Source organism: Amycolatopsis sp. NPDC005232 (genome assembly GCF_040607795.1).
In the GTDB taxonomy this organism is placed as follows: Bacteria; Actinomycetota; Actinomycetes; order Mycobacteriales; family Pseudonocardiaceae; genus Amycolatopsis.
The window spans coordinates 56366-110607 of sequence record NZ_JBEXHL010000015.1 but is presented as its reverse complement, the minus strand read 5'-3'; the positions used below and the strand labels follow the sequence as shown (position 1 = coordinate 110607).

The window sequence follows — 54242 nt, the reverse complement described above, 5'->3', positions numbered from 1 at the left end:
AGCAAAGAGGCCGTGCTCTACTCGATCAGCAAAGAGCAGGTCGACTCCATGAACGCCTACGCCGAGCAGCTGCTCGACGAGGACCTCGCCGCCGAGGAGCTGCTGCGCCGCATGGCCCGCGGGCTGCTGCGCAACATCGCCGAGCACCGCTCGGAGTGGGCGGTGTTCTTCCGCGAGTACACGGCGCTGACCGGCGAGTGGCGCGACCACGTGATCACCGCGCGCGAGCGCTATGAGGGCTACTGGCGCCAGGCGCTGGACAACGGCGTCCGCGCCAAGGTGCTGCGCCAGACCCCGCGCCTGCTCGTGAAGGGCATCCTCGGCATGCTCAACTACACCTACCTCTGGTACGAGCCCGACGGTGAGCTGACGCCGGACGAGGTCGCCGACATGTTCCTCGACGCGTTGATCGAGGGCATCCGCGCCTGACCCGGGCGCGCTCCGCTCAAGTTCGGCTCGCGTTTTCCTGATCGAATTTCCGTCGCGGTCAGTCTTGTGCTTCAATTTCTTGTACCGACCGGTCCATACAGGTATTGTCCTCGGTGATTCCAGCGCCGGACACCGGGAGGACCCATGACTTCACCACGCGACGCGGTGGTCGTCGATGTGCTGCGCACCCCTGTCGGCAAGGGGAAGCAGGGCGGCGCGCTCTCGCACGTCCACCCCGTGCACCTGCTGGCCGACGTTCTCGCCGGCCTCGTCGCGCGCAACGACCTGGACCCCGCGCTCGTCGACGACGTGATCGCCGGCTGCGTGACCAAAGCGGGGGAGCAGGCCGTGAACCCGGCCCGCAGTGCCGTGCTCGCGGCCGGGTTGCCGCTGTCGGTGCCCGCGACCACGGTCGACCGGCAGTGTGGCTCGAGCCAGCAGGCCGTGCACTTCGCCGCGCACGCGATCCAGGCCGGCGCGGCCGACGTCGTGATCGCGTGCGGCGTGGAGTCGATGTCGCGCGTGCCGATGCACTCCGACACCCAGGACGCCGACCACCTCGGCTCGCGGGTGGCCGAGCGGTTTCCCGGCGGGCTCGTCGGGCAGGGAATCTCCGCCGAGCTGATCTGCGCGCGGTGGGGGCTCGGTCGCGACGAATTGGACGCGTTTTCCGCGCAATCCCACCGTCGCGCTGCCGAATCGCAGGCCTTGTTCGCGCCGGACCTGGTCACGGTCGCCGAGGCGCCGGAGCTCGCGGCCGACGAGACCGTCCGCCCGTCGACCACGGTGGACGGCCTTGCCGGCCTGCGACCGTCCTTCGTGGACGAAGCCGCCGCGAGCCGTTTTCCCGAGATCGACTGGAAGATCACGCCGGGCAACTCGTCTCCGCTCTCCGACGGCGCGGCCGGCGTGCTGTTGATGAGCGCCGCCAAGGCGGACGCTTGGGGGCTCACCCCGCGTGCCCGGATCCACGCGACGGCCGTGGTCGGCGACGACCCGATCCTCATGCTCATGGGCGTGGTGCCCGCCACCCGCGCGGTGCTCGCGCGGGCCGGGCTGACCATCGACGACATCGACCTGTTCGAGGTCAACGAGGCGTTCGCGTCGGTGCCGCTGGCCTGGCAGCGCGAGACCGAAGTGGAGCCCGAGCGCCTCAACGTCCACGGGGGAGCGATCGCGCTCGGTCACCCGCTGGGCGCGAGCGGTGCCCGGATCCTGACCACGCTCGTCGGCGCGCTCGAACACCGCGGCGCCCGGTTCGGGCTGCAGACGATGTGCGAGTGGGGCGGCATGGCCAATGCCACGATCGTCGAGCGGCTCTGATTTTTGTCACAATTATCCGTACGGACCGATCGGTACAATCATTCCATGAATGCAGAAGACACCAGGGTCGCACTGGTCACCGGTGCTTCGCGGGGGATCGGCGAGGGCATCGCGCGGCAGCTGCTCGACCGGGGGCTCCGGGTCGCCGGCACGTATCGCTCCGGCGGGGACCGCGTCGGGAAGCTGGCCGCGGACGCGCCCGGCCGGGTGCTGCCCGTGGCTTTCGACCTCGCGGTGCCCGACACGGCCGAAGCGCTCGTCGAGCAGGTCGCCCGGCACTGGGGCCGGCTCGACTTGCTCGTGCTCAACGCCGCGGTGTGGCAGGGCGGCAAGCTCGCCCGCGTCGACCTCGGCGACTGGTGGCGCGTGATCGAGGAGAACTTGCGCAGCACGGCCGCGCTGGTGCGCGCCGCGATCCCGTGGCTGGCCGAGGGCGCGAACCCCAGCGTCGTGCTCGTCGGGTCCGCCGTCGGAACGGTCGGCTTCCCCGGTGACACCGCGTACGCGAGTGTGAAGGCCGCGGCGGTGGGCTTCGCCCGTTCGCTCGCGAAAGAGCTCGCGCCCCAAGGGGTGCGCGTGAACGTGCTGGCGCCCGGGTTCGTCGAGACCGACCTGACCGCCGCGATCCCCGACGGCGCGCGGCGGAAGATCGCCGACGCCACCGTGCTCGGCCGCTTCGGCACCGTCGAGGAGATCGCCCGCGCCGCGGTGTTCCTCGCCGAAGACGCCACGTTCTGCACGGGCGCGGTACTCGCCGCCGACGGCGGCTGGACGTTGTGAGATCCAGGACTGCGAAATCCAGGACCGTGAAACCGAGGAGGAACCGATGAGCACTGGCCTGCCCGCCGACGACTACCGCAAGCTGCGCGACGCCGTCTTCGCCACGATCTGGGACGAGCTCGACCCGCTGGAGCACCAGATCGAGGACACCGAGAAGATTCCCTACGACGTGGTGCTGCCGGCGCTGCGCGCGTGCGGCGCGTTCGGCCTGATCGTCCCGCGCGAGTACGGCGGCTCCGGCCTGTCGATCGCGCAGTACCTGCCGATCCTTGCCGAGTTCGCCAAGATCCAGGGCGGGATCCGGGCGATCGTGCACGTCCACAACTCGTTCGCCCACGCGCTGTCCGAGATCGGGAGCACCGCGCAGAAGAACGAGATCCTGCCGGGCGCGGCGACGGGGGAGAAGTCCCTGGCGTTCGCGCTCACCGAACCCGGCAACGGGACCGGCGCCGATCTGTCCACTGTGGCGCGGCGCGAAGGCGACGAGTACGTGCTGAACGGGCGCAAGTGGCTCATCACCAACTCCGACATCGCCTCGCACTTCCTGGTGTTCGCGAAGACGTCCGATGTGGACGTTTCCGCGCTCATCGTGCCGCGGGACGCGCCCGGGTTCACCATCGAGCCGCTGCCGGAGACCATGGGTTGCAAGGGCGCCGAGCACGGCGAGCTGACGTTCACCGACGTGCGGGTGCCCGCGTCTTCGCTGGTCGGCGCCGAAGGTGAGGGCGGTGCGCACCTGGAGCGGGCGCTGGAGGTCAGCCGGGTGTTCATCGCGGCGTCTTCGCTCGGCACGGCGACTCGGGCGCTCGAGCTTTCGGTGAAGTACGCGCAGGAACGGGTGACGTTCGGCAAGCCGATCGCGTCGCGGCAGGCGATCCAGCGCTACCTCGCGGAGATGGCGGCCGACGTGTACGCGCTGCGCGGCATGCTGGCCGACGCCGCGGCCAAGTGGGACGCCGGCAAGCGGATCCCGGCCGAGTCGTCGCTGCTGAAGCAGTTCGGGCTGGAGGCCGTCGGGCGCGTCACCGACCGGGCGCTGCTGGTGCACGGCGGCATCGGCTACACGCGCAAGTACCCGATCGAGCGGTTGTACCGCGACGCGCGCCTCAACTGGCTGGAGGAGGGCACTCCCACGATCCAGTACCTGGTGGCCGCGCGGGAGCTGCTGGACGGCTATCGGTTCGACGACGCCTTCGCCGGCTAGTCATGTCGGTGTGGTGCTGCTCGCAAACCGGCCCGGTGCGGCCGCCAGGGAGCTATCTTTGACATCAATGTCAAACATGACTCTGGAGGTCACCGTGCCGAACTCGGCGAAGCTGGTCGAATCGTTCTGGAACGAGGTCTGGAACGCGCACAACCCGGATGCGGCCGACGATTTCGTGGCCGAGGATTTCGTGATCACCAACGCGGGCGTGCGCATCGAGGGCCGCGAGAACTTCAAGGCCTGGATCGGCGCGTTCCTCGAGCAGGTGCACGACCTGGAGCTGGAGATCGTCGAAACGTTCGAGAACCACGACGGCAGCCGCGTCGCCTCGCGGTGGCACGTGCACGGGCGCAACAACGGTGTGCTCGGTTCCGAACCGGACGGTCGGCCCATCTCCTTCAGCGGCACCGCCGTGTGGGAGATCGAGGACGGCAAGCTCGTGCACAACCACGTCGAGCGGGCTTCGTACGAGCTGCACCAGCGGCTGAACGCGGCCTGACGGGTGCGCTCGGGCCCGCTGCTCCTCGCGGCCGCCCTGGCCGGCGCGGTCGCCGGGGTCGCGGCTGTCGCGTTCGGACAGGCGGTGGGCGCGCTCCGGTCGCTGGTGGCCGGTGCGCCGCCCGCCGTCGTCGTGCTCGCGCCGGTCGCCGGGGCGCTGCTGTGCGTGGCGGTGGTGCGCTTCGTACCGGACGCCGGTGGCGGCGGGATTCCCCAGGTGCGCCAGGCGTTCGCGGGCTCGCCCCTGCGCGGACGGGTCGCGGGCGCCAAGGCGCTGGCGTCCGGCGCGATGCTCGGCTCCGGCGGTTCGGGTGGCGCGGAAGGCCCGGTCGTCCACATCTCGGCGGCGCTGGGGTCGGCTCTGGCCCGCGCGGCGCGGCTGCCGTCTGCTTCGGTGCGTCCCGTCGCGGCTGCCGCCGTGGCGGGCGGGGTGGCGGCTTCGTTCGGCGCCCCGCTGGCGGGCGTGGTGCTCGTGGCGGAGGTGCTCGTCGAGGGCCTCGGCGGGGCGGAGCTCGTCGCGGTGGCGATCGGCTCGGCCGCGGGTGCGCTGACCGGCTGGGCGCTGCCGGGCGAACCGCTGCGGCTGCCGGATGTCGCGGTGGGCGGGTCTCCGTTCGGTGGTGTGGTGGCTGGGTTGTTCGGTGTGGTGCTGGCGTGGTCGTTGTACGTCGGTGGGGCTTGGTCCGGGTGGGTTCGCGGGGTGGCCGGCTCGCGGCGTTTCGTTGCCGACGAGGACTGGATGGGCGAGGCTGATGGCTCGGGCCGGCCTGGGGTTGTCGCCGGTGGCTCTTGTTCTGGCGATGCTCGTGCCGCGGTGGGTGCTGCTCGGCCGGACCGGCTCGGGACTCTCGTTCGCTGGGCCTGCTCCGGCTGGGTCCGCGCTGGTGTCGGCGGGGTGGCCGTCGGGCTGCTCGTGTTCGCGGTGCCCGGTGTCGCCGGCGTCGGGCAGCCGGGGGCCGCGGCGGGCGGCCTGAGTGTGTTGCTGGTGCTGGCGGTGGTGAAGGTCGTCGCGACGGGGGTGACCGTCGGGGCGGGCGGGGTGGTCGGGACGATCGGGCCGGCGTTGTTCGTCGGGGCGACGGTGGGCTCGGCACTGCCCATCGCGGGCGGCGCCGCGGCGGGGATGGCCGCGTGCCTGGCCGCGGCGTCGAGGGCACCGGCGACGGCCGTCGTGCTGGCGGTCGAGCTCAGCGGGCTCGACCTGCTGCCGCCGATCCTGCTGGCGGCGGCGCTGGGCTGGCTGGCGGGGCTGCTCACGCGGCACGGCGTCTTCGACGTTCCGGAGCCGACTAGGCTGGCCGGCGGGTAGGGAAAGGGGTTCCATGGCGGGCGTACGCCAGTTCGACGAGCGCGAGGCTCTCTCACGCGCCCTCGATGTCTTCACCGACCGCGGCTTCCGCGCCACGTCGATGCTCGACCTGGCCACCGGCACCGGCGTCCAGCGCGGCTCCCTGTACAACGCCTACGGCGGCAAGGAAGAAATCTTCCTGCGCGCCTTCGGCGAATACACGGCCGACTTCCTCACCGGCGCCTCCGCGGCCCTCGACCGGCCGACGAAACGCGCGGCCCTCCTGTCGTTCTTCGACTACTGCATCGAGACTTTCACCGCCGGCACCCCGGCCCACGGCTGCCTCTCCACCCGCACCGCCATCGAAGCGGCCACGGAGTCGCCCCGCGCGGAGTCCGCCGTGCGGGCCCTGCTGGACGAGCTGGAAACCCTCGTGTACGCCAAACTGTCCACTCTGGACGACGGCGTCGAGTCCCCCGTGGACCTCCACGGCGCCGCCCGGCTCGTCGTGAGCACCACGCGCGGTCTCGCGGTGATGGAACGGGTGCGCTACGAGCCGGGCGAGCTGCGCGAAATCGCGGAAACCCTGGTGACGTCACTGTTCGGTCGTTGAGCCTGAGTTGACGCGTTGACCGTCACGGCGGAGCAGGGGGCCGAGAATCCCGCGGTTCAGCTCGGTGGCCGCCCGCACGGCGGTCTCACCGAAGAAACACAGGCTCGCCTCATGGTGGTTGCCGACGATGCCGAACGACAGGTCTTTCGACGCGAAGATCAGGTAGTCCCCGTTGGGGTAGTGGGTGTACTCCCAGCCGTCGAGGTCCGTGATGTCCGTGACGCGGTGCGGCCGGTACTGGGCCGACGGGTGCACGGAGTCGTGTGAGAACACCGAGTCCCAGTACTCGGTGCAGGCGCGTAGGACGTCGCACACTAGCTGCGCGACCGGCTGCATCGGCGCCGGACCAAGCGCCCAGCACACCGACGGCGCCGGCTCCCTGATCGCCGGCCAGGAGGCCGGATCGGAGCCGCGCCGGAAGCCGAATTCGGTCGCGAACTCGGCCCACAGTTCGCGCTGGAACTCCCGGTCGAGTTCGACCCAAGCGAATTCCGGCACGGTCGGGAGCCTACCGGGCATCGCGAGGGGTATTGCCGTTTCGGCAACAAAGCTAACTGGGAAAGCCACCCACGCGGCAGATTGGTGCCCGTCGGACAGACGAAGGCGAGGCATATGAACACGCAGTCCTGGGACGAGATGTACCGCGGTCGCCCGCAGGTGTTCAGTGGGGAGCCCAACGGGGTGCTCGTGGCGGAGGCCGCGGGGCTGGAGCCGGGGGAGGCGTTGGAGGTCGGGTGCGGGGAGGGGGCCGACGCGGTGTGGCTGGCGCGCCGGGGGTGGCGGGTGACGGCCGTGGACGTGGCGGAGACGGCGTTGCGCCGGGGTGCGGCGGTGGGGGCCGACGTGGCCGGGCGGGTGGCCTGGACGCGGGCCGATCTGAGCACCGCCGGGTTGCCGGCCGGGGTGTTCGATCTCGTGTCGGTGCAGTACTTCCCGCTGCCGCGCCGGCCGGAGCACGAGGCGCTGCACCGGTTGCTCGCCTCGGTCGCGCCCGGGGGCACGCTGCTCGTCGCCGGGCACGATCCCGGCGACGAGGGCGTGGACTACGCCGGCTACTACCGGCCCGACGAGATCGCGCGGCTTCTTGGCGACGAGTGGACGGTCCTGGTCCACGAGTCCCGGCCCCGGACCAGGCCGGGGCCGGAGGGCACTCACCACACCCGCGATGTCGTCCTGCGCGCGGTCAATTCCGGCGGGGAGCCAGCAGCAGAGCGGTGAACGTGATCGCGCACGCCACCACGATGTACAGCGCGATCACCCACGACCCGCCGAACCCCGCGAACAACGCGGCCGCGATGAACGGCGCCGGGCCGCTCGTGATCAAGCCGCCGACCTGGTACGCGACCGAAACGCCCGTGTAGCGGTGTTCCGCGCCGAACAGCTCGGCGAGGAACCCCGCCATGGCGCTGTAGGTGGTGGCGTGGCCCAGGGTTGCGAGCAGGAACATCGCGAGCAGCACCGCGGCCGGCGCGCCTGTGTCGAGGAGCCAGAAGAAGGGGAACGCGACGGCGGCCGAGTACATCGCGCCGCCGAGCAGGACCTTCCGGCGGCCGATGCGGTCGGCGAGAATGGCGACCAAGGGCACGGCCGCGATGTCGACCAGTGAAGCCACGATGAGGCAGGTCAGCACCGTGCCCCGGGACACCCCCGCGGAGTTCGGCCCGTACGACAGCACGAAAACGCTCGCGATGTAGAACGGGACGTTCGTGCCCGCCTGCGCGAAAATCCCGACGAGCACCGCGCGCAGTGACCGTCGCAGGGTGTCCCGCAAAGGAAACGTGGGCACGTCGGAGCGCTTGAACTCCGGGGACTCCTCGAGCCGCGACCGCACGTACAGCCCGACGAGGATGAGCACCGCGCTCGCCAGGAACGGCAGGCGCCAGCCCCAGCTCAGCAGCTGGTCCTTCGGCAGCTGCTGCACCGCGAGGAACGCCGACGCCGACAGCACGAGACCCGCGGGCACCCCGGCCTGCGGCCAGCTGCCGTAGAACGCGCGCCGGTGCGGCGGGGCGTGCTCGACGGCCATCAGCACCGCGCCGCCCCACTCGCCGCCGACGGCGAAGCCCTGCAGCAGCCGCACGAGCACCAGCAGGATCGGTGCGGAGACGCCGATCTGGCCGTACGTCGGCAACAGGCCGATGGCGACCGTGCCGCCGCCCATCAGCAGCAGCGAAAGGAAGAGCATCCGCTTGCGGCCGATCCGGTCGCCGAAGTGGCCGAACACGATGCCGCCGAGCGGGCGCGCCACGAAGGCGACCCCGAACGTCGCGAAGGCCGCCAGGGTGCCGGCCAGCGGGTTGAGCGTGGGGAAGAACTGGGCGTTGAAAACGAGTGTGGCCGCCGAGCCGAAGAGGAAGAAGTCGTACCACTCGACGGCGGTGCCGACGAAACTCGCGAACGCCACGCGCGCGGGTCTGACCCGCGTCGCCTGCTGCTGCTCGACAACCACAATTACCTCCGACGTCATGGGGGAGACGGCACGCGAACGGCGTGCCGGTGGTGGCCGCCACGGGTCCCGGACCAGCGGCGGACGGACCAGGGCGGCGATCTTCAAGCCTGTGACCTGGGATGTTGCGCGGAACTATAGCCGTACCGACCGATCGGTACAAGACCCTGCGAGCTGTGAGGCAACGCTCCTGCCCCGCCCGGCGCGGCCTGCTGCCCGCGCCGCCGCGCAACGAGTAGAACAACTGCGGTGAGCGACGAAGTGTCCTTTCGCGACTTCGAGGTTTTCCTCGCGTTCGCCCGGAACGAGCACTTCGTCCGCGCGGCGGAGGAGCTCGGCATCAACGCGACGACGGTGCAGTGCAGCGTCCGCGCGCTGGAGCGCAAGCTGGGGGTCGACCTCGTCGAGCAGCACGGGCGCCGCGTCCGGCTGCGCGACGCCGGCCGGGTGCTCGCGCGCGAGGCGAGCTCGGTGCTGCGCACGCGCGCCGACGCGATCGTCACCACGCGCGCCGCTTCAGGGGATCTGCGGCAGGTGCTGCGGATCGCGCACACGTTCTCCCTCGGGCTCGGCTTCGTGCCGGAGGTGCTGGCGGGCCTCCTCGAACGCCACCCCGACCTGAGGTTCCGCTGCCACCAGAGCTCCGCGACGGACGCGGTCACCCACCTGCTGCGCGGCGACGCCGACGTGGTGCTCGGCTCAGCCGCCCCGGCCGACCCCGACGTGGTGGTGCTGCCGCTGTTCACCGAACCCCTGCTGCTCGCCGTGCCGATCGGGGATCCGCTGGCCAGGCACGAAGTGGTGCACCTGCGCGAAGCGAAGGACCGGTCGTTCGTCGCCATGGCGCCCGGCGCGAGCAGCCGCGCGCACCTGACCGGTGCGTGCGCCCGTGCCGGGTTCGTGCCGCGCGTGACAGTGGAGGGCAGCGACCCGTTCGTCGTCGAGTCGATGGTCGGCGCGGGGCTCGGAGTTTCCGTGGTGCCGGGCCGGATGGCCGATCACCACCATCCGCGCGTCGTGCGGATCCCGATCGCCGACGAGGGCTGTCACCGTACGATTTTCCTGGCACACCACAAGAAATCCACTGCCACGCCGATGGTGCGGGCGCTCACGAGCGTCGCGGTGGCGCGGGGCAGCGGCTGACCGTTGCGATTTTCGCAACGGACCGGCGCGGGGTTGTCGTTGTTCGCGCCGGGCGACGTTGCCGGCTACGCGGTGGCCGACGGCCTCGGCCCGGACCACGCCGCCGCGGGCTGGTGCCTCGAAACCACGGCGGGCACGGTCGCCGCGGCCGCGGCGGCGGCCCGCGTCCTGGACCTGCACGGCCCGGCCCTGCGCCACGCCATCGGAATCGCGGCGACACAGGCCTGCGGGCTGGCCGCGGTGAAGGGCACACCACTCGGCGCGGCGCAGCTCGGGCATGCCGCCGCGACGGGGGTGGAGGCGACTTTGCTGGCGCGCAACGGGGTCACGACGGCGGAGGATCCGTTGTCCGGCCGCCGGGGTTTGTTCGCGTTGATGCGGTCGGCGGATGAGCCGTGACCTGCGCGGCGCGAATCGGTGCCGGGTAGTGCGGGTCCGCTGCGGCTACGAGCGTGAGACCCGCTTTGCTGGGCACGACGGCTTGGTTGCGGCGGAGGATCCGTTGTCCGGCCGCCGGGGGTGTTCGCGTTGATGCGGCCGACGGGTGAGCCGTGACCAGCGCGGCGCGATTCGGTGCGGTGTGTCGGGCTTGCTGCGGATACGAGCGTGGAAGTGGCTCTGCTGTGAACAAAACGGCTTCACCGCCGGTGAAAACCGGTTGTCGGGATCGCGGCGCGCCTGCCGCGCAACAGTGTCACAGCCGCCGAACACTCGCCCGTGCTGTCGGCGCACTGAGGCAGCCGGCAGATGAGTACTGAGTGGACAGTGCGCGACCGGCGGGTGTACCCCTGACTTGCTGTGACCCCAGGGCGGCATCAGGGGTATTGCGGAACCCCGCCACCCACGCCTAGCGTGGCCGCAACCGTAGCTTCGAGTCCTGGGGGGTCTCATGTCGGTGCGTCGTCGTGTTTTGATTGCTTCGCGGGCGGTGGTCGCCGCCGCGGTGCTCGTCGGGGGAGCGGTGGTGGCGTCGCCGCCGGCGTTCGCGGCGACGGCGCCCACGAATCTGCCCACGAGCCAGTACACCTTGAGTGCGGATTACCACCAGTTCGACGCGGTGAACACCGCGCTGGTCTCGACCTTGGGCACCGCCGCCGTGCACACGGTGATGGACAACGCGAACCACGACCGCACGGCGCTGCCGTCGTCGGTGTCGGTCGCCGGGCTGTCCGACGGGTTCCGCTTCGACAGCGCGGACAACTCCGACTGCGCCAACTACCCGCAGGGCATCACCACCAGCCGCGATGCCGTCGGCACCGCGAACAGCGGCAACTACGACGGCCACCAGCTCGTGCTCGTGAGCTGGTACACCAAGGACGGCTGCGACGGCGACCAGGCGCGCAGCCGCATCACGCTCGTCGACTGGGACGCGACGTACCCGAACAAGTACCGCAAGATCCTCCTCGTCGAGCCGACCGGCACCGCGGCCGCGCCGGACTTCAAGGACATCCCGATCCACGCCGGCGGCGTGTCCTGGTACGGCGACTACCTCTACGTCGCCGACACCGGCCACGGCATGCGCGTGTTCGACCTGCGCAAGATCCTCAAGACCAACACCGGCGGCACGGCCGGGCAGATCGGGCACCAGACCGGCAGCGTGTACTACGCCCACAACTACGCCTACGTGCTGCCGCAGGTCGGCACGATCACCTCGAAGACCACGTCGGGCACCAACCTCTCGTGGTCGTCGATCTCGCTCGACCGAGTGAGCAAGTCGATCGTGATGGCGGAGTACACCTGCCAGTCCGGTTGCACCGCGTACCCGAACCGCGCCCCGCGCGCGATCCGGTTCCCGTTCGCCGCGGGCGCGACGACGTTCGCCGCCACGACCACGGCGAGCGAGGCCCTGCAGCTGCCCTGGTACAACCTCAACGGCGTCGCCTCCCACAACAGCCGCTGGTGGTTCAACTCCTCGGGCCAGAAGAAGCTCTACTACTGGACCCCGGCGACCGGCCCGGCGACGCACACGTGGATCTCCAGCGGCGAAAGCCTGTCGTACTGGGAAGACACGACGAACGCGGATCTACTGTGGACGTTGCAGGAAGGCGCGGGCAACCGCAACGTGTTCGCGGTGACCCAGGCGACGTACGGCGCCTGACCCGTCAGTCGCGGGCGGCTTCCTCGATCGCGGTGGCGAGCCGGTCCGGTGCGGTGAACATGACCTCGTGGCTGCCGCGCAGCTGCACGAGGCGGTACAGCCCGAGCCGGCTCGACATCCGCGGGTGCCAGCCCCATTCGCCCGGCGGCAGGGCGGTGTCCTCGGTGGCGTTGATGTAGCTCTTGGGGATGTCGCTCGCGTAGAAGCGCGTGAGGTCGAGCTTGTCCAGGAACGGCTGGTACGGCTCGGTGGACAGCTCCTTGTGCGTCGACGCGGCCAGCTCGGCGTCGGCGTCCTGGATGAACGCCTCGCGCCACAGGGGGAACGGCATGGCGACCGAGTTGTCGTCGCTCGCGGCGGCGGTCTGCGCGAACATCTCGCGGTAGTGGGGCGGGAGCTCGTCGTTGAGACTGTTGCCCGGCGCCGGGACGAAGGCGTTCCAGAAGATCAGCCGCTTGAGCCGCTCGGGGATTTCCTCGGCGACGCGGGCGATCACGGTGCCGCCGAAGCTGTGGCCGAGCAGGACCACGTCGTGCAGGTCGGCGGCGGTGATGGCGTCGACGATCGACTCCGTGCAATCGTTGTGGTCGACGTTCTTGGGTACGCCGTTGCCGTGGCCCGCGACGGTCGGGGTGTGCACTTCGTGGCCGCGGTCGCGCAGGTGCTTCGCGACGGGTTCCCAGAGCGGACCGTCGTGCCAGGATCCGTGGACGAGGACGAGAGTGGCCATGGCGTCTTCCCTTCACCGGCGGTGGTGCGCTGGCGGGGAAGGTAATCCGGGCGCCTGGCCGCGGCTGTCCGGAATCCGCGGCCTGGCCGGAACGCGCGGAGCTCAGGCGCGGCGCAGGTCGTCGGACGGGGTGGTGCCGAACGTCCGGCGGTAGTCGGCGGCGAAGCGCCCGAGGTTGCCGAAGCCCCAGCGCGTCGCGACTTCGGTCACGGACTTTCCGGTGCCGGCCAGGAGTTCCGCGTGCACGCGTTCGAGGCGGACCTGCCGCAGCCGGGCCGTCGGGGACGTGCCGAGCTGTTCGCGGAAGTGGTCCTGCAGGGTGCGTGGGGCGACGTCGGCCGCGGCAGCGATGTCGAGCAGGCCGACGGCGGCGCCCGCGTGGGCTTCGATGTACTCGCAGGCCCGGCGGACGACGTCGGCTGCGCTGCTCTGCCGGCGGGTGGGGGCGGAGCCGCCGAACGAGTCGAGCGCCGCGACGGCGACGAGCTGCGCCACCGACGTGCCGAACGGTGCTTTCAGCAGACCGTGGGGGAGCACCTCGCGGACGACGAACCGGGTGACCGCGTCCCACGGCGCGGGGTCGAGCGTCGGGCCGGTGCGGATGTCGGCGGCCCGGCCGGACGCGGCCGCCGCGCGGGCGAGCAGCTTGCCGGGGAGCTTCACGGTGAGTAGCCGGCAGCCGGGGCCGAACGTGAGGGCGTGCGCGGACCGCGCGTCGAGGGCGACGGTCTGTCCGGTGGCGACCCGGGTGTCCTTGCCGACGGTGAGCTCGCCGGCGAGCGGACGGGAGAAGAGCACGAAGTCACCGAACGGCACGGGATCGACGTGCACGGGATCGCCGCCGTAGGAGAGGGAGAAGACGCCGAGCTCGTCGCCGGACGCTTCGGCGTGGCGGGCGTGGAACGCCGGGCCGCGCGGGGTGAGGTCGTGGGGGCAGTAGGAGCCGGCCACCTGGGTGCGGGCCAGGTCGACGTCGCGGGTGTCCAGCCGGACGGTCATGCCCTCCATCGCGCCTCCTCCACCCGGCCGCCGCGTCGGTGGGGCCGGTCGGGTGGTGGCACAGGCTACCTCGCCGGCGGGCTCGTTCGCAGCCCGCCGGCGAGGCGGTGGTCAGCCGAGGTGGGAGCTGATGACCTGGTAGTCGTTGCCCACGTTGGTGTAGACGCCGGGGAACCCTTCGCGCGCGCAGCCCTGGCCCCAGGACACGATGCCGGCCAGTTTGCCGTCGACGTAGGCCGGGCCGCCCGAGTCGCCCTGGCACGAGTCCTTGCCGCCTTCCGGCACACCCGCGCAGAACATCGACGCCTTGTCGAAGTTGTCCCCGATCTTCTCGTACGCCTCGGCGCACGTGGCGTTGTCGGCCACCGGCACGGTGACCTTCAGCAGCCCGTCCGAGACGTCGCCGTTCTCCGACGTGGTGCCCCAGCCGACCACGGTGACGTCGGCGCCGGTCTGGTAGGCCGGGTCGTCGGCCGACTGCACCAGCGTGGCGGGCTTGAAGGAGAGGTCCTTGTCCAGCGTCAGCACGGAGTTGTCGTGCTGCATCCCCTGCATGGTGAAGTCGGGGTTCTGCCAGACGTCCGTGACGCCCGCCTTCTCGCCCGTGGTGTCGGAGAAGTTGGTCTGCCCGCCGATGATCTCCATCTGCGAGGGTTTCACGCCGTCGGTGCAGTGCGCGGCCGTCAGCACCTTGTTCGGTGCCACCAGGCTGCCCGCGCAGTGCTGCGCGCCGTCCACGTTGAAGATCACCGTGGCGGGGAACTCGTCGATCGTGGTGGGCGTCCCGCCCACGATCAGCGGCTCCTGCCCGGCGGACGCCGCGGGCGCCCCCGCCGCGGCCACCACGCCCGCCGCCACCACCCCGGCCAGCGCGGCCACCACGCGCCTCACGTCTGCCCTCATTCGCCTTCTCCCTTCGGGGACCTGCAAGATCTTGTCCCTGAGCAGACCAGACGGCGCCGGGCGCGGGTTACCTACGAAAGTCGTGACCTGAAAATTGGCGAAGATGGTTGGTTTTTGTCTGACTTGCGAGCGGCCCCGACAAGACACGAATCACGCCGGGTGCCGCGGAAGTCCACTCAGGACGGTGTCCGCACGGCGCGTGCGAGGGCGGCTTCCGAGTTCTTTCGGATCATCCGGCCCGGGTGCACGGGTTTCCGTCCTCAAGATCAGTTCGCGAGCTGAGCCGCGCCCGGAACCGGCTTGTCCTGCGCGGCGCGTGGGCCGTAATTTGGGAAAATGGGGCGGATTCCGGCAGTGGCACAGGCAGGGGCCGTCGGAAGCCTTCCTTGGTGGCTGCTGGTGGTGGGCAGCGCCGCCATCGTGCTCGGGTTCGTGGTGAGCACGGTGTCCTACCGGGCGGCCTGCCGGTGGGGATCTCGTGGCTTCGAAACGAGCAGCCTGTTCGTGGGCTTCGCTGGGGTGGCGGGCATGGTCGCGGCCCTGTGGGGCGCGCTCGAGATCGTCTCCGAGGCGCCGGACGGGCCGCCCGCCGCGACAGGGACGTTCCTCCTGCTGCTCGCCGCGGCGCTGGTGGCCGGCGCGGTACTGGCGGGGATGATCGCGCTGGAGCGCACCGCGCGGGTTCCGGCGGAGCTGCTCTCGATCGTGCCGCTGAACCCGGTGCCGGTGGTGCCCATCGCCCTCACCGTCGTCGCGGCGGCGGGGCTGGCCGTGGTCGCGGCGCTGGGCGCGTTCGGCGTCCTGCACCTGAGCATCGTCATGGCCGTGGCGTGGGTGTACGTCGGCGTCGGGCTCTTGGTGGTCGCAGGACTCGTTGTCTTCGTTCTGGTGTGGATCGTGGCCCTGATCTTCGGCGTGTGAGCACCCGGCTCGCAGCCGTCCGCGGGAAACGCGCCGGTCACTCCGATTCCGCGGTGAAGAGGTACCGGTTGAGGCAGTAGAAGTACTCGCCTCGATCGGCGCGCTCTCGAAGGTCGGCGAGCCACGCCTCGGCGTCGGCTTCGGTGACGCCGCGGTGGCCGGGCACGAAGTCGGCGATGATGTGCATCTGCGTGGCGCTGAACGAATCGGGCGTCAGCTCCGGGTTCAGGATCGGGTGCACGTGGTGCCCGGTCACGCGGAAGCCCGCGCGCCGCAGCAGCGCCGGCAGGATGCGTGGCAGCCGGGGGTGCGCGAGGTGCTTGTCCCAGGCCTCGAGAATCCGGCGGTGCCGGGCGCGGTCGGCGGTGTGCCAGACGAGCGAGTCGGCGTCGGTGTCGAGGATCAGCACGCGCCCACCGGGGCGAAGCACTCGGCGCAGCTCCGCCAACGCGGCGGGCACATCGGGCACGTACTCGTAGACCTGGGTGGACACAGCCGCGTCGAACGCATCGTTCGGGTAGGGCAGCGCGGTCGCTTCGCCCTCGTCGAGCCGCACCCACGGCAGCTCGCGTGTGCGCGCGGTGGCGAGCTCGTTCATCGCGCCACTCGGGTCCAGCCCGTGTGCGGCGCCTGACGCGCCCACGGCCCGTGCGATGGACTCCAGCAGGTACCCCGGCCCCGACCCGACGTCCAGCACCCGCTCGCCCGGCCGCGGCGCCAGCCGCGCCAGCACCGTGTCCCGCTGCGCCACGACGTCGGGGCTGGCGTACAGCCGCTCGGTGAGCTTCGCGCCTTCGTCGTCGAACCGCAGCATCGCCATGTCCCGACCCTACGACGAGAGCAGGTCCAGCGAGAACCCGAAGACGAAGATGATCAGGCCGATCCATTTCAGCCGCGATTCGAGACCTTCGCTGGTCTTGAGCTGGCCCAGCGTCGTCACCACGAAGGCCTCGACCAGCAGCAGGCCCAGCACGTACCCGCCGCCACCCAGCACGAAGCCGCCGATCGTGGGGGCGATGAGCGCGACGAACAGCACCAGGATGGGCAACGGCATCAGGTCGTCGGTGGGCGCCTGCCCGAAGCGTTCGACCGTGAAGAGCAGCAAGGCAAGCACCGCCGTGCCGAGGAACCAGGCGACGCGCAGCCCCTTTTCGTGGGCGTCGGGGCGGGGCTGCTCCACCGGCGGCGGCTCGGGCGCCGGCCGGCGCAGCACGGTCCGCACCCACCGCGGTATCCAGCGGCCGAGCCGTCGGCGTCGGCGGCGCAAGGAAGCGTGGAAGGCCTCCATCCGCTGCCGTCCCAGCAGGTCGATGACCACCGTCAGCCCGCCGACGAACTCCAGCGTCTTCCCGAACCGCCCCCACCACAGCACGGCGATGCCGAACACGTGCAGCTGCGCCGTCTCGTGGCCGGCGAACCATTCGCGCCACGCGTGCAGCAGATCCCACATCCCGGCCCCCAGCGGTCGCTGCGATCTTCGCAGCCGAGTCAACCCCCGCGGCGCCGCACATCGGTCGAACGACCGATGCCGAGCCGAGCCCGCCCGCCTACCTTCCCCGGCACCGTCGTCGATCGGGAGGAGAGGCAGTGGACACGCTGGCGGTGGTGACCGGTGCGGCCGGAGGGCTCGGGGCCGGCTTCGCGGACCGCTTGGCCCGCATGGGGGCAACGGTCGTCCGCGCTGACCTGCGGTTCGACGGCGCCGACAAGGACCGGGTGCACCTCGACGTGACCGACCCGGTGTCGTGGGAGCGGCTGCGCGACCACGTACACGAGCACTTCGGGACGGTCGGGCTGCTGGTGAACAACGCGGGCGTCAGCGCGCGCGACGACCTGCTCACCACCTCCGACGACGACTTCGCCCGCGTGCTGGCCGTGAACGCGTTCGGCCCGTGGCGCGGCATCAAGACCTTCGCCGACGACCTCGCCGCCACCCGGGGCGCGGTCGTGAACGTGGGCTCCATCTACGGCGTCACCACGCCGCCCGGGGGCGAGGGGACCGTGCCGTCGTCCGTGGCCTACCAGATGAGCAAGGCGGCGGTGCACCAGCTGACCAAGGTCGCCGCCGTGGAGCTCGCGCCGCGGGGGATCCGCGTGAACGCGGTGCTGCCCGGGGTGTTCCGCACGGCGCTGCTCGAACACCTGCCGCCCGACGCGCTGCGCGCCCGCGTCGACGGTGCCCCGATGGCGCGTGCGGGTGAGATCGGCGAGCTCGCCGACGTGCTCGCCTTCCTCGCCGGCCCGGAGTCCTCGTTCGTCACGGGCGCGCTGGTGCCCGTCGACGGCGGGTACCTGGCGGCGTCCTGACCCTTCCCGAGGAGGAACCATGACCGTGCACCCCGCGCACGCCGCCACCGAGGCGGACGCCCCGAGACTCCAGCTCAGAGCCGTTGTCTCGAGCAGCATCGGCAATCTCCTGGAGCAGTACGACAACCTCGTCTACGCGTACTCGGCCGTCTACCTGTCCGCGCAGTTCTTCGCCGGCGACTCGTTCTCGTCGCTGCTCTCGACGTTCGCCGTGTTCGCGGTCGGCTTCCTGGCCCGCCCGGTGGGCACGGTGGTGTTCGGCCACATCGGCGACAAGGTCGGCCGCCGGCCCGCGCTGATCCTGAGCGTGATCCTCATGGGCGCCGCGACCGTGCTGGTCGGCTTGCTGCCCGGGTACGCGACGATCGGCCTCGCCGCCCCGATCCTGCTCGTGGTCCTGCGGCTGTTCCAGGGCTTCGCGGTGGCGGGCGAATGGGCGGGGTCGGCGACGATGCTCGTCGAGTACGCCCCGCCGAAGGCCCGCGGCCGCTACGGCAGCCTCAACCAGGTCAGCACCGCCGCCGGCTTCCTCGTGGCCGCCGGGGTCGTCGCGCTCAACTCGCTGTTCTGGACCGAGCAGAGCATGAAGGACTTCGGCTGGCGCATCCCGTTCCTGGTCGGCGCGCTGACCGCCGTCGTGGCGCTCGTGCTGCGCTTCGGCCTCGAAGACACGCCGCTCTACCGCGCGGAGAAGGCCGCGGGCGAGGTGAGCGCGAGCCCGCTGCGGCTGGCCTTGCGCACGCAGAAGTCCGCCATGGCGCTGGGGTTCTTCTTCACCGTGAGCTGGACCGTCGCGTACTTCTTCTTCCTCACCTACCTGCCGACGTACCTGAAAACGCAGGCGAAGCTCGACTCCGGCACCGTCGAGGCGTCGAACCTCGTCGCGCTCGTGGTGCTGACGGTCGCCATCTGGTTCTTCGGTGTGCTGTCCGACCGGATCGGGCGCAAACCGTTGCTGCTCATCGGGTCCGGCGGCTTCATCGTGCTGACGTTCCCGGTGATGGTGCTGTTCCAGACCGGCAGCACGGCCGGCGCCTACCTCGGCCAGATCCTCATCGCGCTCGTCCTCGCCGCGTTCTCCGGGCCCGGGCCCGCGGCGCTGGCCGAGCTGTTCCCCACCAACGTCCGCTACTCGGCGCTGGGCATCGGCTACAACTTCTCCGTGATGGCCTTCGGCGGCACCGCCGGCTTCATCGCCACCGCGCTGATCGACGCCACCGGCAACTCCCTCGTGGTGGCCGCGCTGCCCACCGCCGCGGCGATCATCACCTTCGTGGCCGTCTGCCGGATGCCCGAGACCTACCGGACCGAGCTGAAATGAGCACCCCCATGACCACCCCGCGCCTGATCGTCGTGCAGGGCAGCTACCGCCAGATGGGCGAGCAGCTCGGCGCGCAGACCGCCGAGCTGATCGAACGCAGCCTCGCCACCTACGTCGGCCGCTTCCACGACGACGCCGGCCTGTCGGACGCAGACATCGACCGCTGGGGCCGGATCTACCTCGACGTCGCCGAGTCCTACGTCCCCGAGATCGCCGCGATGCTCCACGGTATGGCCGAGGGTTCCGGCCACCCGGCGCACCGCCTCGCCGCCCTCAACGCGCGCACCGAAATGCTCTACGGCACCGGCTACCGCGACGAAGGCTGCACGTCGGTGTCCGTACTCGGGCGCTACACCGCCGACGGCCACACGCTGCTCGCGCAGAACTGGGACTGGCACCCGGAGCAGGCCGAGGTCACGTTCCTGCTGGCCACGCGCGACGAGTCCGGGTTCTCCGTGCTGTCGCTGACCGAGGCGGGCATGTTCGCCAAGAGCGGCCTCAACTCGGCGGGCCTGGGCGTGTGCGCGAACCTGCTGATCTCCGACCTCGACCGCGGCGGGCGTGGCGTGCCGTACCACTACCTGCTGCGCGGGGTGCTGCAGTCGCCGACGATGTCCGTGGCGCACAAGCGGTTGCTGCCCGTCGAGCGCATTTCCTCGGGCAACGTGCTGCTCGCCGACGCGGGCGGCGAGTCCATCGACTTCGAGCTCGCACCCGGCGTCTTCGGCACACTCCTGCCTGAGCAAGGGTTGATCACGCACTCCAACCACTTCCAGGCGAACCTTCCGTTGCAGGACAAGAAAGCCGCCACGAGCGCGTTGACCCAGCTGCGGCCGGCCCGGGCCCGCCACCTGCTGGAGCCCGCGCTGGACGAGCGGCGCGTCCGGGTGGCCGACGTCGTCGCGACGCTGCGCGACGAGTGGTCGTTCCCGGACGGCATCTGCCGCCACCCCGACCCGGACGTGCCCGCGTCCGAGAAGTTCTGCACGGTGTACTCGCTGGTCATGGACCTGACCGAGCGGGTGCTGTGGATCGCGCCCGGTCCGCCGAGCCGCCACGCCTACACCCGCTGGGACCTCGACCGGCTCTTCGACGGGAACCCCGCCGACGTCGGTGTCCGCACCGAGTTCGAGCCCGAGGAGGCCGCCGTCGCATGAGCCCGACTGTCTGCTTGACGTTCGACTTCGATGCCATCTCCCTGTGGATCGCGCGCGCTCAGGTGACGCCCGGGCCGGTGTCGCGAGGGGAGTTCGGCGCGTACGCGATCGGCCGTATCCTGGACCTGCTGGACCGCCACTCGGTGCCGTCGACGTTCTTCATTCCCGGGCATACTCTGGAGACGTATCCGGCGCAGTGCTCGGCGATCGCCGCGGCGGGGCACGAGATCGCGTTGCACGGCTACGCGCACGAGCCGGTGTCCACTTTGGATCGGGCGGCCGAGCTGGCCGTGAACCGGCGCTCGGCGGCGTTGATCGAGAAGCTCACGGGCGCGCCGCCCGCCGGGCACCGGACACCGAGCTGGGACTTCACCGACAACACGATCGAGATCCTCGGTGAGCTCGGCGTGGAGTACGACTCTTCCTTGATGGGCACGGACTTCGAACCGTACTTCGCGCGCTCGGGGGACGTCTGCGACCCCGGCGGTCCCTATCGGTTCGGGGCCGCTTCTTCCATCGTCGAGCTGCCCGTGTCGTGGACACTGGACGACTACCCGCACCTGGAGTACCTGCGCCTGCCGTACGGCGTGATGCCGGGGCTGCAGGACGCCGACGCGATGTTCGAGCGGTTCCTGCGCGACGTGCGCTACATGACGGAGACCGTGCCCGGTGGCGTGACCACGGTGACGCTGCACCCGCAGGTCGTCGGGCGCGGGGCGCGGATGGCGGCACTGGAGCGGTTCGTCGTCGGCTGCCGGGAGCTCGGCGTGGGGTTCGAGCGCTGTGTGGACGTCGCCCGGCGGTTCCGGCCGGTCCTCGAAGGACGGTGACGCGTGCCGAAATCGGTGCTGCTGCTGGGTTCCCGCGGCGGGCTCGGCCGGGCCATCGGCTCGCGGCTGACCGCGGACGGGTGGACGGTCGTCGGGGCGGACCTGCCTGAGCTGGATCTCGCGCGGCCGGGTGTCGCTTCGGAGGTGGCGCGGCTGCAGGAGTCGCACGGCGGGTTCGACGCGCTCGTGCACGCGGCGGGGCTGTATCCGGCCGCGCCCGTGTCGAACGGCGACGAGGAGCTGTTCGACCGGGTCCTGACGGTGAACGCGCGCTCGGCGTTCGCGGCGGGTGCGCAGTTCGTGCGGGGCTGCGTGGCCGCGGGCCGGCCCGGGGCGATGGTGTTCGTCAGCAGTGGCGCGGCGACGCGGGCGCGGCCGGGCACCGCCGTGTACGCCGCGTCGAAGGCCGCGTTGGACGCGCTGGTGCGGGCTTTCGCGCTGGAACACGGGCGCGACGGCGTCCGCTGCAACGCCGTCGCACCCGGGTTCATCGACGTCGGCTCGCGAGTGAATCCCGTGCCGCGCTCGTACGTCGAGGGTGTCGAGGCGGCCAGTGTCAGCGGGCGGCTGGGTCGTCCCGACGAGATCGCGGCGGCCGTCGCGTGGCTGCTGAGCGAGGACGCGTCGTGGGTCAACGGGCGTTCGGTGCCCGTGGACGGCGGGGACGGCATCGGGTCGGTGACCGCGCCGTCGTGGCTCAGCTGAGCGGCGCCGGGGCCAGGCGGCGGTGGGTGCCGCCTTCGATGCGGTAGACGAGGTGGGGGTGGCCGCGGGTCGGGTCGCCGGTGTCGTCGGGGTAGCTGAGGCCGCGCTGGCCGCGGCCGAGGAACTGGTGTGCGCCGGTGACGCCGAACGACGCCACCGACCGCAGCTGCCGCCGCACCGCGGCGAAGTCCCACGGCCGGCTGACCTGGCTCCACACCTGGGCCAGCACGTTGACCATGTCGAAGTGCACCGCCGCGGCGCCCAGGCCGGGTTCGCCGCCGTAAGCCGTGCGGTAGCGCTGTTCGAAGGCATGGCAGGCGGGGCTGTCGACGTGGCCGATGACCGTCGACCACAGCAGCCCGTCGGACAGCGAGCGGAACCGGTCCGTGAAGCCGGGGGAGGCGGGCGACCAGGCGACGTGCACGAGCGTGCGGTCCCGCAGGGGTTCGGCGGCGGTGAGGAACGCGTGCAGCGTCGGCTCCGGGAAGCTCGACAACGAGACGGCGTCGGCTTTCGCGTGCGCCAGCTGCCGCACGACTGCGCTGAAATCGCGGGTGTGGTCGGGCACCGGCTCGGCGAACACCAGCTCCCAGCCCGCCGCCGCGGCGTGGCGCTCGACCTGCTCCGGGATCGACGCGTCGAACGTGCTCTCGCGCGGCAGCACGGCCAGCCGACGGCGCCGTTCGTGGCCGAGGTGGGGGAGCGTGCGCAGAAGCCCTGGCACGTAAGCGGATTCGGTGGAACAGACCTGGAACACGGCGCCGAGGCCGCGCGGATCGGCGTGCACGTCGTCGGACAACGCGGGCCCGGTCATGCTGTGCAACACGGGCGCCCCGGCCGCGGCGGCCGTCGCGATGGCTTTGCGCGCGTAACTCAGCGGGAAGTTGCCGAACACGACGGCGTCCACACCGCGCGCCGTCAGCTCCTCGACGGCGTCCAGCAGGCCTTCCGGCGTCGCCCCGAGCGCGACGTGCTCCACCTGCCGCCCCGCGACACCGCCCCGCGCGTTCAGCTCGGTGACGGCCAGCTTGTCACCGCGGCGCATCGCCACGACCTCGGGTCCGGCGGCCGCCGCGTAGACCGCGCCGATGAGCGCGGGGCGGGGTCTGGTGGTGCGTGGTCTTGCCGGGGGGCTTGTTCGCAGGAGGGACAGCAGCGTCGCCGGCAGCACCAGCTCCACGGCGGGCAACGGTGCCGCGTACGCGTCGTGCTCGGCCAGCAGTGTCGCCACGGTGACGCGGGAGTTCGTGCCGGTCTTGGTGAAGATGTGCTCGAGGTGGGTCGCCACGGTCCGCCGTGAGCACTGGAGCGCCTCGGCGATCTCCTGGTTCCCCAGCCCACCGGCGACGCCCGTGGCCACCTGCAGTTCGCGCACGGTCAGCCCGAACGGGGCAGTGGTATCGACCACGTCCAGCCGCGCCAGCCGCTCGTCGCCGTCGGTGACGTCCACGGTCACCCGGCGCACCACGCTGTCCGCCACGTCGAGGTACTGGACCACCTGCCCCCGCAACGAGCGCACGGCCCGCCCGGCCACGGTGACCAGATCGAGCCGCCTCCGGAAGAACGCCTGGTCACTGCCCGTTCCGGCCCCGGCTTCCGGCTGCAGCCACCGCCGCGCCGTGACGTCGTGCTCCCGAGTCACCACCAGCCGTCTCCCTTCACCGGGCAGAGCAGGAGTATCCCAAACGCGGGACACTTCGGCGCAGCCGTTCGCGGCGGCTGGGTCGGATGCTTCCGGACGAATCGGACGTTGTGGTGGTGGACCGCCGTCAACGCCGGGACTTCGGCGCCGAGCCGTTCGCGTCGCCGCTGGTGCGGACTGCCCGAATCGGGCAGAGTCGGCGGTATGCGCAGATTCCTGACCGCCGGCTTGCTCGTCGGCTCGTTCGCCCTGGTGGCCCTCGCAGTGCCCGCCACCGCCTCCGCGGCTGTCCCGCCTGGCTGGTGCCTCGGCCCGGGCCCGTGCACCCAGACCACCGACGGCTGGTGCCTCGGCGACACCCCCTGCAACCGCGCCACCCCCGACGGCTGGTGCCTCACCCCGTCCGACGACATCTGCCGGCGCTATTGACCCGGACCGTGCGACCTCCGTGGCCACCCCGCTCAGTGCCGCCTGTCGATGGTCGACATCGTGCGGGTCACGCCGCACTGAGCCAATCCGCAGCGGCCATGGGCCTGCCCGTCGCGGACCTGAGCCGATGACCGACCCCGTCTGGCTCCGGGCTCAATGGGACAAGTACGCACCGCGGTACGACCGCAGCATCGGCTTCCTCGAACGCGTCCAGTTCGCCGGCGGACGTGAATGGGTGTGCGAGCAGGCACGCGGCGAGGTACTGGAGGTGGCCGTCGGCACCGGACTGAACCTGGGGCTCTACCCGCCCGACGCCCGCGTGACCGGTCTCGACCTCAGCCCCGCCATGCTGGAGCGGGCGAAGAGGCGCGCCGACGGCCTCGGCCGGCCCGTCACGCTGCGGCAGGGGAACGCCGAAGCACTCCCGTTCCCCGACGCGAACTTCGACACCGTCGTCTGCACCCTCGGCCTGTGCGGCTTCCCCGACGACCGCGCCGCCATCGCCGAGATGCACCGCGTCCTGCGCCCCGGCGGCGCGCTGCTGCTGCTCGACCACATCGGCAGTGACCACCGCCCGCTGCGCTGGGCCCAGCGCCTCCTGGAACGCTTCACCCTCCGCCAGATCGGCGACCACCAGACCCGCCGTCCCCTGCCGCTCGTCACCGAGGCCGGCTTCGAGATCACGCGCGCGGAACGGCTCAAATTCGGGACGGTGGAACGCCTCGCGGCCCGGAAGCCGGCCTGAACACGACGATGGTCCCGGCCAAGCCACGGCCGGGACCACCATCACCACGAGCTCAGCAGCTGATGCTGCCCTTCCTCAACGCGTGCCCGCCGTCGTTGCTGTCGTCGGACCAGTAGACCGGCTTCGAGCCGCCCGAGCACTCGGCCGCGGAGGCGACGGAGAAGCCCTCGTTGTTGTAGTTCGACATCCCGCTCGGGCGCTGGTACACCGCCGCCGTCGTGAAGGAGCCCGACGACACCTGGAACGTGCGGTGCTGCCCGTCGCACGTGTCGTCGCAGACGGCCCACAGGCGGGAGGCCTGCGGTTCCCACTGGAGCTCCATCACGCCGTCCATGCCACTGCTGAAGGACGCCACGCGGGTGAACGCGCCGGAGTCCTGGAGGACGTAGCCGTAGATCATGCCCGTGCCCTCGACACCGACGAAGAACACGCCGCCGGTGTGCGAGCCGTAGTGGCTGGGGGAGTAGGCCGCGCCGGTGGACGAGTCCTTGAAGGCCGCCGCGGTCAGCGACGCATCAGGCACCCAGGTGACGCCTTCGAAGCCCGAGTTGGAGTCGACGGACGGCAGGTCCGACGTCAGGTTCCACTCCTTCGCCGCGTTCAGCGTGGTCGCCGAGCCGCTGACGTCGTAGCGCAGCACCGAAAGGCGGCTGGTGCCGGACTTGTCGTCGTCGCGCTCGGTGGCCACGAACACACCGGCCGAGGAGCCCGACCCGGTGACCGTGACGCCCTCGTCGTCGGGCGTGCCGGAGCCGTTCGGGAAGTGCAGCTTCTTGCCCGAGGACCAGCCGGACCCGGTGTCCGGCTTCCACCCGCCCGAGCCGTTGGACACCAGGCGCCACAGCTTTCCGGAGTTCTGGGCGGCCCACAGCACGCTGCCCTCTTGGTACAGACCGGAAAGGTCTTCGCCGAAGACGTTGGACGCGTCGGCCGTGGACACAGAACCGCTGCCCGGCCACGCGACCGGCGACGTGCCCTGGCCCGAGCCGCCGCAGGCGTTCGGCCCGCCCAGCGTCAGCGCGGACGCCTGGCGGAACGAGCCCGTGCCGTCGGGGCAGCGCGACCACGAGGGGTCGGAGTGGTCGTCCCAGCTGAAGCTGTCGACGAGCGTGCTGCCGTCGGCGAGGTACAGGCGGGCCTCGTCCTCGGAGCCCAGGCCGAACTCGTCGTGCACGTCGAACGCGCGGAACGCGCCCGGCGCCAGCGTCGTGCCCGAGGCGATCTTGTACTTCGAGCCGTTGTCGTCGTCCTTGAGGATCCACCCCGAGACGTCGACGGCCGCGGTGCCCTTGTTGTAGAGCTCGATCGAGTCGTTGACGTCGCCGGTCGTCACCACCTCGTTGATCCGGACATCGTCGGCGGGCGCCGCACTGGCCGCGGGCGCGGTGAGCGCACCGAGGACCAGCACGGGGCCGGCGACGGCGAGGAGGGGACGACGGAGGCTGCGGTGCCACCGGCGAACGCGTGAATCGGTCACGGAATCCGTCCTGAGGTCGGGGAACAGGGCCACCCGACAGTTCCGACTCGGGCCGAACAGGCGCCCTCCCACGGATGATCACGGTGTGAACGCTGGACGAACGGCGAACTCGGTGGCTCGTCGTTCCACTGTGTGGTTACCTCGGCGCGTGAACGTGCTCCGTCTGGTCCCCTCGGTACGCCCGGGTGAGGTATTCCCCACCGGCGGCATTCGGACGCACCGTGAGTACCTCGACTTCGAGATCGACGGCGCCCGGCTCGGTGAGTCGCTGCGTTCTCTCGGCGACGACGTCATCGCGGTCGCGCCCGCCGATCTCGGCGCCGACGCGCTGCCCGACGGCCGGGTGCCGCTGTTCGTCTGCCCGGAATGCGGTGATCTCGGCTGCGGCGGCGTGACGGTGGTCCTCGAACGGACCGCCGACGAGGTGGTGTGGCGCGACTTCGGCTGGCAGACCGACTACGACCCCGAGGTGTTCCGCGAGCGCTACGCCGGGCTGGGGCCGTTCCGCTTCTCGCGTGCGCAGTACGACGCGATGCTTTCCTGACGTTTCGGGGAAACGCCGAAGGGACCCCGGGTTTCCGGGATCCCTTGGGTGGCGCTGTTGTCTGTGGCTGTCTGTGCTTGGGGCGGTGTGCTCGCCGCGTCAGCCGGCGAGGCGGATCGAGGCGACCTGGCGGTCGAAGCCGATCTTCTCGAGGTCGGGCGCGTCGCCCGTGATCAGCATCGACTTGCCGGTGCAGCCGGCGCCGGTCCAGATCTTGTACGTGCCGTCGGCGTCGATGGAGCGGACGAGGTCGGGGTTGCGGACTTCGTTGCAGCCCTTGTCGCTGGCGACCTGGGAGCCGTCGGGCTCGGAGAAGTTCTTGCCGCTGTCGAGGAGGGCGAAGGTGGAGGTGAGGTTGGCGTTGTTGTCGCCGCCGGCGTTCCCGCCGTTGTCGCCCCCGTTGTTGCCCCCGTTGTTGTTGCCGCCGTTGTCGTCGCCGGCCAGCTTCACCGACACGGTTTTGTTGTCGAAGCCGAGCTTCGCGAGGTTGCTCACGTTGCCGGTGACCGCGATCGACTTGCCGGTGCAGTTCGCGCCGCTCCACAGCTTCAGCGTGCCGGTCGTGGTCAGCGACGAGGTGACCTTCGGGCGGGCCAGCGTCTGGCAGCCCTTGCCGGAGATGCCCTGGGAGGCGCCGTTGTCGGAGAACGCGGCGTCGTCGAAGAGGATCGCGCTGGTCGCGGTCAGCGTGGCAGCCGGCGCTGCCGCGGCGGCGCGCAGGTTGTCGGCCCCCGCCGGTGCGGTCGTCGCGCTGTCGCTGCCCGCGCCACACGCGGACAGCACCGCGGCACCCGCCGCGACGAAAGCGGCCAGGAACATCGCCTGCTTGCGGAACATGAGAACACTCCCCGTTGTCCTTGTCACCCGGTTCGTCCGGGCGACTCGACGAGGACACGGCTGCCGGATCCCGTGCGGTTCACCGGTTCCGGAAGTTTTTTCAGACCGAAGTGGACGGCCCCGTGCTCAGCGCGGCGGCCGGTCCGCGTGCTCGGGCTCGTGGTACTCGTGCCCGAAGTCCGCCGGGCGGATGGAATGGTCCCGCCGGTTGTGCGGCTGGAACAGGTACTCGCCTTCGATGCGCACCCCGTCGCGAGCCACCATGCCCGCTTGCGCCGCGTGGTCCGGACGTCCAGCACCCTCATCGGCACGCCGACCCCGCAGAACGCGCACGCGATCGGCACCGCCACGATCCGCTCCCGCGCCGCACGGGAATCGGAAACAGCCGGTAGCCGTTCCCTTGGCCCACGTAAAGCGCCAAGCGCGCGGACGGTACTTCGCCGACTTTGGCCACGGCCCGATCTTGCTACGCCTCGGCCCGCTGCCGAGCCGTAAGGTGCGGGGCGTGACGATGGAAGCGGCCGACGCCGGTTACCTGGGTGACCGGCGTCGAGGACTGGCTGGCGTTGGTTCTCGAGAGTTCGCCGCCGGCGGTTCAGCGCGCGGTCGCGTCCTTCTCGCGCTGGGTCGTGCTGCAGCCGCCGGGTGTGCTGGTGACCGACCTCGGCGCGGGACACGGGCGTACCGCGGACTTTCGCGCGGCCGCTGACTTCTTGCGGGGTACGGGGGATTTCGCCGCGGTGATGGTGGAAGACCGGCTGAGCCGTGGCGGGGATCCGTACGTGTACTCGGTGGAGGCGGTTCCGGACGTGCCCGAGGAGCCGGTGAGCGTCGATCTGGAGCGCGCTGTGTTCACCGTGGAGTCCGCGGGCCCCGCGCTGGCCAAGATCGTGCAGGGTATGAGTCACTGGCAGTTCCCGGTCTTGCTCATGCTGCGCACGGCACCCGACATGACAACCCTGAAGCACGCCGTGGTCCGCGGCCGGATCAGCGATGTGGCCGGTGTGGTGATCTCCTGCTGCGACGGTGAGACCGTCCTCGTCTCGCGCTGAGTCAGGCCTCCAGCAGCCGCCACGCGGTAAGGGCCAGTTGGGCGCGCGCGGGGCCGGTGGGGGAGACCAGGCTGTAGCCGAGCGTCTTGCCGAGCTGGTCGAGGCGGCGGGCGACGCTGCTGTGGTGCAGGTGCAGCACGTCGGCGGCGCGGCGGACGGAACCCGTGGCGCAGTAGGCGTCGAGGGTGTCCAGGTCGTCCGCGGCCAAGGAGGCCAAGGCGGCCACATCAGTGTTGTCGCGGGCGGCATCGCCGGGCACGTGCGCGAGCAGAGCCAAGGCGCCCAGCGAGCAGTAGTCCACGACGGGCAGGCGCGACGTTGTGAAGCGCAGCGCGGTTCGCGCCGACAGCCACGAGGCCGGCAACGGCCCCACGGTCCCGATCCCCGCCCGCACGTCCGCCGGGAACCGCGAGACGTCGACGGCGGTGAGCAGCAGGACGCCCAGCTCACCCAGCGGCGCCGCCTTCACCGGGCGCGCGGGGCAGACCAAAGCGCCGAGCTGGTCGAGCGGCAGCGGCGAGCGCACGGCCACGGCGCGCACCGCCGCGTCCGCTGCGAAGCCGAGCAGTCGCAGGGCCCGCGCGCGGGCGGCGGCGTCGGTGTCGGGGCTGATGGCGAGCTCGACGAGCGCCGGGTCGGCCATCGTGGTGCGGGCGGGGCCGTAGCGTTCCACGACGGCGGCCGCGGCGATGGCCAGGCGGTCGAGCAGCAGGCGGTCGAGGGGGAGTGGTGACGGGCGTTCGAGCCAGACCGCGCCGATCTGCTCGTCGTCCAGCGTGATCGCGACCGTGGTCGACGCGCGGCCGGCGGAGGGCGCGGGGCCGTCCGGGGCGACGCGGAACGTCTGCCCGGTGCCGTCGAGCCGGATGCCGGCCACGCACTCGGCCAGGCCCGCCGAAGCCCGGGCCAGCGCGGCCAGGTCGACGCGCCGGCGGATCAGTGTGTCGTAGAACATCACGACGCGGATCGCGCCCTCGGCCTCCGAGTCCAGCTGCGAGAGCCGGACGACCAACGCCTCCATACCCGGCAGCGTACGCGGCGAGCGTCGCGTCATCAGGCGATTTCGCGCGACGGCCGGCGGGCGACACGGCGCCCGAGCAGCGGCAGGATCGTCGGCATGAACCCGGAACTCGAAGCCTTCCTCCCGCTGTTCCCGCCCGCCGACCTCGACGATCCGGTCACCGCCCGCGAGAAGCTCGCCGGCCTGTCCGCCTCCGCGCCGCCACCGGACACCTCGGGCCTCACGATCGAGGACCACACCGCCGACGGCGACGTTCCCGTGCGCATCTACCGGCCGCGGCAGGCCCACGGCGCGATCATCTGGCTGCACGGCGGCGGCTTCGTCATGGGCGACCTCGACACGGAGCACCCGTGGGCCGCGCGCGTCGCGGACGTCGCCGGCGCGGTGGTGATCTCCGTCGGCTACCGGCGAGCGCCGGAACACCCGTTCCCGGCCGCGGTGGACGACGCGTACGCGGCGCTGACCTGGGCCGCGAAGAACGCCGCGGAGCTCGGCCTCGACCCGGCCCGCATCGCCGTCGGCGGGCACAGCGCGGGCGCCGGGATCGCCGCCGCCATCGCGCTGCGGGCCCGTGACGAGCACGGGCCTGCGATCCGCTTCCAGCTGCTCAACCAGCCCGAGCTCGACGACCGCCAGGACACCTGGTCGGCGCGCACCTTCACCGGCACGCCGTGGATGACGCGCGACAAACTCGTCGCGACCTGGCGCCACTACCTCGGCGACACCCCCGGCACGCCGTACGCCGCCCCGGCGCGGGCGGCTGACCTGTCCGGCCTGCCGCCCGCGTACGTCGCCACCGCCGAGTTCGATCCGCTTCGCGACGAGGGCATCACGTACGCGCTGCGCTTGCTGCAATCGGGCGTGTCCGCCGAGCTGCACCAGTGGCCCGGCACCTTCCACGGCTCGCAGGCGATCCTGTCCGCCGAGGTGTCGCAGCGCCAGATCGCCGAACTCGCCGCCGCCCTCCGCCGCGGCCTGGCCGACTGACCCCTGAAAGGAAACCCATGACCCCGATCGACCTGTTCACCTCCTTCCTGTACCTCCACGACGACGGCCACGCCGCCGCGGCACCCCGCACGTTCGACGGCGAGCCCGACGACTGGCACCTGATGACCTTCCGCGCCACCACCGACGCCGACGTCCACTCCGACCACTGGGAAATCCACGCCGCCGCCGACGAAATCGTGTGCTGCCTCACCGGCGGCTTCCGCCTGTACCTCCGCGACGACGACACCCCGGCCACGCTCACCCCGGGCACCGCGGCGATCGTCCCGTGTGGACGGTGGCACCGCCTCGAACTCGACGCCCCCGGCGACCTCCTGTCGGTCACTGTCCCGCGCGGGACGCGGATCGAACCCCGGGCCGCGTAGGCCCTTCATGCTCACCGGTGGCCATGGATCATGGGCTGACAACCAGCGTTGGACCGGACGAGGAACGCCGGCCACTACGCATTCACGCAAGGCTTCTCGAGCACGTACAACGCGAACGGCTCGCCGAGATGGCTGATCTCGCGGTCGTACCGGAACCCGAGCCCCTCCATGACGGCACGCGACCGTCTGTTGTGGACTTCGGTGAACGAGATGACCTGCGACGCGGCCAGCTCGCCGAAGGCGAACTCCAGTCCGGCTCGGCCGATTTCCGTGGCGTAGCCCCTGCCCCACAGAGACTCCCGCACGGCCCAGCCGAGTTCCAGCTGCCCGTCGTGGGTGCGGGAGAGGCCGCCGCGGCCGATCGGAACGCCGTCGGTGCGGTCGTAGGCGAGCCATTTGTGAACGCCCTCCGAGCTCCAGGCTCGGCCCATTTCCGTGGCGGTTCGGCGGGCGTCCTCGGCCGTCCACGCGCCGTACCAGCGAGCGATGCCCGGGTCTTGGTGGAGGCGGAAGAGATCGTCGGCCAGCTCGGGGCCGACGGGTTCGAGGCGGAGACGTTCGGTGTGTCGGGCTTGCACCCGGTGCATTCTCCTGACCCCGATCGGTGGGACTCAAGGCGTTTTCCTGCGGAGGGGAACCGTGCCCTGGCACGATGCCGGAACAGCGCGAAGGGGAGGTCATGACGTACCCGCAGTATCCCGGGCAGCAGTTTCCGGCCGGTCCGGTCCGACACAACAATCCGGCAGGCGGGGTCGCGGTCGCGACCGCCGTGCTGGCGATCCTCTGCAGCATCGCCGCCTTCATCGGGGCGATCTGCGGGATCATCGCCGTCGTCCATGGGGAGATCGTCTCGGGTGGGGCGACCGTCGTGCTCGATCTGGGCGTGACGGCAGTCTTGCTGGCGGGCGCGATCGGGGCCCTGCAAAGCCGGTCGGCCGCGAGGATGTGCTTGATCGTCGGCAGTGCGCTGGCCATCGTGGAGCTGTTCGCGGCGACGGTCTTGCCCGAGGTCGACGTCTATCTGCTGCATGAAGCCGGTCCGGACACCTTGCGGGCGTACTCGCTGCGAGGACTGCCCTGGCTGGCAGTGGCGATCGGAATCCTCGTGCTCGCCGTTTCGCTGCGCCGCGGTGTGCGGCAGAGCGGGCCGGCGCCACAGTGGTGATCGCCGCGGTACCGGCTTCCACCGGGTCGGCAGAGCGGAGCCGGCGATGCCCGTGACCGACCGCCCGCCGACCGGGCTGCTGAGATGGTTCCTTCGCGCGCCGATCCCGTGGTACCGCTGGGGCTTCGGGAAGATCTTCGGGCACCGGTTGCTCTACCTCGTCCATCGCGGGCGCAAGTCGGGCGCGCGTCGCGAGGTGGTGGTCGAGGTGGTGCGGCACCGGCCGGACGTGCCGGAGCTGGTGGTGATCGCGGCGTGGGGCGGGGTGCCGCAGTGGTACCGGAATCTCCGGGCCGCGCCGGCGGTCGAGGTGAGATGCGGCGCCTATCTGTGGCGGGAGCCGCGTCAGCGCTTCCTTGACGGCGATGAGCTGGACGAGGTCCTGCGCGAGTACCGGCGCGCACACCCCCGGGCGTGGTCGAAGATCGGTCCCCGGCTGGGGTTTCCGGCCGACCCGGAGGATCCCTTGTGGACGCCGGCCGTGAATCGGGTGCACGGCGTGGCGTTCCTGCCCGCGTCACGCTGAGGCCGGCCGCCTGCTGTCCGGCGGGGGACGCCGGCGCGTCGCCATCGCCCGGACGCTGCTGAAGGACACCCCGATCGTGCTCCGGGACGAGGCCACGTCCGCCCTCGACGCGGAGAACGAGGCCGCCATCCACGCCGCACTGCGGGCCGGACACGAACGTGTCCAGGGGCGGCGCATCACGGCCCGTTAGCCGGAACCCGTCCGGGGAACCTGTCACAGATCCGCCTGCCGTCTTGTCCTGCCTCGCGAACCGGAACCTGAACCCGAACCCCGAACTCGCGACCCGCCGAGACGAGAGGCAATGATGGACACCAGTGCCGCCCCCGCCCCCGCCATCGACAGCGTGGAGGAGCTCCGCCGCCACCTGCAGTGGGCGATCGAGCTCGAGCACGCGACGATCCCGCCGTACCTGTGCGCGCTCTATTCGCTCGACCCGGGCCGCAACGCCGAGGCAGCGCAGGTCGTCGGCAGCGTGCTGGCCGAGGAGATGCTGCACCTGGCGCTCGCGGCGAACCTGCTCAATGCCGTGGGCGGCGAGCCGAAGCTCGACGCGCCGGAGCTGCTGCCGGCGTACCCGCACCCGCTGCCCCACGGGGACGCGTCGGTGCAGGTCAACCTTGTGCCGTTCGGTGCGGAGGCGCTGGAGCTGTTCCTGAGGATCGAGCAGCCCGAGTCGGCCGACGCGCCGCCGCAGGCCGAGGGGTACCGGACGATCGGGCAGTTCTACGCAGCTGTGCAGGCGGGGCTGAAAGAATTGTGCGAGGAGCTGGGGGAGAAGACCGTGTTCTCCGGCGACCCGAAGCGCCAGATCGGCGAGATGCACCTCCGCAGCGGGGGCGGCAGCGTGATTCCGGTGCACGACCTGGATTCCGCGCTGGCCGCGCTCGCGGAGATCGTCGAGCAGGGCGAGGGCGCCGCGCGCACGGAGGTGTGGGACGGCGACCGCGACGTCTTCCACCCCGAACGCGACGAGGTCGCCCACTTCTACCGCTTCCAGGAGCTCAAGAACGGCCGCCGCTACGCCGAGGGCGACACCCCGCGTAGCGGTCCGACGGGCGAGGAGATCAAGGTCGACTTCGACGGTGTGCTGCCGATGCGCCGCAACCCCAGCACGGCCGACTACCCCGAGGACAGCCCGATCCGCCGGGCGCAGGTGGAGTTCGACAACACCTACTGCCTGTTGCTCTTCCTGCTGGAAGACGCGTTCACGGGCAACCCGGGCGGGCTGGGCGCGACCGTCGGCGTGATGTTCCAGCTGAAGGCGCAGGCCCAGGCGCTCATGAAGATGCCCTCCGGCGACGGGAAGACGACGGCGGGGCCGACGTTCGAGTACGTGCCGCCGGAGCGGCGGTCGTAAGGCGGACGGCGTGAGTGCCGGCGGCGAACCGGCACTCACGCGGCCCTACAACGCCTTCCGCGCGTCGCCGATGGCTTCGTCCAGAATGGACAGTCCGAGCGAGAGCTCCTCCTCGGTCGCCGTCAGCGGCGGCGCGATCCGGAAGACGCCGCCCATGCCCGGGAGCTGCACGATGTTCATGTGCAGCCCCAGTTCCAGGCAGCGCCGCGTGACGAGCGCGCCCAGCGCGTCGGAACTTTCTTTGGTGGCGCGATCCACCACGAGCTCCAGCCCAGCCAGGAGGCCACGGCCGCGGATGTCGCCGACCACCTCGTGGCGCTCGGCGATCTCCTCCAGTCCACTTCGGAGGAACGCGCCGAGCGTGCGGGCGCGTTCGTCGAGCCGGTCGCGCATCAACACGTCGAGCACGGTGTTGCCGACGGCCGCCACCAGCGGGTCCGAGACGTGCGTGGTGAAGAACAGGAACCCGCGCTCGTGCGCCTCCTGCTCGATCTCCGCACTGGTCAGCACGGCCGCGAGCGGCAGGCCGGCGCCGAGCGTCTTGGACACCGTCAGGATGTCGGGCACTACGCCGTCGCGCTCGAACGCGTACCACGTGCCGGTGCGGCACAGGCCGGTCTGGGCTTCGTCGAGGATCAGCAGCATCCCGCGTTCGCGGCACTTTTCGCGCAGCGCCGCGAAATACCCCGGCGGCGGCTCGATGATCCCGCCGGAGCTGAGGATCGGTTCCACGAGGCAGGCGGCGAGGCTGCCGACGGACTGCGCGTCGATCAGGTCGAACGAGAAGTCGAGCTGCCGGCGCCAGTCGAGCGTGCCGTCGGCGTGCGTGAAGTCGGGGCGGTAGGTGTTGGGCGCGGGGATGGCGAAGTTGCCGGGGGTCGCGGGGCCGTAGCCCTTGCGGCCGGCGCTGTAGGTCGCGGACGCGGCGGCCTGCGTCATGCCGTGCCACGAACGCGCGAACGACACGATCTCGTGCCGGCCCGTCACGAGCTTCGCCATGCGGATCGCGGCCTCGTTCGACTCGGCACCGGTGGTCAGCAGCAGCGCCTTCTCCAGCGGCGCCGGCAGTGTCTCGGCCAGCCGCCGGGCCAGGTCGACGACCGGGCGGCTCAGCATGCCGCTGAACAGGTGGTCGAGCGTGCCGATCTGGCGGCGCACGGTCTCGACGATCTCGGGGTGCGAGTGGCCGAGGATCGCGCTCATCTGGCCGGAGGTGAAGTCGAGGATCTTCCGGCCGTCGGCGGTGTAGAGGAAGCTCCCGGCGGCGCGTTCGATGATCTCGCGGGTGAACGCGCCGCCGTAGCGCACGAGGTGGGCTTCGGCGTCGGTCCAGAACGTGTCGGCGGACAGCGGGACAGTGGTCGGAGCAGCCATGTCCCCGACGGTAAGTCCGCGCCGAGCGACACGTCCAGCTCACAATTCCGGACGTTCTGTTCGGCTGAGCCGCACAATGACCGTGCACAATAAAGCGGTGCTGAACCCGTGGCGCCTGCGGCTGCTGAGCCGGCTCGACACCCTGGGCACCATCCGCGCGGTGGCGAGCGCGTCGAACCTGAGCGCGTCGAGCGTGTCGCAGCAGCTCGCCGTGCTGGAGACCGAAACGCGCACCAAGCTGCTGGAACGCACCGGCCGCCACGTCCGCCTCACCCCGGCCGGGCTGATCCTCGCGCGCCGCGCCCGGGCGATCCTCGACCACATGGACACCGTCGAGGCGGAGCTGCGCGGCCTCGGCGACGAACCCGCCGGTCTGGTGCGGCTGGGCGCGTTCCAGAGCGCCGTCCACACCCTGGCCGTGCCCGCGGTGACGCGGCTGGCCGCGGCGCACCCGGACCTGCAGGTCGAGGTGCTGCAGCTGGAACCCCACGAGAGCATGCCCGCCCTGCGCGTGGGCGACGCCGACCTCATCATCACGACCACGGACTTCGTCGAGCAGCCGCTGGACCCCGACGTGGACCTCGTGCCGCTCGCGACCGACCCGATCGTGCTGGTCATGCCCCCGGACCACCCCGCGACCCGCCGCGGCGCCGTCGACCTGGCGGCCTTCGCGGACGAAGCGTGGTCGCTGGACCTGCCGCAGTCCTACATGGCCAACCTGACGCTGCGGCTGTGCCGGCAGTCGGGCTTCGAACCACGCGCGGTGTGCCGCTTCAGCAACTACATGCTGGCCCTGCAGCACGTCGAGGCCGGCTTGTCGATCACGCTGCTCCCCGGCCTGGCCGTCGATCCCCGCTACCGCGTGACGACGCGGGAGCTCGCGTCGCCGGTGACGCGGACGATCACCGCCGCCGTCCGCCGGGGCTCACCGCAGCGCGCGGCGGTGCAGGTCGTGCTGGACGCGGTGCGGAGGACTCCGCCGGTTTCGGCCGGTGCGCCGGGTGAGGATGTGTGACGCTGGGTCAGCAGGCTCAGGAGGCGCAGCCACGAGGAGGCCACGTGAACACGTCCGGGAAAGCCGCTCTCGCAGGCGCTGCCGTTCTGCTCGTCACGGCTGGTGGGGCGCAGCCGGGAAGTGGGGGTTCGTCGACCGAGCCACCCGCGACGTCCGCGGCGCAAACCTCCGAGACCCCGACGCCCGCGGAGACCACAACGTCCGCTGAGGCCGCGAAGATCACCGTGCCCGACGTGTCCGGCATGAACCACCAGGCCGCGCAGGACACGATGCAGGCCGCCGGTCTCTACAACCTGCGGGAAGTGGACTCCTCTGGGCAGCACCGCGCGCGATGATCCTCGACCGCAACTGGTGCCAGACCGGCCAGGACCCCAAGCCGGGCACGGAAGTCGGCGCCGGCGCGGTGATCACCCTCTACGCCGACAAGTGCTGACCCCGGTTGTGCCTGGAACCCGCGCGCCCGCCCCCTCCCCGGCCGGGCGCGCGGGAGTCTTCCGACCGTGACTCAGCGGCTCGCGTCGAACTCGAGCACCTCGTCGAGGCGGGCCGACCACGACGGCGACGCACGGCGGAGCCCGACCACGAAGGGCGCCGGCCGCCGGGTCCGGCGCGACGGCAAACCGACCGGTTTACCGCGCCACCACCGGGTCACCGCGCCTCGGCGGTCGCTCATGCCGCTCAGCCTCTCTCGTCGGTCAAGATCCACTCTCGCAGCGCGGGCGCGATCCCGCACGTGTCACCGAGGTGGTCCGGCCACCCGGGGCATCAGGTGTGCACGGTGGTCACAATCTCGTCAACAATCTCGTCAACAGGGTGCTCGCCCGCCGTCGGTGTTGATCACCACGCCGGTCACCACGCGGGCGGCGACCGGGTCGGCGAGGTACACGAACGCCCCCGCGTGGTCTTCCGGCGCCGCCGTGGTCTTGAGCAGCGTGCCGGCCGCGATGCGCTCGGACCGGCCCGCTCGCCGCTCCACGGTGGACTCCGCGCCGCCGAGCGCGTTGAGCCCCGAGAAACGCGTGCCCGAGGTGCCGCCCGGGGCGACGCCGTTCACGCGCACGGCCGGCGCCAGGTCCACCGAAAGGTGCTGCACGACCCCGCGCAACGCCCACTTCGAGCTGCCGTAGAGCACCCCGCCGCCGACGGGGTGGAACGCGGACTCCGACAACGTCAGCGTCACCGAGCCCCGCGCGTCGCGCAGCGCGGGCCACGCGGCGTTCACCGCCACCAGCGCGCCCAGCACGTTGGTCCGCCACGTCTCCTCGGCCGCGGCGACGAGATCCGCGACCGGCAGCTCGCGAACCGACGCGTAGTGGTCGAACACGCCGACGCAGCACGTCAGCTGGTCGATCCGGCCGGCGGTGCGCACCGCCGACGCGAGCACCTCGGGCGAGGTCGCGTCGCCTTCGACCACGGTCAGTGGCAACGACCCGGCATCGGCCCGCAGCGCGGCGGCGTGCTCGGCCGAGCGTTCGACCACGGTCACGGTGGCGCCTTCACGCAGGTAGGCCAGGGTGGCGGCCCGGCCGATGCCGGAGCCGCCACCGCTGACGAGGATGCTCAGCCGGCGCAGGCTCACGGCGCGGGCCGCCGTTCCAGCAGCGCGGAGATCAGCTCCGGTTCCTGGAAGCTGAGGCAGTCGAGCGCCACCGCGTCCAGCTGCACCCGCGAACCCCGGCGCGGCGACCAGATGTCCAGGCGCATCCCGTTGCGCGTCTGCACCTTGCGGACGACGACGTCGACGAACTCGTTCGCGATCACGATCGGCCCGTCACCCGGCTCGGCTTCGAGCTCGACCACGTCACCGATCGGCGGCCGTTCGAACAGCGGCTCCTCCACGAAGGCCTCCTCAGACGAAGATGGACAGGTTGTGCGCGTTGATCAGCGACTGGTCGAACGCCGCCCACCGCCGCGCCAGCCGCCAGCCGTCCGGCGTGCGGCGGACGACGTCCTTGCGGGCCAGCGAGTACAGGCTCGGCGTCGGGCTGTCTCCCCGGCTGCGGTAGAGGAAACAGTTGGACGACACCAGGAACTCGTTCGCCTGCTCGCCTGGGTCGGCCAGCACGTTGGTCACGAAGTGCCGCGTCCGCGACGGCGGCTGCTCCGCCCACGCGAAGTCCGTCTCCAGGCGCTGGATCCGGACTTCGAGGGTGTCGCGGTCGTCGTCGAAGATCCGCGACGTCGGTGAAAGCTCCCAGCCGGCCAGGCTTTCGCGCGTGACGCGCACCGGCACCTCGTAGCGGATGTCGTCGGCCAGCATGGCCAGCCAGTCGCGGAACCGGCGTTCGTCGAGCGCCAGCGCCTCCCGGTACAGGAACTCCGTCACCTCCGCGACGGTGTCGCGGTCGACGCGGCCCGTCACGCCTCACCCGCCAGGTAGTCGCCCCACCGGCTCCACAGGTTGCGGAAGTTGGTGTCGTTGACGTACGGGCGCACGGCGTGCCCCGGCCCCGCGAAGTCCGGGTCCAGATCGCTGGCCATACCCATGATGTAAGGGAAATCGAGGTCCCGCACCAGTCCCGAGCCGGCCGAGCGCGTGACCTTGGTCCAGTTCTCGAAGTCGTCCTGCTCGAACGTGCCCGCCTGGCCGAACGCCAGCGTGTACGCGCGGTAGGCCTCGGTTTTGTAGTCCTCCGACGCGTCCTTGGGCACGAGGCACCACGAGTACATCTCCATCCGCCCCGGCCCGACGGGGTGGTAGAGCCGCATGGTCACGAACCGCACGCCCGGCTGCCCGGGGATCAGGCTGAAGGGCTGCATGAGGAACGACAGGTTGGGGAACACCGTGCCGACCGCCGTCCGCGCCTGCGCGAACACCTCCACCTGCGCCGGGCTCATCGCCTCCTTCATCCCGGCCACCAGCTCGTTGGGGAACCCGCCGAACGCCGGGAAGTCCGGGCTGTGGCCCAGCCCGATCCCGTGGCCCTTGCCCGGCACGCTCACGGCCCAGCCCTGGCTGTGCGTGGTGCCCGACGACGGGAAGTAGCCGAGACTGAAGCCGAACTGGTGGGCCACCGGGGTGTGGTAGCCGTCGCCGGCAAAGTTCTCCGCGCAGATCTTCCAGTCCGTGTCGGCCACCCAGTGGTCCGGCGGCCCGTGGACCTCGACGCCACCCAGGCCGTGCTTGAGGTAGAGGTCGAGGTAGAACTGGAACCCGCCGAGGTATTCGTCCAGCGGCGGCGCCTCGGGATCCAGGCAGCCGAAGACGAGTCCCTCGTAGGTGTCCACGCGCACCGCGACCAGGCCCCAGTCCTTGCGCTTGAGCCGTCCTTCGTAGCCCTCCTTCATGTAGGGCACGCCGACGAGCTCACCGGAGTTCTTGTACGTCCAGCCGTGGTAGGAGCAGCGGAAGTGGCTGGCGTTGCCCATCTCCGACTTGCACATCACGTTGCCGCGGTGGCGGCACATGTTGAGGCTGGCGTGGATCTCGCCGTGCTCGTCGCGCGCGACGATGATGTTGTTGTTGGCGATGGCGCGGGTCACGTAGTCGCCGGGCGCGGGGATCTCGCTCTCGTGCGCGAGGAAGCACCACGCCTTGGTGAACAGCCGTTCCTGCTCCAGCGCGTACACGGCTTCGTCGTTGAACGCCCGGGCGGGGAACCGGCCTTGCGCGATCCCCGCCCGCGTGCGGCTCACCCAGCCGGCGAGCGCCGTCGAGTCTCTGAGCGCGGTCACGGTGTCACACCCGGCCCTGCCTGGCACCGAAGCGCTTCTCCACCTCGACGGCGATCTGCCGGTAGCGCTCGACGTGCTCCGCCGTCGTGGTCACGTGCTCGGCCGGCACGAGGTCCTCGGTGTAGGGCACGCGGCTCTTGCCGACCTTGAGGTACCCCGCGCCGTTGACGCGGATCTTCTCCAGCGGCACGTTGTACTTCGCGAACTCGGTGAAGTCCTGGCCCACCAGGAACGGCTCGTGCGCCCAGCGCAGGCGCTCGGTCAGCCAGCGGGCGTCGTCGAAACGGCCCTGCTGCAAGGCGTCGCGCAGTTCCAGCACCGGGCCCGGGCCCATCGCCGTGGTGGAGGACCAGGCCATGCCTACGAGCTCCTCGCCGTACATCTCCCACGCGGGGAACCAGTCGGTCTCGATCGGCATGAGCGGGAAGCTCGTGCCGGTGTGGGCCATGTCGTTGTGGTAGCGGAAGCCGACCGACGCGCCGCCGGCGTATTTCACGGCCACGACCTGAGGCAGTTCGACCAGCGTCCGGTAGACGCGACGGGGGATGATGCCGCGGAACGCGGCGGTGTTGTCGTAGACGACGATGGCGAGCTCGGGCACGGCCTCGGCGACGTCGCGGTAGAAGCGCTCCATCACCGGCGCCACCATCTCGCCCCACATCGGCCGGCCGAGCAGTGTGCCCGTGACGCCCAGATCGGCGAGGAACCGCATGCGCGACACGGTGTCGCGGGTGTTGAGGGTCGTGGCGCCGATGAAGATCGGGAAGTCCGGCTTGGCGGCGCGGACGGTCTCCGCCACGCAGCCGGCGTAGGCCTGCCACTCCTCCAGCGTGAGGGTGGCCATCTCGCCGAGCGTGCCGTTGAGCGCGATCGCGTCGACGCCGTCGGCGATGAAGGCGCGGATCATGCGCTCGGTCTCGGCGAGGTCGACGGTGTTCACCGCGTCGACGCGCTCGGCACCCGGCAGGGCCGGGGTCGGGGGGTAGGCCATGACCCCGCGCAGGTCGCGGCCGGTGATCTGGGGCAGCTTGCTCATCGTGGCTCCAATTTCGGGATAGGGCGTCAGTACGGTGTGGACGGTCGTGAGTGGACGGTTCCGGGGTGAACGGTTCCGTTGTGGCCGGTCATATCCGGGCGGCGGCGACCGCGGTCCCGGTCAGCCAGGCCTCGACCGGTTCGTAGGCGAGGACGTCGAACCCGGTCCCGGCCGCGCCCGCAGCGACGAGCCAGGTGCGGATCTCGTGCGCGCCGTTGCCGGCGGCGTCGATCTCCTCGCGGGTGAACGAGGTGAGCTTCGCCGGATCGCCGGAGTCGAGACGGGCGAGGAAGTCGCGGTCGAACTCCTCGTTGATGTCGCCGGACTCGGGCAGCCCGACCCAGTGCGACAGCCCGCCGGTGGCGAGCACGACCACGCGTTGCGCGGCCGTCTGCCCGGCCACGGCGGCGCGCAGCATGCGGCCGAAGTCGTAGCAGCGCTTGGCCGTGGGCCAGGGCGGGTTGACGCCGTTGACGATCACCGGCACCAGGGGGTAGCGCGAGCCCGGGTCGAGGTGCTTGAGCGGCACGCAGAAGTTCTCGTCGAACTCCAGTCCACCTTGGACCAGCGCCGGGTCGAACTCGGCGTCGAGCGCGCTGGTGTAGAGGTGCTCGCCGAGCGCGGCGTCGCCGGGGTAGCGGTGCTGCGGGACGTTGACGAACTTCGCCATCTCCGGAGTCGCCGGGCCGAGGTAGTCCTCGCCGGTGGCGATGGCGAACGCGGGGAGGTTGCCGAGGTGGAAGTTGGTGAAGTGCTCCACCGACACGGCGATCACGGCGTCGGGCTCCAGTGCCGCGATGCGCTGCCGCACGTCGGCGAACGCGCTTTCGACGGCCGCGCGGGCGCTGTCGGACGCCCGCTCGGGCCACCCGGTGATCCCGGGCGAGTGCGACGCGGCGAAGGCGCCGACGATCTTGCCTCCGGTACTCGGTGCGGTCACCGGCTCTTCACCCCTCGGATGCGCGCGTAGTAGTCGGCACGGTCGACCTCCAGCTGGATCGCGCAGAAGTACAGGAGGTACGGGTTGACGTCGTGCTCGTAGAGGGCCTTGAAGTCGAGATCCTTCATCCAGGTGCGGAACTCGCCTTCGACGCCGTACTCGTCGAGCACCGCGTCCGGGTCGGACCGGTACCGCTCGGTGACCTCCCGCAGCCGGCGGACGTCCCAGAGCAGCTTGTGGATCTCGTAGAGGGACACGGCCGTCACCCGAGCTTGTGGACGAACCAGTCGGCGAGCCGGGCCGTCGCGACGGAGAAGTAGTCGTAGCTGCAGTGCAGCGAGCCGGCCCCGTCGTAGATGTCGGCCGTGACGTCGTCGGTGGTCAGTGCGTCGATGAACCGCCGGGCGCCCTCGATGTCCATGATGAGGTCGTCGGTCCCGTGCATCACGTACACCGGGATGGCGAGCTTCTGCGCGACGCCGTCCAGCGTGAACTCGGCGAGCTTGGCGCGCGCCTCGGCGTCGTCGGCCGACCCGGTGAGCCACTGCAGCTGCTTCTGCAGCGGCGGGTAGAACTCGTAGAAGTCGGTGAGGATGCTCCACGTGCCGCACCACGCCGCGACCGCCTTGACGCGCGGTTCGAACGCCGCCGCACGCGGGGCGTAGTAGCCGCCGAAGCTGACGCCCGCGAGGCCGATGCGGTCGGTGTCCACATCGGAGCGTTCGGAGATGAAGTCGAGCACCGCCGCCACCGGCATCTCGTAGTCGGGCCGGCTGTAGAGCTTCTTGAACCGCAGCGAACCTCCGCGCCCGGGGGTGTCCACGAGCACGACGTTGAGGCCGCGCGACGGGAACTCGGTGCCGCCCATGAAATACAGCTCTTCGGCCCAGGAGTCGGCGCCGCCGAGGAAGAGGACGGTCGGGCGCGGGGTGTCGCTCGCGTCGGGCTTGACGAAGTAGCCGTCCATGGTGGTGCCCTCGAACGGCACCCTGATCCGCTCGATGAGGCCGCCGGTGAGCTCCGCGGCCTTCTGGAAGTTGGCCGTGCCGTTGCGGTAGGCCTGTTCGCGACGCGGGTCCTGGGTGTCGAGGAAGAACTCCGAGTGGCGCCAGTAGCTGCACGAGCGCTGCAGAGCGCGGCGAGCGGTAGTGAGGTCACCGCGTTCCAGGGCGGCTTCGCCCGCGGCGGTGGTCTCCTCGGCGGTGCGGCTCCACTCGCGCTGCCAGACCTCGCCGTCGGTGCTCGTGCGGCCGATGCGGGCCGCGGTGCGTGCGCATTCGAACAGGTCCGAACCGCCGACGGCGACCTGCGCGAGCAGCCGCATGGTCTGCAGCGACCAGTCCTCGTCCTGGGGGAAGAGCTCGATGATGGACAGCGCGTCGCGGTTGTCGGCTACGGAGGAGTTCGTCATCTCGGTCCTTTCTTTGCTTGCGGGATAAGGGGTTCAGGAGTGCACGAGGCCGGCGAACGGGACCCGTTCGGCGATGGCCTGGCGCAGGGCGGCGAGCTGCCGCGCCGCGTTGACGCACACGGCGCCGCTGATCCGGCCCTCGCGGCCGTAGGCGACCACGAGCTTCGACTCGGTTTCGACGAGGACCTCGGCGTCGTCCCCGGGCAGCGGCCGTCCGACGCAGCGCAGCTTCGCGTCGAACTGGTCGGTCCAGAAGTAGGGCACGGACTCGAACGGCCGGGCGTCGCCGAGCAGTGTCGCGGCGGCGTGCCCGCCCTGCTCGACGGCATTCGTCCAGTGCTCGACGCGCATCGGCTCGCCGAACAAGCCGTTATGCCAGCGGGCGACGTCCCCGGCGGCCACCACGCCGGGGACACCCGTGGCCAGCGTCGGCTCGCACTCGACGCCGTCGCCGACCGGCACACCCGAGCCGGCGAGCCACCCGGTCGACGCACGGGCACCGGTCGCGACGAGCACGACGTCGGCGCTCAGCACCTCCCTGGTGGACAGCTCCGCCCGAGTGCCGGAACCGTTGGGGGAGAAGCGGTCCACGCCGGTCGAGCACAGGATCCGCACGCCGTGGGCTTCGTGCTTGGCGCGGAACCATTCACCGACGTGCGAGCCGAGGGCACGGCTCATCGGCGCGGCCGCGACGTCGACCACGGTCACATCGAGACCTCGGTTTCGCGCTGTCGCCGCGGTTTCCATGCCGATGAACCCGGCGCCGATCACCAGCACGGTCCGCGCCGTGGCCAGCAGGCCGTCCAGGCGCCGCGCGTCGTCCAGGTCGCGCAGCTCGACGGTGCCGGGAGCGACGGCCCGGGGGATGGCCGAGCCGGTGGCGATCACGAGACCGTCGTAGGACAACGTGGTGCCGTCCGCGAACGACACCAGCCGGTCGCGCACGTCGAGCCCGGTGGCGGCCTGGCCGAGTTTCAGCGTGACGTCACGCTCGGCGTACCACCGCGGGTCGCGCAGGGCGAGCTGCGGTGCGTCGACGCCGCTCGCCAGGGCTTCCTTCGACAGCGGCGGCCGCGTGTAGGGCAGGTGCGGCTCGGCACCGGCGAGCACCAGCTCACCGTCGAACCCCCGGGAGCGCAGCTCGTCGACGGCACTCACACCCGCCAGCGAGCCGCCGACCACGACGATCCGCTTCACCCCGCACACTCCTCGAGCGTGATCGCCTGAGCCGGGCAGCACCGCGCGGCGGCCTCCGCCTGGGCGCGCTGCGCTTCCGGCGGGTCGGCCTGGCGCAGCACGGCGGTGTTGGCGTCCTCGTCGAAGTCCCAGACTTCCGGGGCCTCGATGAGGCAGTTGGCGTAGCCCCGGCACTTGCCGGGCGCGAAGACGACGTGGAGGGACATCACGGGCTCTCTGGGGTTCGAGGGACGGGTGGTGCTAGTGACCGGCGGCGGCCAGGTGCGGCATCGCCGGGCGCACCTCGGCCAGGCGCGCCGCGCGGGGTGTGTTGCGGCTGGTCAGCGCCCGCACCTCACCGCTGGTGACGACGGCGGTCACGCCGGGGATATCGCCGATGGCCAGCGCGCCGAGCGCGTCCGGCGCGGTGGAGCCCCACGGCGCGTCGATCACCACGAGGTCGGCGGCCGCGCCGGGCCGCACGAACCCGGCGGGCAGCTCCCACGTGCGGGCGTTGTTGCCGGTGGCGGCCGCCCACACCACGGCGGGGTCCACCGACGTGAGCGACGACAGCTCGGCGACAGTCTTGAGCACCCCGAGCGGCATCACGCCGGTGCCGGTCGGGGTGTCGGAGCCGATCACGACGCGGTCGATTCGTCCCTCGGCGTGGCACTTCTCGAGGATCCGCACGGCTGAGCGGAGGTTGCCGGCTTGCACGAGCTGCAGTGCCATGTCCGTGCGCTCGATGATCGTGTCCACGCCGTCCTCCGACAGCGAGGTGGGGCCGCCGTTGATGTGGCCGCAGACGTCGGGGGCGAGGTGCAGCAGGTGGTCCGGGGTGATCGGCTTGCTGCCCGGGATGCTGGCGCCGCCCGAGTGGCACATCACCGTGATGCCGTGGCGTTGCGCCGAGCGGACCTGCTCGTAGCCGTCGGCGGGGTCCTCGTAGAGGCCGAAGCCGAACTTGGCGAGCCGCACGCCGGCCTTCTCCAGATCGGCGAAATCCTCGTCGGTGAGCACGGGTTCGAGCACGACGGCCCCCGCGTGCACGGTCATCCCGCCGGGGCGGAAGTTCGCGAAGCACGACTTCGCGGCGATCGCCAGCGCCTTCACGCCGATGGCGTCGTGCGGCCGGCCCTGCGCGTGGATCTCGCCGGGGGAGACGACGCTGGTGATGCCGCCGTGCACGTAGCTCGCGAGGAAGTCGACGGTCTTCTGCCGGGGTGTGTAGTCGCCGAGCACGACGTGGCAGTGTGAGTCGATCAGGCCGGGCGCGACGGTCGCGCCGCCGGCGTCGAGGACGACTTCGCTCGCTTCGATCTCCGCGGTGAGGTCGGCCGCGCGGCCCACGGCGGTGATCAACCCGTCCACGGCGATCACGGTGTCCGCGTCCGCGAGGATCGGCTGCCGGTGGTCTCCCGAAAGGACGGTTCCGGCTCCGGTGACGGCGAGCGTGCTCACGACGCGCCTCCGGCCTCGGCGACGGTCATCCCGCCGACGCGCGCGTTGACACGGCCGCGGTTCGCGACGGCGGCGATGATCACGAGTTCGTCGGGCCGCGGGCTGTCGGGCACCGTCACGGTGAACGCGTCGTAGTGGCTGCGGACCCAGATCTCGTCCTTGTACGCCAACGGAACATCGATCATCGCGTCGGGACCGGACACCTTCGTCACCGAGGTGATCCACGCCTTGCCGCCGCCGATGGCGTCGCGGAACGCGTTGCCGAACAACGAGGTGAGCGCGGCGTTGACGTGCTCCTGCTCGCCGTTCGTGCCCGCGAGGCCGGCTTTTCCGTAGCTCTCCGGGGTTTCACCCAGCAGCGCCACCGCGCGCTCGCCGAGCGAAGTGCCGATCTCCAGCGACGCCTCGACGATCTCGGTGAGGTTCTCGACGTAACCGCGGCCGGCGAACGGGTTCGCGACCACCGCGCACACCGCGACCTTGCGCAGCGGGCCGCGCTCGTCGGCGCGGCCGGCGACCTCGCGCGTCTCCTCGACCTGAGCGAGGGTCTTGCGCACAACCAGACGGCTCACGGGTCTTCCTCCGTAACGGGTAGCTCCACCACCGGTGTGGTGATGGCTACGACGCTAGGGAGGATTTCCGCCCGGCACCGTCCCCGTTCGGGTGTAATCAGGACCCGTCGAACCGTGGTTCTAGTCTATTGTGGACGGTTGTCAGGCGCCGTCGTGGACCTCGACGGTCGGCTCCACACCTTCGGCGCCGACGACGTCGGCCCACACCGAGAACCCGTGCTGGAACGTGACGACACCGGCCTCGGGCAACGTGATCTCGATGGCCTCCAAGATCTCCTCCGGCGACACCCCGAGGTCGAGCGCGACCCGGATGTGGCTCGCGATGTGGCCGGGCGACGCGCGCATCACCGTGAGCGTGGTGATGAAGATCAGTTCCTTCGTCACCTGGCTGAGGCGGCGCCCGTCGGTGTAGGCCGCGGAGATCAGGCCGTTGGCGGCCTTGAGCACGTCGAGGTCGGCCTTGGCCATGAGTTTGTGGTACGGCAGCACGTAGCCGCGGGTGCGGGCCATGTCGTTGACGTACTCGAGTGCTTCGTCCTGTTCGGACACGGAACAATCCTTTCCGGGTGGGGATCAGCTCTGGGTGCTTTCCTCGGCGAAGATCCGCGGCAGGGCCGAGAACCGGGCCTGTGCCACGTGGTGGCTGCCCGCGAGCCGGGCGCCTTCGACGTCGCCGGCCAGGATGGCCTGGCACATCGCCTCGAGCTCGCGGATGCTCTGCTCGGTGCGGCCCTGCGCCGCCAGCGAATGCCGGCGCAGGAGCCGGATGCGCGCGTGCAGCCGGCGCAACGACAAGGTGAGCTCGGGGTTCCCGGCGCCGTCGAGGAGCGCGTCGTAGAACCGGTCCTTCGCGGCCAGGGTCTCGTCGATCGCGCCCGCGCGCATGGTCGCGGTGGTGTCGCGGAGGCTCTCGATGAGCGCGCGTTTTTGGTCCGGTGTGCCGCGTTGTGCGAACAGGCTGCACGCCAGCGCTTCCAGCGCGCCGCGCAGCTCGAACAACGCTTCGGCGTCCTGGTAGGTGATCCGCGCGACGGACGCGCCGCGGTTCGGCTCGACCGTCACCAGGCCCTCGGCCTCCAGTTGGCGCAGAGCCTCGCGCAACGCGGTGCGGGAGACGCTGTGGCGCTCGCACAGTTCGCGTTCGTTGAGCCGGGTGCCAGGGCTCAGCTGCCCGCCGGTGATGGCCGCGCGGACGTCGTCGGTCAGCCGTTCGCGAGTGGAGCGCTGCCCGGTCACCACTGGTCCGTCCCGCGAAGCATGTCCTGCGTGGTCCTCACCGAATCGCTCGTGCCCAGGCCGGAAAGCAACCAGGACGGTTGCCGGGCAGATCGTACGACAATCTCACGGCCGTGAGCAATCATGCGCTGGAACGGGCCGGAATCAGGCGGTTGCTGGGCACAGTCGTGCAGCCCAGGTTGTCGGACGATTTCGTGCGGTTCAGGGCGCGAAGGGCCTGACTTCTGTTACCCGTTCGGGTACCTTCCGGGGGGTCGGGACCGTCGGGCGGTTGACCCCGCGGCGGGCCGAGGTGCATTGTGAAGCACTTCACAGGTCACCGTGGGCCTGCCGAGAAGAGGTGATGCCGGTGGCGCCCGCGCCCAGCACTCGCGCGCCCTCGCCCGAGGGCGGACACCGGTTCGCCGCGGCCCTGCAGTCGGCGCTGACGCTCAGCGACGTGGAAGACGCTTTCTTCGAAGTCGCGAACGCCGTCATCCCGGCGCCCGGCTGCGGCCTGTACCGGATCGACGCCGACTCCGGCAGCATGATCGACTTCAAAGCCCAGGTGGAGAACGATTTCCTCACCGACTACGAGACCTACGGCCGCCAGGACGACCCCGTGCTGGAGTTCGTGCTGCGGCAGAACCGGCCGGTCGACTCGTCGCGCGTCGTGTCGCGCCAGACGTGGGAGGGCTGCGGCGCCCGCACGGCGCTCGACATCGGCGGCTACTACCACTCGCTCGAGGCGCCCGTGATCGTGTCCGGCGTGCTCTACGGCACGATGAACTTCGCGCGCCCCGAAGGGCAGCCGGCGTTCAGCGACGCCGACCTGACGGCCGCGCGGCTGGCGGGGGAGCAGCTCGGGCTCGCGACCGAGCGGGCGCTGCGCTACGAGGAGACGGGCCGGCGCGGCACGCGGCTCGAACACGTTCTCGACCACGTGCCGCAGGCGCTGGTGGTCACCGATCTCGACGCGCACGTGCTGTTCCGCAACCGCGCGGCGCGCACGGGCGACCACAGTGCGTCGACCACGGCGCTCGTCGAGGACAGCATCGTCGAGGCGATGGAGGAGTTCCGCGCGCTGGGCAAGCGCGTCTACACGCGCACGGCCGTGGACCGGCACACGCGGCGCCGGGTCGTCGTGAAGTCCTTCCGCCTGCCCGATCGCGACGACGCCGCGCTGACGCTGCTGTTCGAGCAGGTGCCGGAAGACGCCGTCCGCCTGCCCGCGTGGGACGTTCTGTCCAAACGGGAGCAGGAGATCGCCGAGCTGGTGAGCCAGGGCTTGACGAACAAGCAGATCGCCGAGCGGGCCTTCGTCAGCGAGAACACGGTGAAGCAGCACCTGAAGCGGGTGTTCGCGAAGACGGACGTGCGCAACCGGGCCGAGCTGATGCAGCGCATCTGGGCCGCCGGTGGTGCCCGGCCGGCCGATTCGTGACCGTCCTCTTCGGACCGGCCGCTCCGCCGTCGGTGCGGAGCGGCCTTTCATGTCTGTCACAGCGAGTTCTTCACAGCACGGTCTTGAGCCAGGCGTCGATCCGTTCGGCGAGCTGCGGCCATCCCGGGTCGAGGGTGACACCGTGGCCCACGTCCGGGAGCAGGATTCGTTCCGCACCAAGATCTTCCGCCAGCGCCATGACGTAATCGGCCGGCGTCAGCAGGTCCTTCTCCGCCGCGACCACGAGCACCGGCGCCCGAACGGCGGCGATGTCCACCTCGGCCGTCCACCGCGTCGCCTGCCACACGGCGGCCGGGGACTCCGGCTGCAGCCGCGGGTACAGCGCGGCCGCGGTCTCGTCGTCGACACCTGAGTAGAACAACGTCCGCGCGGTGTCCGGATCCGGCGGTCCCCACGGCTGGTCCGGGTCGACCGGCAGCTCGATCGCGGCCACGGCGTGCTGACGCGGAACCACCGGCGCCAGGAGCACGACCGCGGCGAGCTCGCGCTCGGTCGTCGCCGCGTAACTCAGCGAGGCCAACCCGCCCATGCTGTGTCCGATGAGGACGGGTGCGCCGCCGGCCTCGTCGCACGCGATGTCGATCTCGTGGCGCAGGGCGAGAATTTCCCGCCGTGCCCACTCCTCGGCGGGAAGCTGTTCGGACCGGCCGTGGGAAAGCCAGTCGAACGCCGTGGAATCCCAGCCCCGCCCGGCGAACCACTGCTGCAGGTTCGCCCACTGCCACGCGCCGTGGCACCCGCCGTGCACCATCACCATCGGGTGCGGCTTGCGGCCGGCCTCGGGGGCGGCGACCTCCGCCAACGCCACCCCGCGAACGACCCGCTCGCTCTTCGCGGCGCCGTTGATCTTGCTGTCACTTCTCATCTCCGGACACTAATGAGCGCACGGCCCCGAGCGCAGTACCCGAGAGAGTACTTTCGGCGCAGGGGAAAAGATCACCGGCTCACGGTGAGTCCGTCGATTTCGGACCACAGCCCGTCCGGGATCGCCGTGGCGAGGTGGGCGGCGTTCTGCTCGACCTCCGCCGGCGTGCGGGCCCCGATGACCATGGCCGTCACGGCCTTGTGCCGCAACGGGAACTGCAGGGCCGCCGCGGGCAGGGCGACCCCGTGCCGGGCGCACGAGGTGGCGAGCGCCTCGACCCTGGCGCGCACGTCGGGCGGTACCGGCAGGTAGTCGAAGCGCGCGTCCGGGCCGGGGTCGGCCAGCACGCCGCTGTTGAAGACGCCGCCCGCGATCACTTCCACCCCACGTGTTTCGCACAACGGCAGCAGTTCGCCGGCCGCGGATCGGTCGAGGAGGGTGTAGCGACCGGCGATGAGCACGCAGTCGACATCCGTCTCGGCGACGAACCGGGCCGGCATCTTCGGCTCGTTCATGCCGACGCCGATCCGCCGCACCGCACCTTCGTCGCGCAACCGGGCGAGGGCCGGGTACGCCGCGCCGACCGCGGTCTCCCAGAAGTCGTCGGGGTCGTGGATGAACAAGGTGTCGAACCGGTCCAGCCCCGTGCGATCGAGACTTTCCGCGAGCGAGGCGTAGACGCCTTCGGCCGAGTAGTCGCGCACGCGTACGAGCCCGTCTTCCCCGGGGCGCAGCAGCCGGCCGACCTTGGACGACACCGTGAACTCAGCGCGTGGCTTGTCGCGCAGGAACTCGCCGAGCCGCCGTTCCGCCACGCCGGCGCCGTAGTGCGGGGCGGTGTCGAAGTATCGCGTGCCGGCGGCCCACGCCGCTTCGAGCGTGGCCCGGGCCGTGGCGTCACCGACGTCTTCGTAGAGGTCGCCGATCGCCGACGTGCCCAGGCCGACGGTCTTGCCGGGCGCGGTCGCGGGTGTCACTCGGCCTCCTCGGCCCGGGCGCCGTGCACGCGGCGCAACCAGCGTTCGGTGGTGCTGATGTGCACGAGGGCGGCGGCTTGCGCGAGTGTGGCGTCGCGTTCGGCGAGTGCTTGGTAGATCACTTCGTGCTCGGAAAGGGTGCGGTCGGCCGAGCCGGCTTCGACCATCCCGCGCCACACCCGCGCGCGCAGGGTGCCGCCGGAGATCCCGTCGAGCAACGTGGCGAGCGCTTCGTTTCCGGTCGCGGCGGCCACGGCGCGGTGGAAGGCGGCGTCGTGCTGGTTGAGCAGTTCGACGTCGCCGGCCGCGGCGCGCATCGCCTCGAGGTGGCCGTGGATCTGCGCGAGGTGCTCTTCTGTCGCCCGGGTGGCGGCGAGCCCGGTGGCGATCGGTTCGAAGAGCCGGCGCACTTCGGTCAGCTCCAGCAAAGTGTTGCCGTGCATGAGTTCCACGGCGAGGCCGAGTCCTTCGAGCAGGACGGTGGGGGCGAGGCTCGTGACGTACGTGCCGTCGCCGCGGCGCACATCGAGCACGCGGGCGACAGCGAGCGCCTTGACGGCTTCGCGCATGGGGGAGCGGGAGATGCCCAGCTCGGTGGCGAGCTGGTGCTCCGGCGGCAGCTTCGACCCCGGCGGCAGCTTCCCGGACTGGATCAGCTCGCGGATGCGGGCGATCGCCTCGTCGGTGAGTGACACGCGGGCGACGGTAGCCCCAGACATGTGATGTCTGCAAGAGCTCCGCACGAGAATGCGCTGACCGGCCGAGGGAATACCAGCTGTTTTGCGGCGTGGTCTGGACACTTGCCCACGGCTCGCCTACACATACATATGTTCTTTCCGGCCCATGAGCCGATGCTGTTTCCCACCTCCTCCCCACCGGACGAAGGAGTCCCCTCATGTCCTCACCCGGTTTCTCCCGACGGAGCCTGCTCGGCGCGGCGATGGCGGGCGGCGCGCTCGCCCTGACCACCGCGGCCCTGGGGCGCGTCACGGCCGCCGCCGCACCGGGCGCGCGCCCCGCCCCGGATTCCGTGCTGTGGTTCGACGAGCCCGCCACGCTCTGGCAGGAACAGGCGTTCCCCGTCGGCAACGGCGCGGCCGGCGCGATGATCTACGGCACCGTCGAGAGCGAGCAGATCCAGTTCAACCACGACACGCTGTGGAATGGCGGCCCCGGCTCCCACGACGAGGGCCATGAGTACAACTTCGGCAACTGGTACGAGGCTCGCCCGACCGCGCTCGCCGACGTGCGCGCGACCATCACGGCCACCGGCAGCGCCGACACCGGCCCGGCGACGGCGGCGCTCGGGCAGACGAAGTGGGGCTACGGCGCGTACCAGACCTTCGGGGATCTCTTCCTCGACCGCGCGACTCCGGCCGGTGCCGTGACCGGCTACCGGCGGCAGCTGGACCTGGCGACGGGCCTCGCGACCGTCGGGTTCACGACCGCCGACGGCGTCGCGCACACCCGCGAGCTCTTCGCGAGCTTCCCGGACCACGTGATCGTCACGCGCCTGTCCGCGAGCCGGGGCGGGCAGGTGTCCTTCACCGCGCGGTTGTCGACGGCCGACAACCGGACCGTTACGTATTCGGCGAAGGACGGCCGCATCACGATGCGCGGCGCGCTGACCGACAACGGCCTGGTGTTCGAGGCGCAGGTGCAGGTGCTTGTGGAGGGCGGACGCGTGACCACCGACGCCGCCGGCCGCGTGACGGTGACCGGTGCGGACGCGGCGACGCTCGTGCTCGCGCCCGGCACGGACTACGCGCCCGTGTACCCGCACTACCGTGGGGTCGATCCGCACCGAGTCGTGACGTCCACTGTGGACGGCGCCGTGCACCGTGGCTACCGGGCCTTGCGCGAGCGGCACCTGGCCGACCACCGGGAGCTGTTCGGCCGGGTGCGCATCGACCTCGGGCAGCAGCCGACGACGGTGCCGACCGACGAGGCGCTGCAGGAGTTCAAACAGGCCCGCAACCAGGGGCAGATCAGCGCCGACCCGCAGCTGGAGATGCTGCATTTCCAGATCGGCCGGTACCTGCTGATCGGCTCGTCGCGCGAGGGGTCGCGCCCGGCGAACCTGCAGGGCGTGTGGAACGACTCGACCAGCCCCGACTGGCAGTCGGACTACACGACGAACATCAACCTGGAGATGAACTACTGGCCCTCCGACGTCACCAACCTGGCCGAGACCGTGCCGCCGCTCGTGGACTTCATCGACGGCCTCCGCGCACCGGGCCGGGTCACCGCGCGTGACCTGTGCGGGGTGTCTCAGGGCTTCGCCGCGATGAGCCACGTGAACGTCTTCGGCTACACCGGCGTGTCCACGAACGCCGCGACGTGGGCGCCGGAATCGACCGCGTGGCTGATCCGCCAGCTGTGGGAGCACTACCTGTTCACGATGGACGAGGACTTCCTGCGGCGCCGCGCCTATCCGATTCTCAAGGAGCACACGCAGTTCTGGCTCGGCTACCTCGTCACCGACGCCGACGGGACGCTCGTGGTCAGCCCGAGCTTCTCACCCGAGCTCGGCCCGTTCACCGCCGGCGCCACGTACTCGCAGACGATCGTGTGGGACCTGTTCACCAACACCCTCGCCGCGGCGAAGGTCGTCGGCGACCACGCCTACCGGCCGAGCCTGGAGAACACGCTCGCGAAGCTCGACCCCGGCCTGCGGATCGGCTCGTGGGGCCAGCTGCAGGAGTGGAAGACGGACCTGGACGAACCGGACAGCGGCCACCGGCACATGTCCTTCAGCTACCCGCTGTTCCCCGGACACCAGATCACGGCCGAGGCCACCCCGGAGTTCTACGAGGCCGCCCGCGTCGCCGTCGAGGCCCGCACCGCGCACACAGCGCAGAACGACATCGGCTGGAACCGCGCGCAGAAGATCAACGCCTTCGCCCGCCTGCACAACGGCGACCAGGCCCGCGAACAGCTCGACCACCTCCTGTGGCGCAACACGTTCGCCAACTTCCTCAACGACTGGCCCTTCCAGATCGACGGCAACTTCGGTGTCGCGTCCGGCGTCGCCGAGATGCTGCTGCAAAGCCACGCCGGCTTCGTCGAGGTGCTGCCCGCGCTGCCCACCGGCTGGGCCGCAGGGTCCTTCCGCGGCCTGCGAGCGCGGGGCGCGTTCACGGTCAACGCGTGGTGGACGGCCGGCTGGGTCACGAAGATCGAGGTCACGTCGGATGTCG

General features: G+C 71.1%; 62 protein-coding genes and 1 pseudogene (2 of these 63 running past the window's edge). 31 read left to right on the top strand and 32 right to left on the bottom strand.

The features are described 5' to 3' along the window. From ABZU76_RS27380 to ABZU76_RS27350, 7 genes are all read left to right on the top strand, one after another. Positions 1-429: the 3' portion of a TetR/AcrR family transcriptional regulator gene (locus ABZU76_RS27380; RefSeq protein ID WP_220239435.1), read on the top strand. The gene continues 150 nt to the left of window position 1, outside the view; 429 of the gene's 579 nt are visible here — the last part of the coding sequence; its start codon lies beyond the left edge, outside the window; it ends in the stop codon at positions 427-429. A 144-nt stretch (positions 430-573) separates the two neighbouring features. Beyond that, a complete protein-coding gene (locus ABZU76_RS27375) occupies positions 574-1752 on the top strand; it encodes a thiolase family protein (protein ID WP_354874437.1) in 1179 nt (392 codons plus the stop codon). A gap of 45 nt (positions 1753-1797) precedes the next feature. Beyond that, a complete protein-coding gene (locus ABZU76_RS27370) occupies positions 1798-2532 on the top strand; it encodes an SDR family oxidoreductase (protein ID WP_354874436.1) in 735 nt (244 codons plus the stop codon). 46 nt (positions 2533-2578) lie between these two features. Then, a complete protein-coding gene (locus ABZU76_RS27365; protein ID WP_354874434.1) occupies positions 2579-3736 on the top strand; it encodes an acyl-CoA dehydrogenase family protein in 1158 nt (385 codons plus the stop codon). A 67-nt stretch (positions 3737-3803) separates the two neighbouring features. Continuing rightward, complete coding sequence (locus tag ABZU76_RS27360) at positions 3804-4235, top strand: nuclear transport factor 2 family protein (RefSeq protein WP_354874432.1); 432 nt, start codon at positions 3804-3806, stop codon at positions 4233-4235. A gap of 3 nt (positions 4236-4238) precedes the next feature. After that, entirely contained in the window at positions 4239-5543 is a 1305-nt protein-coding gene (locus tag ABZU76_RS27355; RefSeq protein WP_354874430.1) for a chloride channel protein, read from the top strand. Positions 5544-5556: 13 nt separating this feature from the next. After that, positions 5557-6135 (top strand): TetR/AcrR family transcriptional regulator, encoded by a 579-nt coding sequence (locus tag ABZU76_RS27350; protein WP_354874428.1) that lies wholly within the window; start codon positions 5557-5559, stop codon positions 6133-6135. Here the strand turns inward: ABZU76_RS27350 and ABZU76_RS27345 are convergent. After that, positions 6118-6633 carry a DUF2716 domain-containing protein gene (locus ABZU76_RS27345; RefSeq protein WP_354874426.1) on the bottom strand — a complete coding sequence of 172 codons (516 nt, stop codon included), beginning with the start codon at positions 6631-6633 and terminating at the stop codon, positions 6118-6120. The genes ABZU76_RS27350 and ABZU76_RS27345 overlap by 18 nt on opposite strands. Before the next feature lie 114 nt (positions 6634-6747). Here ABZU76_RS27345 and ABZU76_RS27340 point away from each other — a divergent pair, with 114 nt between their 5' ends. After that, a complete protein-coding gene (locus ABZU76_RS27340; RefSeq protein ID WP_354874424.1) occupies positions 6748-7353 on the top strand; it encodes a class I SAM-dependent methyltransferase in 606 nt (201 codons plus the stop codon). On the opposite strand, the gene ABZU76_RS27335 is transcribed toward ABZU76_RS27340, so the two are convergent. Continuing rightward, on the bottom strand, positions 7319-8602 hold the full coding sequence (locus ABZU76_RS27335) for an MFS transporter (protein WP_354874422.1): 1284 nt from the start codon (positions 8600-8602) through the stop codon (positions 7319-7321). The two genes, ABZU76_RS27340 and ABZU76_RS27335, sit on opposite strands and share 35 nt — an antisense overlap. Before the next feature lie 228 nt (positions 8603-8830). On the opposite strand from ABZU76_RS27335, the gene ABZU76_RS27330 reads away from it, so the two are divergent. From ABZU76_RS27330 to ABZU76_RS27320, 3 genes are all read left to right on the top strand, one after another. Beyond that, complete coding sequence (locus ABZU76_RS27330) at positions 8831-9724, top strand: LysR family transcriptional regulator (protein ID WP_354874420.1); 894 nt, start codon at positions 8831-8833, stop codon at positions 9722-9724. Between the two features lie 3 nt (positions 9725-9727). Then, entirely contained in the window at positions 9728-10123 is a 396-nt protein-coding gene (locus ABZU76_RS27325; protein ID WP_354874418.1) for an MmgE/PrpD family protein, read from the top strand. A gap of 490 nt (positions 10124-10613) precedes the next feature. Continuing rightward, positions 10614-11822 (top strand): hypothetical protein, encoded by a 1209-nt coding sequence (locus ABZU76_RS27320; RefSeq protein ID WP_354874416.1) that lies wholly within the window; start codon positions 10614-10616, stop codon positions 11820-11822. Between the two features lie 4 nt (positions 11823-11826). Here the strand turns inward: ABZU76_RS27320 and ABZU76_RS27315 are convergent, their stop codons facing one another. The 3 genes from ABZU76_RS27315 to ABZU76_RS27305 all read right to left on the bottom strand — a co-directional run bounded on the left by ABZU76_RS27315 (position 11827) and on the right by ABZU76_RS27305 (position 14454). Next, positions 11827-12552, bottom strand: a complete 726-nt coding sequence (locus ABZU76_RS27315; RefSeq protein ID WP_354874414.1) for an alpha/beta fold hydrolase — start codon at positions 12550-12552, stop codon at positions 11827-11829. A gap of 102 nt (positions 12553-12654) precedes the next feature. After that, entirely contained in the window at positions 12655-13560 is a 906-nt protein-coding gene (locus ABZU76_RS27310; RefSeq protein ID WP_354874412.1) for an AraC family transcriptional regulator, read from the bottom strand. Between the two features lie 102 nt (positions 13561-13662). Beyond that, the gene (locus tag ABZU76_RS27305; protein ID WP_354874410.1) at positions 13663-14454 is read right to left on the bottom strand and encodes a serine protease; all 792 of its coding nucleotides are present in this window, start codon (positions 14452-14454) and stop codon (positions 13663-13665) included. Between the two features lie 354 nt (positions 14455-14808). Here ABZU76_RS27305 and ABZU76_RS27300 point away from each other — a divergent pair, with 354 nt between their 5' ends. After that, positions 14809-15375: a hypothetical protein gene (locus ABZU76_RS27300; protein WP_354874408.1), complete on the top strand. Its 567-nt coding sequence runs from the start codon at positions 14809-14811 to the stop codon at positions 15373-15375. 37 nt (positions 15376-15412) lie between these two features. Here ABZU76_RS27300 and ABZU76_RS27295 read toward each other — a convergent pair whose 3' ends face one another. Together ABZU76_RS27295 and ABZU76_RS27290 are read right to left on the bottom strand one after the other, a co-directional pair. Then, a complete protein-coding gene (locus tag ABZU76_RS27295; protein WP_354874406.1) occupies positions 15413-16195 on the bottom strand; it encodes a methyltransferase domain-containing protein in 783 nt (260 codons plus the stop codon). A 9-nt stretch (positions 16196-16204) separates the two neighbouring features. After that, complete coding sequence (locus tag ABZU76_RS27290; protein ID WP_354874404.1) at positions 16205-16825, bottom strand: hypothetical protein; 621 nt, start codon at positions 16823-16825, stop codon at positions 16205-16207. Between the two features lie 137 nt (positions 16826-16962). On the opposite strand from ABZU76_RS27290, the gene ABZU76_RS27285 reads away from it, so the two are divergent. Genes ABZU76_RS27285 through ABZU76_RS27265 form a run of 5 tightly spaced genes read left to right on the top strand, consistent with a single transcriptional unit; the run spans position 16963 to position 21695 of the window. Continuing rightward, entirely contained in the window at positions 16963-17682 is a 720-nt protein-coding gene (locus tag ABZU76_RS27285; protein ID WP_354874402.1) for an SDR family oxidoreductase, read from the top strand. A gap of 19 nt (positions 17683-17701) precedes the next feature. Further along, positions 17702-19003 carry an MFS transporter gene (locus ABZU76_RS27280; RefSeq protein WP_354874398.1) on the top strand — a complete coding sequence of 434 codons (1302 nt, stop codon included), beginning with the start codon at positions 17702-17704 and terminating at the stop codon, positions 19001-19003. Between the two features lie 8 nt (positions 19004-19011). Next, positions 19012-20160 (top strand): C45 family peptidase, encoded by a 1149-nt coding sequence (locus ABZU76_RS27275; RefSeq protein ID WP_354874396.1) that lies wholly within the window; start codon positions 19012-19014, stop codon positions 20158-20160. Further along, positions 20157-20990 carry a polysaccharide deacetylase gene (locus ABZU76_RS27270; protein ID WP_354874394.1) on the top strand — a complete coding sequence of 278 codons (834 nt, stop codon included), beginning with the start codon at positions 20157-20159 and terminating at the stop codon, positions 20988-20990. Before ABZU76_RS27275 ends, ABZU76_RS27270 begins: the two co-directional genes overlap by 4 nt. A 3-nt stretch (positions 20991-20993) precedes the next feature. Next, positions 20994-21695: an SDR family oxidoreductase gene (locus tag ABZU76_RS27265; protein ID WP_354874392.1), complete on the top strand. Its 702-nt coding sequence runs from the start codon at positions 20994-20996 to the stop codon at positions 21693-21695. Here ABZU76_RS27265 and ABZU76_RS27260 read toward each other — a convergent pair. Next, entirely contained in the window at positions 21688-23340 is a 1653-nt protein-coding gene (locus ABZU76_RS27260; RefSeq protein ID WP_354874390.1) for an ABC transporter substrate-binding protein, read from the bottom strand. The two genes, ABZU76_RS27265 and ABZU76_RS27260, sit on opposite strands and share 8 nt — an antisense overlap. Positions 23341-23541: 201 nt before the next feature. Between ABZU76_RS27260 and ABZU76_RS27255 the strand changes: the two genes are divergently transcribed. Beyond that, the gene (locus tag ABZU76_RS27255; protein ID WP_354874388.1) at positions 23542-23766 is read left to right on the top strand and encodes a hypothetical protein; all 225 of its coding nucleotides are present in this window, start codon (positions 23542-23544) and stop codon (positions 23764-23766) included. A 127-nt stretch (positions 23767-23893) separates the two neighbouring features. Then, positions 23894-24511, top strand: coding sequence for a methyltransferase domain-containing protein (locus ABZU76_RS27250; RefSeq protein WP_354874386.1), 618 nt, complete (start codon positions 23894-23896; stop codon positions 24509-24511). A gap of 52 nt (positions 24512-24563) precedes the next feature. On the opposite strand, the gene ABZU76_RS27245 is transcribed toward ABZU76_RS27250, so the two are convergent. Continuing rightward, positions 24564-25988, bottom strand: coding sequence for a lamin tail domain-containing protein (locus ABZU76_RS27245; RefSeq protein WP_354874384.1), 1425 nt, complete (start codon positions 25986-25988; stop codon positions 24564-24566). Positions 25989-26136: 148 nt separating this feature from the next. Between ABZU76_RS27245 and ABZU76_RS27240 the strand changes: the two genes are divergently transcribed. Next, the gene (locus ABZU76_RS27240) at positions 26137-26532 is read left to right on the top strand and encodes a hypothetical protein (RefSeq protein WP_354874382.1); all 396 of its coding nucleotides are present in this window, start codon (positions 26137-26139) and stop codon (positions 26530-26532) included. A gap of 99 nt (positions 26533-26631) precedes the next feature. Here ABZU76_RS27240 and ABZU76_RS27235 read toward each other — a convergent pair whose 3' ends face one another. Both ABZU76_RS27235 and ABZU76_RS27230 read right to left on the bottom strand, forming a co-directional pair. Then, positions 26632-27369 carry a hypothetical protein gene (locus ABZU76_RS27235; RefSeq protein WP_354874380.1) on the bottom strand — a complete coding sequence of 246 codons (738 nt, stop codon included), beginning with the start codon at positions 27367-27369 and terminating at the stop codon, positions 26632-26634. 126 nt (positions 27370-27495) lie between these two features. Continuing rightward, entirely contained in the window at positions 27496-27633 is a 138-nt protein-coding gene (locus ABZU76_RS27230; protein WP_354874378.1) for a hypothetical protein, read from the bottom strand. Positions 27634-27908: 275 nt separating this feature from the next. On the opposite strand from ABZU76_RS27230, the gene ABZU76_RS27225 reads away from it, so the two are divergent. Further along, positions 27909-28421 carry a hypothetical protein gene (locus tag ABZU76_RS27225; protein WP_354874376.1) on the top strand — a complete coding sequence of 171 codons (513 nt, stop codon included), beginning with the start codon at positions 27909-27911 and terminating at the stop codon, positions 28419-28421. Position 28422: 1 nt separating this feature from the next. Here the strand turns inward: ABZU76_RS27225 and ABZU76_RS27220 are convergent, their stop codons facing one another. Then, on the bottom strand, positions 28423-29442 hold the full coding sequence (locus tag ABZU76_RS27220; protein WP_354874374.1) for a helix-turn-helix domain-containing protein: 1020 nt from the start codon (positions 29440-29442) through the stop codon (positions 28423-28425). Positions 29443-29538: 96 nt separating this feature from the next. Here ABZU76_RS27220 and ABZU76_RS27215 point away from each other — a divergent pair, with 96 nt between their 5' ends. Continuing rightward, entirely contained in the window at positions 29539-30429 is an 891-nt protein-coding gene (locus ABZU76_RS27215) for an alpha/beta hydrolase (protein ID WP_354874372.1), read from the top strand. Between the two features lie 17 nt (positions 30430-30446). After that, positions 30447-30812: a hypothetical protein gene (locus ABZU76_RS27210; RefSeq protein WP_354874370.1), complete on the top strand. Its 366-nt coding sequence runs from the start codon at positions 30447-30449 to the stop codon at positions 30810-30812. A gap of 74 nt (positions 30813-30886) precedes the next feature. Here ABZU76_RS27210 and ABZU76_RS27205 read toward each other — a convergent pair whose 3' ends face one another. After that, on the bottom strand, positions 30887-31390 hold the full coding sequence (locus ABZU76_RS27205) for a GNAT family N-acetyltransferase (protein WP_354874368.1): 504 nt from the start codon (positions 31388-31390) through the stop codon (positions 30887-30889). A gap of 74 nt (positions 31391-31464) precedes the next feature. On the opposite strand from ABZU76_RS27205, the gene ABZU76_RS27200 reads away from it, so the two are divergent. From ABZU76_RS27200 to ABZU76_RS27185, 4 genes and pseudogenes are all read left to right on the top strand, one after another. Next, the gene (locus tag ABZU76_RS27200) at positions 31465-31977 is read left to right on the top strand and encodes a hypothetical protein (RefSeq protein ID WP_354874366.1); all 513 of its coding nucleotides are present in this window, start codon (positions 31465-31467) and stop codon (positions 31975-31977) included. Between the two features lie 46 nt (positions 31978-32023). After that, positions 32024-32503, top strand: a complete 480-nt coding sequence (locus ABZU76_RS27195; protein ID WP_354874364.1) for a nitroreductase family deazaflavin-dependent oxidoreductase — start codon at positions 32024-32026, stop codon at positions 32501-32503. Positions 32504-32507: 4 nt separating this feature from the next. Continuing rightward, positions 32508-32645 (top strand): annotated as a pseudogene (locus ABZU76_RS27190) (ATP-binding cassette domain-containing protein); the annotation flags it as partial. A gap of 162 nt (positions 32646-32807) precedes the next feature. Then, on the top strand, positions 32808-33860 hold the full coding sequence (locus ABZU76_RS27185) for a ferritin-like protein (RefSeq protein ID WP_354874362.1): 1053 nt from the start codon (positions 32808-32810) through the stop codon (positions 33858-33860). A 45-nt stretch (positions 33861-33905) separates the two neighbouring features. Here the strand turns inward: ABZU76_RS27185 and ABZU76_RS27180 are convergent, their stop codons facing one another. Continuing rightward, positions 33906-35234 (bottom strand): aspartate aminotransferase family protein, encoded by a 1329-nt coding sequence (locus ABZU76_RS27180; protein WP_354874360.1) that lies wholly within the window; start codon positions 35232-35234, stop codon positions 33906-33908. A gap of 97 nt (positions 35235-35331) precedes the next feature. Between ABZU76_RS27180 and ABZU76_RS27175 the strand changes: the two genes are divergently transcribed. Further along, positions 35332-36249 carry a LysR substrate-binding domain-containing protein gene (locus ABZU76_RS27175; RefSeq protein ID WP_354874709.1) on the top strand — a complete coding sequence of 306 codons (918 nt, stop codon included), beginning with the start codon at positions 35332-35334 and terminating at the stop codon, positions 36247-36249. A 44-nt stretch (positions 36250-36293) separates the two neighbouring features. Further along, positions 36294-36584, top strand: coding sequence for a hypothetical protein (locus ABZU76_RS27170; protein ID WP_354874358.1), 291 nt, complete (start codon positions 36294-36296; stop codon positions 36582-36584). Positions 36585-36754: 170 nt separating this feature from the next. On the opposite strand, the gene ABZU76_RS27165 is transcribed toward ABZU76_RS27170, so the two are convergent. The 15 genes from ABZU76_RS27165 to ABZU76_RS27095 form a co-directional block, all read right to left on the bottom strand. After that, the gene (locus tag ABZU76_RS27165) at positions 36755-36922 is read right to left on the bottom strand and encodes a hypothetical protein (RefSeq protein WP_354874356.1); all 168 of its coding nucleotides are present in this window, start codon (positions 36920-36922) and stop codon (positions 36755-36757) included. 132 nt (positions 36923-37054) lie between these two features. Beyond that, positions 37055-37828 carry an SDR family NAD(P)-dependent oxidoreductase gene (locus ABZU76_RS27160; RefSeq protein ID WP_354874354.1) on the bottom strand — a complete coding sequence of 258 codons (774 nt, stop codon included), beginning with the start codon at positions 37826-37828 and terminating at the stop codon, positions 37055-37057. Continuing rightward, entirely contained in the window at positions 37825-38088 is a 264-nt protein-coding gene (locus ABZU76_RS27155) for a hypothetical protein (protein ID WP_354874353.1), read from the bottom strand. Before ABZU76_RS27155 ends, ABZU76_RS27160 begins: the two co-directional genes overlap by 4 nt. A 10-nt stretch (positions 38089-38098) precedes the next feature. After that, the gene (locus tag ABZU76_RS27150; RefSeq protein WP_354874351.1) at positions 38099-38611 is read right to left on the bottom strand and encodes a 3-phenylpropionate/cinnamic acid dioxygenase subunit beta; all 513 of its coding nucleotides are present in this window, start codon (positions 38609-38611) and stop codon (positions 38099-38101) included. Then, a complete protein-coding gene (locus ABZU76_RS27145) occupies positions 38608-39924 on the bottom strand; it encodes an aromatic ring-hydroxylating dioxygenase subunit alpha (RefSeq protein ID WP_354874349.1) in 1317 nt (438 codons plus the stop codon). The genes ABZU76_RS27150 and ABZU76_RS27145 overlap by 4 nt, the downstream gene beginning before the upstream one ends. A 4-nt stretch (positions 39925-39928) precedes the next feature. Further along, complete coding sequence (locus tag ABZU76_RS27140) at positions 39929-40960, bottom strand: dihydrodipicolinate synthase family protein (protein WP_354874347.1); 1032 nt, start codon at positions 40958-40960, stop codon at positions 39929-39931. An 88-nt stretch (positions 40961-41048) separates the two neighbouring features. Continuing rightward, complete coding sequence (locus ABZU76_RS27135) at positions 41049-41900, bottom strand: hypothetical protein (RefSeq protein ID WP_354874345.1); 852 nt, start codon at positions 41898-41900, stop codon at positions 41049-41051. Then, positions 41897-42157 (bottom strand): hypothetical protein, encoded by a 261-nt coding sequence (locus ABZU76_RS27130; protein ID WP_354874343.1) that lies wholly within the window; start codon positions 42155-42157, stop codon positions 41897-41899. The genes ABZU76_RS27135 and ABZU76_RS27130 overlap by 4 nt, the downstream gene beginning before the upstream one ends. A gap of 5 nt (positions 42158-42162) precedes the next feature. Next, the gene (locus tag ABZU76_RS27125; protein ID WP_354874341.1) at positions 42163-43311 is read right to left on the bottom strand and encodes an alpha/beta hydrolase; all 1149 of its coding nucleotides are present in this window, start codon (positions 43309-43311) and stop codon (positions 42163-42165) included. Positions 43312-43344: 33 nt separating this feature from the next. Continuing rightward, positions 43345-44508: an FAD-dependent oxidoreductase gene (locus tag ABZU76_RS27120; RefSeq protein WP_354874339.1), complete on the bottom strand. Its 1164-nt coding sequence runs from the start codon at positions 44506-44508 to the stop codon at positions 43345-43347. Beyond that, complete coding sequence (locus ABZU76_RS27115; RefSeq protein ID WP_354874337.1) at positions 44505-44714, bottom strand: ferredoxin; 210 nt, start codon at positions 44712-44714, stop codon at positions 44505-44507. Before ABZU76_RS27115 ends, ABZU76_RS27120 begins: the two co-directional genes overlap by 4 nt. Positions 44715-44748: 34 nt before the next feature. Further along, entirely contained in the window at positions 44749-45948 is a 1200-nt protein-coding gene (locus ABZU76_RS27110; RefSeq protein ID WP_354874335.1) for an amidohydrolase family protein, read from the bottom strand. Then, the gene (locus ABZU76_RS27105; protein WP_354874333.1) at positions 45945-46520 is read right to left on the bottom strand and encodes an amino acid synthesis family protein; all 576 of its coding nucleotides are present in this window, start codon (positions 46518-46520) and stop codon (positions 45945-45947) included. The genes ABZU76_RS27110 and ABZU76_RS27105 overlap by 4 nt, the downstream gene beginning before the upstream one ends. 141 nt (positions 46521-46661) lie before the next feature. Then, complete coding sequence (locus ABZU76_RS27100) at positions 46662-47069, bottom strand: carboxymuconolactone decarboxylase family protein (RefSeq protein WP_354874331.1); 408 nt, start codon at positions 47067-47069, stop codon at positions 46662-46664. 24 nt (positions 47070-47093) lie between these two features. Then, positions 47094-47756: a GntR family transcriptional regulator gene (locus ABZU76_RS27095; RefSeq protein ID WP_354874329.1), complete on the bottom strand. Its 663-nt coding sequence runs from the start codon at positions 47754-47756 to the stop codon at positions 47094-47096. A 343-nt stretch (positions 47757-48099) separates the two neighbouring features. On the opposite strand from ABZU76_RS27095, the gene ABZU76_RS27090 reads away from it, so the two are divergent. Then, entirely contained in the window at positions 48100-49179 is a 1080-nt protein-coding gene (locus tag ABZU76_RS27090; protein WP_354874327.1) for a LuxR C-terminal-related transcriptional regulator, read from the top strand. Positions 49180-49249: 70 nt separating this feature from the next. Here ABZU76_RS27090 and ABZU76_RS27085 read toward each other — a convergent pair whose 3' ends face one another. The 3 genes from ABZU76_RS27085 to ABZU76_RS27075 all read right to left on the bottom strand — a co-directional run bounded on the left by ABZU76_RS27085 (position 49250) and on the right by ABZU76_RS27075 (position 51737). Continuing rightward, positions 49250-50065 carry an alpha/beta hydrolase gene (locus ABZU76_RS27085; protein ID WP_354874325.1) on the bottom strand — a complete coding sequence of 272 codons (816 nt, stop codon included), beginning with the start codon at positions 50063-50065 and terminating at the stop codon, positions 49250-49252. 71 nt (positions 50066-50136) lie between these two features. Further along, a complete protein-coding gene (locus ABZU76_RS27080; protein ID WP_354874323.1) occupies positions 50137-51042 on the bottom strand; it encodes an aldo/keto reductase in 906 nt (301 codons plus the stop codon). After that, positions 51039-51737: a FadR/GntR family transcriptional regulator gene (locus ABZU76_RS27075; protein ID WP_354874321.1), complete on the bottom strand. Its 699-nt coding sequence runs from the start codon at positions 51735-51737 to the stop codon at positions 51039-51041. Before ABZU76_RS27075 ends, ABZU76_RS27080 begins: the two co-directional genes overlap by 4 nt. 200 nt (positions 51738-51937) lie before the next feature. Here ABZU76_RS27075 and ABZU76_RS27070 point away from each other — a divergent pair, with 200 nt between their 5' ends. Continuing rightward, positions 51938-54242, top strand: the 5' portion of a protein-coding gene (locus tag ABZU76_RS27070; protein ID WP_354874319.1) for a glycoside hydrolase family 95 protein. It continues 149 nt past the right edge of the window; 2305 of the gene's 2454 nt are visible here — the first part of the coding sequence; it begins with the start codon at positions 51938-51940; its stop codon lies beyond the right edge, outside the window.

Bases quoted from the DNA above. Each gene is read 5' to 3' on its own strand.
- ABZU76_RS27195 (WP_354874364.1), top strand. From the start codon at position 32,024: ATGCCCGTGACCGACCGCCCGCCGACCGGGCTGCTGAGATGGTTCCTT.
- ABZU76_RS27230 (WP_354874378.1), bottom strand. From the start codon at position 27,633: ATGGTGGCTCGCGACGGGGTGCGCATCGAAGGCGAGTACCTGTTCCAG.
- ABZU76_RS27220 (WP_354874374.1), bottom strand. From the start codon at position 29,442: ATGGAGGCGTTGGTCGTCCGGCTCTCGCAGCTGGACTCGGAGGCCGAG.
- ABZU76_RS27365 (WP_354874434.1), top strand. From the start codon at position 2,579: ATGAGCACTGGCCTGCCCGCCGACGACTACCGCAAGCTGCGCGACGCC.
- ABZU76_RS27310 (WP_354874412.1), bottom strand. From the start codon at position 13,560: ATGGAGGGCATGACCGTCCGGCTGGACACCCGCGACGTCGACCTGGCC.
- ABZU76_RS27185 (WP_354874362.1), top strand. From the start codon at position 32,808: ATGGACACCAGTGCCGCCCCCGCCCCCGCCATCGACAGCGTGGAGGAG.
- ABZU76_RS27360 (WP_354874432.1), top strand. From the start codon at position 3,804: ATGTCAAACATGACTCTGGAGGTCACCGTGCCGAACTCGGCGAAGCTG.
- ABZU76_RS27320 (WP_354874416.1), top strand. From the start codon at position 10,614: ATGTCGGTGCGTCGTCGTGTTTTGATTGCTTCGCGGGCGGTGGTCGCC.
- ABZU76_RS27350 (WP_354874428.1), top strand. From the start codon at position 5,557: ATGGCGGGCGTACGCCAGTTCGACGAGCGCGAGGCTCTCTCACGCGCC.
- ABZU76_RS27200 (WP_354874366.1), top strand. From the start codon at position 31,465: ATGCCGGAACAGCGCGAAGGGGAGGTCATGACGTACCCGCAGTATCCC.
- ABZU76_RS27340 (WP_354874424.1), top strand. From the start codon at position 6,748: ATGAACACGCAGTCCTGGGACGAGATGTACCGCGGTCGCCCGCAGGTG.
- ABZU76_RS27085 (WP_354874325.1), bottom strand. From the start codon at position 50,065: ATGAGAAGTGACAGCAAGATCAACGGCGCCGCGAAGAGCGAGCGGGTC.
- ABZU76_RS27270 (WP_354874394.1), top strand. From the start codon at position 20,157: ATGAGCCCGACTGTCTGCTTGACGTTCGACTTCGATGCCATCTCCCTG.
- ABZU76_RS27305 (WP_354874410.1), bottom strand. From the start codon at position 14,454: ATGAGGGCAGACGTGAGGCGCGTGGTGGCCGCGCTGGCCGGGGTGGTG.
- ABZU76_RS27370 (WP_354874436.1), top strand. From the start codon at position 1,798: ATGAATGCAGAAGACACCAGGGTCGCACTGGTCACCGGTGCTTCGCGG.
- ABZU76_RS27140 (WP_354874347.1), bottom strand. From the start codon at position 40,960: ATGAGCAAGCTGCCCCAGATCACCGGCCGCGACCTGCGCGGGGTCATG.
- ABZU76_RS27280 (WP_354874398.1), top strand. From the start codon at position 17,702: ATGACCGTGCACCCCGCGCACGCCGCCACCGAGGCGGACGCCCCGAGA.
- ABZU76_RS27255 (WP_354874388.1), top strand. From the start codon at position 23,542: ATGCGCAGATTCCTGACCGCCGGCTTGCTCGTCGGCTCGTTCGCCCTG.
- ABZU76_RS27125 (WP_354874341.1), bottom strand. From the start codon at position 43,311: ATGACGAACTCCTCCGTAGCCGACAACCGCGACGCGCTGTCCATCATC.
- ABZU76_RS27165 (WP_354874356.1), bottom strand. From the start codon at position 36,922: ATGAGCGACCGCCGAGGCGCGGTGACCCGGTGGTGGCGCGGTAAACCG.
- ABZU76_RS27180 (WP_354874360.1), bottom strand. From the start codon at position 35,234: ATGGCTGCTCCGACCACTGTCCCGCTGTCCGCCGACACGTTCTGGACC.
- ABZU76_RS27210 (WP_354874370.1), top strand. From the start codon at position 30,447: ATGACCCCGATCGACCTGTTCACCTCCTTCCTGTACCTCCACGACGAC.
- ABZU76_RS27215 (WP_354874372.1), top strand. From the start codon at position 29,539: ATGAACCCGGAACTCGAAGCCTTCCTCCCGCTGTTCCCGCCCGCCGAC.
- ABZU76_RS27090 (WP_354874327.1), top strand. From the start codon at position 48,100: ATGCCGGTGGCGCCCGCGCCCAGCACTCGCGCGCCCTCGCCCGAGGGC.
- ABZU76_RS27115 (WP_354874337.1), bottom strand. From the start codon at position 44,714: ATGTCCCTCCACGTCGTCTTCGCGCCCGGCAAGTGCCGGGGCTACGCC.
- ABZU76_RS27250 (WP_354874386.1), top strand. From the start codon at position 23,894: ATGACCGACCCCGTCTGGCTCCGGGCTCAATGGGACAAGTACGCACCG.
- ABZU76_RS27315 (WP_354874414.1), bottom strand. From the start codon at position 12,552: ATGGCCACTCTCGTCCTCGTCCACGGATCCTGGCACGACGGTCCGCTC.
- ABZU76_RS27275 (WP_354874396.1), top strand. From the start codon at position 19,012: ATGACCACCCCGCGCCTGATCGTCGTGCAGGGCAGCTACCGCCAGATG.
- ABZU76_RS27375 (WP_354874437.1), top strand. From the start codon at position 574: ATGACTTCACCACGCGACGCGGTGGTCGTCGATGTGCTGCGCACCCCT.
- ABZU76_RS27235 (WP_354874380.1), bottom strand. From the start codon at position 27,369: ATGTTCCGCAAGCAGGCGATGTTCCTGGCCGCTTTCGTCGCGGCGGGT.
- ABZU76_RS27335 (WP_354874422.1), bottom strand. From the start codon at position 8,602: ATGACGTCGGAGGTAATTGTGGTTGTCGAGCAGCAGCAGGCGACGCGG.
- ABZU76_RS27295 (WP_354874406.1), bottom strand. From the start codon at position 16,195: ATGGCGATGCTGCGGTTCGACGACGAAGGCGCGAAGCTCACCGAGCGG.
- ABZU76_RS27290 (WP_354874404.1), bottom strand. From the start codon at position 16,825: ATGTGGGATCTGCTGCACGCGTGGCGCGAATGGTTCGCCGGCCACGAG.